General features: G+C 72.1%; 49 protein-coding genes and 1 riboswitch (1 of these 50 cut by a window edge). Of the genes, 39 read left to right on the forward strand and 10 right to left on the reverse strand.

Going from position 1 to position 56,794, the window contains the following annotated elements; genetic code table 11:
• Positions 1-173: 173 nt before the first annotated feature.
• Positions 174-1,970: an ABC transporter ATP-binding protein gene (locus AB0Q96_RS28815; protein WP_365330472.1), complete on the reverse strand. Its 1,797-nt coding sequence runs from the start codon at positions 1,968-1,970 to the stop codon at positions 174-176.
• Between the two features lie 170 nt (positions 1,971-2,140).
• Between AB0Q96_RS28815 and AB0Q96_RS28820 the strand changes: the two genes are divergently transcribed.
• The 5 genes from AB0Q96_RS28820 to AB0Q96_RS28840 all read left to right on the forward strand — a co-directional run bounded on the left by AB0Q96_RS28820 (position 2,141) and on the right by AB0Q96_RS28840 (position 7,307).
• Positions 2,141-3,043 carry an ABC transporter ATP-binding protein gene (locus tag AB0Q96_RS28820; protein WP_365330474.1) on the forward strand — a complete coding sequence of 301 codons (903 nt, stop codon included), beginning with the start codon at positions 2,141-2,143 and terminating at the stop codon, positions 3,041-3,043.
• Positions 3,040-3,783 (forward strand): ABC transporter permease, encoded by a 744-nt coding sequence (locus tag AB0Q96_RS28825; protein WP_365330476.1) that lies wholly within the window; start codon positions 3,040-3,042, stop codon positions 3,781-3,783. Before AB0Q96_RS28820 ends, AB0Q96_RS28825 begins: the two co-directional genes overlap by 4 nt.
• Positions 3,784-3,881: 98 nt before the next feature.
• Complete coding sequence (locus AB0Q96_RS28830) at positions 3,882-5,177, forward strand: sensor histidine kinase (RefSeq protein WP_365330478.1); 1,296 nt, start codon at positions 3,882-3,884, stop codon at positions 5,175-5,177.
• Positions 5,170-5,814: a response regulator transcription factor gene (locus tag AB0Q96_RS28835; protein ID WP_365330480.1), complete on the forward strand. Its 645-nt coding sequence runs from the start codon at positions 5,170-5,172 to the stop codon at positions 5,812-5,814. Before AB0Q96_RS28830 ends, AB0Q96_RS28835 begins: the two co-directional genes overlap by 8 nt.
• A 242-nt stretch (positions 5,815-6,056) precedes the next feature.
• On the forward strand, positions 6,057-7,307 hold the full coding sequence (locus AB0Q96_RS28840) for a hypothetical protein (RefSeq protein WP_365330482.1): 1,251 nt from the start codon (positions 6,057-6,059) through the stop codon (positions 7,305-7,307).
• Here AB0Q96_RS28840 and glgX read toward each other — a convergent pair.
• Positions 7,304-9,508, reverse strand: a complete 2,205-nt coding sequence (glgX, locus tag AB0Q96_RS28845) for a glycogen debranching protein GlgX (RefSeq protein WP_365330484.1) — start codon at positions 9,506-9,508, stop codon at positions 7,304-7,306. The genes AB0Q96_RS28840 and glgX overlap by 4 nt on opposite strands.
• Positions 9,509-9,679: 171 nt before the next feature.
• On the opposite strand from glgX, the gene AB0Q96_RS28850 reads away from it, so the two are divergent.
• From AB0Q96_RS28850 to AB0Q96_RS28875, 6 genes are all read left to right on the forward strand, one after another.
• On the forward strand, positions 9,680-10,897 hold the full coding sequence (locus AB0Q96_RS28850) for an Ig-like domain-containing protein (RefSeq protein ID WP_365330486.1): 1,218 nt from the start codon (positions 9,680-9,682) through the stop codon (positions 10,895-10,897).
• A gap of 173 nt (positions 10,898-11,070) precedes the next feature.
• Positions 11,071-12,315 carry an Ig-like domain-containing protein gene (locus AB0Q96_RS28855; protein WP_365330488.1) on the forward strand — a complete coding sequence of 415 codons (1,245 nt, stop codon included), beginning with the start codon at positions 11,071-11,073 and terminating at the stop codon, positions 12,313-12,315.
• A gap of 84 nt (positions 12,316-12,399) precedes the next feature.
• On the forward strand, positions 12,400-13,167 hold the full coding sequence (locus AB0Q96_RS28860; protein WP_365330490.1) for an enoyl-CoA hydratase-related protein: 768 nt from the start codon (positions 12,400-12,402) through the stop codon (positions 13,165-13,167).
• A gap of 146 nt (positions 13,168-13,313) precedes the next feature.
• Positions 13,314-13,817, forward strand: a complete 504-nt coding sequence (locus AB0Q96_RS28865) for an ATP-binding protein (protein ID WP_365330492.1) — start codon at positions 13,314-13,316, stop codon at positions 13,815-13,817.
• 394 nt (positions 13,818-14,211) lie between these two features.
• Entirely contained in the window at positions 14,212-14,967 is a 756-nt protein-coding gene (locus AB0Q96_RS28870) for a polysaccharide deacetylase family protein (RefSeq protein ID WP_365330494.1), read from the forward strand.
• Complete coding sequence (locus AB0Q96_RS28875) at positions 14,967-16,163, forward strand: YncE family protein (RefSeq protein ID WP_365330496.1); 1,197 nt, start codon at positions 14,967-14,969, stop codon at positions 16,161-16,163. Before AB0Q96_RS28870 ends, AB0Q96_RS28875 begins: the two co-directional genes overlap by 1 nt.
• Positions 16,164-16,222: 59 nt before the next feature.
• Here AB0Q96_RS28875 and AB0Q96_RS28880 read toward each other — a convergent pair whose 3' ends face one another.
• On the reverse strand, positions 16,223-16,861 hold the full coding sequence (locus tag AB0Q96_RS28880; protein WP_365330498.1) for a GNAT family N-acetyltransferase: 639 nt from the start codon (positions 16,859-16,861) through the stop codon (positions 16,223-16,225).
• 72 nt (positions 16,862-16,933) lie between these two features.
• On the opposite strand from AB0Q96_RS28880, the gene AB0Q96_RS28885 reads away from it, so the two are divergent.
• From AB0Q96_RS28885 to AB0Q96_RS28895, 3 genes are all read left to right on the forward strand, one after another.
• The gene (locus AB0Q96_RS28885; RefSeq protein WP_329424410.1) at positions 16,934-17,149 is read left to right on the forward strand and encodes an EF-hand domain-containing protein; all 216 of its coding nucleotides are present in this window, start codon (positions 16,934-16,936) and stop codon (positions 17,147-17,149) included.
• 219 nt (positions 17,150-17,368) lie between these two features.
• Entirely contained in the window at positions 17,369-18,523 is a 1,155-nt protein-coding gene (locus AB0Q96_RS28890; protein ID WP_365330500.1) for a hypothetical protein, read from the forward strand.
• The gene (locus tag AB0Q96_RS28895) at positions 18,520-19,158 is read left to right on the forward strand and encodes a hypothetical protein (protein WP_365330501.1); all 639 of its coding nucleotides are present in this window, start codon (positions 18,520-18,522) and stop codon (positions 19,156-19,158) included. The genes AB0Q96_RS28890 and AB0Q96_RS28895 overlap by 4 nt, the downstream gene beginning before the upstream one ends.
• Here AB0Q96_RS28895 and AB0Q96_RS28900 read toward each other — a convergent pair whose 3' ends face one another.
• The 4 genes from AB0Q96_RS28900 to gcvT form a co-directional block, all read right to left on the reverse strand.
• Entirely contained in the window at positions 19,159-20,544 is a 1,386-nt protein-coding gene (locus tag AB0Q96_RS28900; protein ID WP_365330503.1) for an L-serine ammonia-lyase, read from the reverse strand.
• Positions 20,545-20,712: 168 nt separating this feature from the next.
• On the reverse strand, positions 20,713-21,972 hold the full coding sequence (glyA, locus tag AB0Q96_RS28905; RefSeq protein ID WP_365330505.1) for a serine hydroxymethyltransferase: 1,260 nt from the start codon (positions 21,970-21,972) through the stop codon (positions 20,713-20,715).
• 24 nt (positions 21,973-21,996) lie between these two features.
• Complete coding sequence (gcvH, locus tag AB0Q96_RS28910) at positions 21,997-22,374, reverse strand: glycine cleavage system protein GcvH (RefSeq protein ID WP_365330507.1); 378 nt, start codon at positions 22,372-22,374, stop codon at positions 21,997-21,999.
• Between the two features lie 131 nt (positions 22,375-22,505).
• Entirely contained in the window at positions 22,506-23,639 is a 1,134-nt protein-coding gene (gene gcvT, locus AB0Q96_RS28915) for a glycine cleavage system aminomethyltransferase GcvT (protein WP_365330509.1), read from the reverse strand.
• A 159-nt stretch (positions 23,640-23,798) separates the two neighbouring features.
• A riboswitch (glycine riboswitch) is annotated at positions 23,799-23,910 on the reverse strand.
• A 172-nt stretch (positions 23,911-24,082) separates the two neighbouring features.
• Here gcvT and AB0Q96_RS28920 point away from each other — a divergent pair.
• From AB0Q96_RS28920 to AB0Q96_RS28970, 11 genes are all read left to right on the forward strand, one after another.
• Positions 24,083-24,763, forward strand: a complete 681-nt coding sequence (locus AB0Q96_RS28920) for an AAA family ATPase (RefSeq protein ID WP_365330690.1) — start codon at positions 24,083-24,085, stop codon at positions 24,761-24,763.
• A gap of 105 nt (positions 24,764-24,868) precedes the next feature.
• Positions 24,869-25,606 carry an enhanced serine sensitivity protein SseB gene (locus AB0Q96_RS28925; protein WP_365330511.1) on the forward strand — a complete coding sequence of 246 codons (738 nt, stop codon included), beginning with the start codon at positions 24,869-24,871 and terminating at the stop codon, positions 25,604-25,606.
• A gap of 76 nt (positions 25,607-25,682) precedes the next feature.
• On the forward strand, positions 25,683-26,477 hold the full coding sequence (locus AB0Q96_RS28930; RefSeq protein ID WP_365330513.1) for an enhanced serine sensitivity protein SseB C-terminal domain-containing protein: 795 nt from the start codon (positions 25,683-25,685) through the stop codon (positions 26,475-26,477).
• Between the two features lie 338 nt (positions 26,478-26,815).
• A complete protein-coding gene (locus AB0Q96_RS28935) occupies positions 26,816-27,817 on the forward strand; it encodes an ABC transporter permease (RefSeq protein WP_365330515.1) in 1,002 nt (333 codons plus the stop codon).
• A gap of 111 nt (positions 27,818-27,928) precedes the next feature.
• Complete coding sequence (locus tag AB0Q96_RS28940) at positions 27,929-29,704, forward strand: ABC transporter substrate-binding protein (protein ID WP_365330517.1); 1,776 nt, start codon at positions 27,929-27,931, stop codon at positions 29,702-29,704.
• Between the two features lie 133 nt (positions 29,705-29,837).
• A complete protein-coding gene (locus AB0Q96_RS28945; protein WP_365330519.1) occupies positions 29,838-30,836 on the forward strand; it encodes an ABC transporter permease in 999 nt (332 codons plus the stop codon).
• A complete protein-coding gene (locus AB0Q96_RS28950) occupies positions 30,833-31,936 on the forward strand; it encodes an ABC transporter ATP-binding protein (RefSeq protein ID WP_365330521.1) in 1,104 nt (367 codons plus the stop codon). Before AB0Q96_RS28945 ends, AB0Q96_RS28950 begins: the two co-directional genes overlap by 4 nt.
• Positions 31,933-33,066: a dipeptide ABC transporter ATP-binding protein gene (locus AB0Q96_RS28955; RefSeq protein ID WP_365330523.1), complete on the forward strand. Its 1,134-nt coding sequence runs from the start codon at positions 31,933-31,935 to the stop codon at positions 33,064-33,066. The genes AB0Q96_RS28950 and AB0Q96_RS28955 overlap by 4 nt, the downstream gene beginning before the upstream one ends.
• A 118-nt stretch (positions 33,067-33,184) precedes the next feature.
• Positions 33,185-33,862 carry a trimeric intracellular cation channel family protein gene (locus AB0Q96_RS28960; RefSeq protein ID WP_365330525.1) on the forward strand — a complete coding sequence of 226 codons (678 nt, stop codon included), beginning with the start codon at positions 33,185-33,187 and terminating at the stop codon, positions 33,860-33,862.
• A gap of 23 nt (positions 33,863-33,885) precedes the next feature.
• On the forward strand, positions 33,886-34,728 hold the full coding sequence (locus AB0Q96_RS28965; protein ID WP_365330527.1) for a thioesterase family protein: 843 nt from the start codon (positions 33,886-33,888) through the stop codon (positions 34,726-34,728).
• A 278-nt stretch (positions 34,729-35,006) separates the two neighbouring features.
• Positions 35,007-36,170, forward strand: coding sequence for a cysteine desulfurase family protein (locus AB0Q96_RS28970; protein WP_365330529.1), 1,164 nt, complete (start codon positions 35,007-35,009; stop codon positions 36,168-36,170).
• 48 nt (positions 36,171-36,218) lie between these two features.
• Here the strand turns inward: AB0Q96_RS28970 and AB0Q96_RS28975 are convergent, their stop codons facing one another.
• Complete coding sequence (locus AB0Q96_RS28975) at positions 36,219-36,965, reverse strand: N-acetylmuramoyl-L-alanine amidase (protein WP_365330531.1); 747 nt, start codon at positions 36,963-36,965, stop codon at positions 36,219-36,221.
• 60 nt (positions 36,966-37,025) lie between these two features.
• On the opposite strand from AB0Q96_RS28975, the gene mnmA reads away from it, so the two are divergent.
• Positions 37,026-38,153, forward strand: coding sequence for a tRNA 2-thiouridine(34) synthase MnmA (gene mnmA, locus AB0Q96_RS28980; protein WP_365330533.1), 1,128 nt, complete (start codon positions 37,026-37,028; stop codon positions 38,151-38,153).
• A gap of 12 nt (positions 38,154-38,165) precedes the next feature.
• Here the strand turns inward: mnmA and AB0Q96_RS28985 are convergent, their stop codons facing one another.
• Positions 38,166-38,765 (reverse strand): alpha/beta hydrolase, encoded by a 600-nt coding sequence (locus AB0Q96_RS28985; RefSeq protein WP_365330534.1) that lies wholly within the window; start codon positions 38,763-38,765, stop codon positions 38,166-38,168.
• A 96-nt stretch (positions 38,766-38,861) separates the two neighbouring features.
• Here AB0Q96_RS28985 and AB0Q96_RS28990 point away from each other — a divergent pair, with 96 nt between their 5' ends.
• From AB0Q96_RS28990 to gatB, 13 genes are all read left to right on the forward strand, one after another.
• On the forward strand, positions 38,862-39,395 hold the full coding sequence (locus AB0Q96_RS28990) for a TIGR00730 family Rossman fold protein (RefSeq protein ID WP_365330536.1): 534 nt from the start codon (positions 38,862-38,864) through the stop codon (positions 39,393-39,395).
• Positions 39,396-39,578: 183 nt separating this feature from the next.
• On the forward strand, positions 39,579-40,004 hold the full coding sequence (locus tag AB0Q96_RS28995; protein ID WP_365330538.1) for a hypothetical protein: 426 nt from the start codon (positions 39,579-39,581) through the stop codon (positions 40,002-40,004).
• Positions 40,001-41,809: an alpha/beta hydrolase gene (locus AB0Q96_RS29000; RefSeq protein WP_365330540.1), complete on the forward strand. Its 1,809-nt coding sequence runs from the start codon at positions 40,001-40,003 to the stop codon at positions 41,807-41,809. The genes AB0Q96_RS28995 and AB0Q96_RS29000 overlap by 4 nt, the downstream gene beginning before the upstream one ends.
• Positions 41,806-42,378 (forward strand): hypothetical protein, encoded by a 573-nt coding sequence (locus AB0Q96_RS29005; RefSeq protein WP_365330541.1) that lies wholly within the window; start codon positions 41,806-41,808, stop codon positions 42,376-42,378. Before AB0Q96_RS29000 ends, AB0Q96_RS29005 begins: the two co-directional genes overlap by 4 nt.
• Positions 42,379-42,396: 18 nt before the next feature.
• A complete protein-coding gene (locus AB0Q96_RS29010) occupies positions 42,397-43,095 on the forward strand; it encodes an SDR family oxidoreductase (RefSeq protein WP_365330543.1) in 699 nt (232 codons plus the stop codon).
• Between the two features lie 4 nt (positions 43,096-43,099).
• A complete protein-coding gene (locus AB0Q96_RS29015) occupies positions 43,100-45,217 on the forward strand; it encodes a tetratricopeptide repeat protein (protein WP_365330545.1) in 2,118 nt (705 codons plus the stop codon).
• Positions 45,214-46,236, forward strand: a complete 1,023-nt coding sequence (locus tag AB0Q96_RS29020) for a methionine synthase (RefSeq protein WP_365330547.1) — start codon at positions 45,214-45,216, stop codon at positions 46,234-46,236. The genes AB0Q96_RS29015 and AB0Q96_RS29020 overlap by 4 nt, the downstream gene beginning before the upstream one ends.
• Before the next feature lie 50 nt (positions 46,237-46,286).
• Entirely contained in the window at positions 46,287-48,464 is a 2,178-nt protein-coding gene (gene ligA, locus AB0Q96_RS29025; RefSeq protein ID WP_365330548.1) for an NAD-dependent DNA ligase LigA, read from the forward strand.
• A gap of 272 nt (positions 48,465-48,736) precedes the next feature.
• A complete protein-coding gene (locus tag AB0Q96_RS29030) occupies positions 48,737-50,872 on the forward strand; it encodes an EAL domain-containing protein (RefSeq protein WP_365330550.1) in 2,136 nt (711 codons plus the stop codon).
• 105 nt (positions 50,873-50,977) lie between these two features.
• A complete protein-coding gene (gatC, locus tag AB0Q96_RS29035) occupies positions 50,978-51,274 on the forward strand; it encodes an Asp-tRNA(Asn)/Glu-tRNA(Gln) amidotransferase subunit GatC (RefSeq protein WP_046905390.1) in 297 nt (98 codons plus the stop codon).
• Between the two features lie 6 nt (positions 51,275-51,280).
• A complete protein-coding gene (gene gatA / locus AB0Q96_RS29040; RefSeq protein WP_365330552.1) occupies positions 51,281-52,783 on the forward strand; it encodes an Asp-tRNA(Asn)/Glu-tRNA(Gln) amidotransferase subunit GatA in 1,503 nt (500 codons plus the stop codon).
• Entirely contained in the window at positions 52,780-53,025 is a 246-nt protein-coding gene (locus AB0Q96_RS29045) for a hypothetical protein (RefSeq protein ID WP_365330554.1), read from the forward strand. Before gatA ends, AB0Q96_RS29045 begins: the two co-directional genes overlap by 4 nt.
• 15 nt (positions 53,026-53,040) lie before the next feature.
• Positions 53,041-54,552, forward strand: a complete 1,512-nt coding sequence (gatB, locus tag AB0Q96_RS29050; protein WP_365330556.1) for an Asp-tRNA(Asn)/Glu-tRNA(Gln) amidotransferase subunit GatB — start codon at positions 53,041-53,043, stop codon at positions 54,550-54,552.
• Positions 54,553-54,625: 73 nt separating this feature from the next.
• On the opposite strand, the gene AB0Q96_RS29055 is transcribed toward gatB, so the two are convergent.
• Positions 54,626-56,794 carry the 3' portion of a DUF4157 domain-containing protein gene (locus tag AB0Q96_RS29055; RefSeq protein WP_365330558.1) on the reverse strand. 153 nt of this gene lie beyond the right edge of the window, so 2,169 of the gene's 2,322 nt are visible here — the last part of the coding sequence; its start codon lies off the right edge, out of view; it ends in the stop codon at positions 54,626-54,628.

Here is a 56,794-nt window from a genome sequence, read left to right on the forward strand (position 1 = left end):
CGGAACCTCCGCGGGGGTGGGGGTGTCCGGACTGCGACCTTCACTTCGCTTCGCTCGTTGCGGGCGCCGCCACGTCCGGACACCCCCACCCCCGCTCCGGTTCCGGCCCCCTCCCGCCGTCGGTCGGGTGCCGGTCGTGTCCGTGCCGGGGTCGGTGTTGGTTTCGGTGTCCGTCATCGAAGGTCCTCTTGGGTCTCGCCGGACATCAGCCATGCGTATTCGGGGTTCTCGCGGAGCAGTTCGTGGTGGGTGCCCACGGCCGCCACCCTTCCGCCGGACAGCAGTGCCACCCGGTCGGCCAGCAGCACCGTCGACGGGCGGTGCGCCACCACCAGCGCCGTCGTGTCGCGCAGCACCTCCCGCAGCGCCGCCTCGACCTTCGCCTCCGTGTGCACGTCCAAGGCGGACAGCGGGTCGTCCAGGACCAGGAAGCGGGGGCGGCCCACCACCGCCCTCGCCAGGGCCAGGCGCTGGCGCTGGCCGCCGGACAGGCTCAGGCCCTGCTCGCCGACCTGGGTGTCCGCGCCCTCGGGGAGCTTCTCCACGAACGCGCTCGCCTGCGCCACCGCCAGCGCCCGGGCCAGTTCGGGGGCCGCCGCGTCCTCGTCCGCGCCCATCAGGACGTTCTCGCCGATGCTCGCGGAGAACAGGGTCGGCTCCTCGAACGCCATCGACACCAGGGAACGCAGGCGCTCCCTGGGCATCAGGGTGATGTCCTCGCCGTCCAGGAGGATGCGGCCGGCGGTCGGCTCGTGCAGCCGGGGCACGAGGGCCGTCAGGGTCGTCTTGCCCGAGCCGGTCGTGCCCACCAGGGCCAGCGTCTCGCCCGGGCGCACGTGCAGGTCGACGTCGGTGAGGAGGGGCGGGCTGTCCGGCGGCGCGTCCGGGTAGCGGAAGGACACCTTCTCGAAGCGGAGGCCGTCGGACGGCTTCGGCGTCTGCCGCGCGGTCGTGTCCGTCTCCTGGGGTGCGTCCATCACCTCGAAGTAGCGTTCCGTCGCCGTCGCCGCCTCCTGGCTCATCGCCAGCAGGAAGCCGATCGACTCCACCGGCCAGCGCAGTGCCAGCGCCGTCGACAGGAAGGCCACCAGCGTGCCCGCCGACAGCTGCCCGTCCGCCACCTGCACCGTGCCCAGCACCAGCGCCGCCCCCACGGCCAGTTCGGGCAGCAGCGTCATCACCGCCCAGATCCAGGCCAGCAGCCGGGCCTTGGCCAGTTCGGTGCCGCGGAGCTGCTCCGCCAGGTTCCGGAACGCGTCCGTCTGGCTGCGGTGCCGGCCGAAGCCCTTCACGATGCGGATGCCGAGCACACTCTCCTCGACCACCGTCGTCAGATCGCCCACCTGGTCCTGCGCCCGCCGGGTCACCACCGAGTACCGCCGCTCGAAGAGCCAGCAGAGCAGCACCATCGGCCCGACCGGGGCCAGCAGCACCAGGCCCAGCGTCCACTCCTGGGCGAACAGCACCGCGTAACCGACCAGGATCGTCACCGCGTTGACCAGCAGGAAGGTCAACGGGAAGGCGAGGAACATGCGGACCATCATGAGGTCCGTCGTGCCCCGCGAGAGGAGCTGGCCCGAGGCCCAGCGGTCGTGGAAGGCGATCGGCAGCCGCTGCACGTGCCCGTACAGGGCGGCGCGCATCGACGCCTCCACCCCCGCGAGGGGGCGCGCCACCAGCCAGCGCCGGACGCCGAAGAGCACCGCCTCGGTGATCCCCAGCAACAGCAGGTACAGCGCGCCCAGCCACACCCCCGTCGTGTCGCCGTCCGTGACCGGGCCGTCGACCAGCCACTTCAGGACCAGCGGGATCACGAGGGACAGACAGGAGGCCACGATCGCGACGCACGCGGCCGTGAAGAGGCGGGCGCGCACCGGGCGTACGTACGGCCACAGGCGCAGCAGCGTGCGCACGGTCGAGCGTCCCTCGACGGCGGGCGATTCCTTGGTGGGTACATGTTCTGTGGGCATCAGGGCTGAGCCTACGGTTCACCCCTGACATCACTCCTGTGGTTTTCCGGCCACCGGCCAGTGCCGTGCAGGTCGGTGGCCGGTCGTAGGCGGTATCAACCGATCGGTTGACCGGGGGTCGAGCGGGATGGCCGATACCGGCGGGGCCCCGCTTTCACGAACCTTGGGGCATGCCCATGATCGAGGTTCAGGACCTGCACAAGGCCTACGGCGAGCGGAAGGCCGTCGACGGCGTCACCTTCGCGGTCGAGGAGGGGGAGATCTTCGGGATCCTCGGCCCCAACGGCGCCGGCAAGACCACCACCGTCGAGTGCGTCGCCGGACTGCGCGCCCCCGACCGCGGCACCGTGCGCGTCGCCGGGCTGGACCCCGCCGCCCAGCACACCGACGTGACCCGGCTGCTCGGCGTCCAGCTCCAGCAGAGCGAGCTCCAGGCCAAGCTCACCGTCCGCGAGGCGCTCGAACTGTACGCCTCCTTCCACGAGCGCCCCGCCGACTGGCGGGCCCTCGCCGAACGCCTCGGGCTCGAAGGGCAACTGGGGGTCCGCTACGCCAAGCTGTCCGGCGGGCAGCGGCAGCGGCTCTTCATCGCCCTCGCCCTGGTCGGCGACCCGCGGGCCGTCATCCTCGACGAGCTCACCACCGGACTCGACCCCCGCGGGCGCCGCGACACCTGGGCCCTCGTCGAGGACATCCGGCGCGGTGGCGTCACCGTCCTGCTCGTCACCCACTTCATGGAGGAGGCCCAGCGCCTCTGCGACCGGGTCGCCGTCATCGACCGGGGCCGGGTCACCGCCCTCGACACCCCCGGCGGGCTCATCCGGCGGGCCGGGACCGCCCGTACCGTCTCCTTCGCCGCCGACACCCCGCTGGACCGCGCCGACCTGCTCGCCCTGCCCGGCGCCGTCAGCGTCGAGACCGTTGACGGGCGGACCGTCCTCACCGGCGACGACGCCACCGTCGACGCCTTCGTCCCGCTGCTCGCCCGCCGCGGGGTCACCGCCCGCGGCCTGCGCGTCTCCGACGCCACCCTCGACGACGCCTACCTCGACCTGACCGGAGCCGACCAGTGACCACCGCCACCCGCACCCTCCTGCGCACCGAGGTCCGGCTCTTCGGCCGCGAACCGGCCGCCCTGTTCTGGGTGATGCTCTCGCCCACCGTGCTGCTCGTGATCCTCGGGTCGATCCCCTCCTTCAGAGAGGCGTCCGCCGACCTCGGCGGGCGACGCGTGATCGACGTCTACGTGCCCGTGTCCGTCCTCTTCGCGCTCATCATGGCCGGGCTCCAGGCCATGCCCCCGGTCCTCGCCGGCTACCGCGAACGCGGCATCCTGCGCCGGATGTCCACCACCCCGGTCCGGCCCGGCGCCCTCCTCACCGCCCAGCTCGTCCTGCACGGCGTGGCCGCCCTGGTCTCCGCGCTGCTCGCCATCACCGTCGGCCGGCTCGCCTTCGGCGTCGCCCTGCCCGGCAACCTCCCCGGCTACCTCCTCGCCCTGCTGCTCGCCACCGCCTGCTCCCTCGCCCTCGGCTCGGCCGTCTGCGCCGTCTCCCGCACCCAGAAGATCTCCACCGCCGTCGGCTCGGCCGTCTTCTTCCCCTCGATGTTCACCGCCGGCGTCTGGGTGCCGGTCCAGAGCATGCCGGATACGCTGCGGGAGATCGTCGGGTTCAGCCCCTTCGGCGCCGCCTCCGAGGCCCTCGACGCCGCCGCCGGCGGCGCCTGGCCCGGCTGGGTCCCGCTCGTGGTGACGATCCTGTGGGCGGTCCTCCTCACGGGTGCCGCGATCCGCTGGTTCCGCTGGGAGTAGCAGAAATAGCAGGAGTAGCAGGAGCGGCGTGAGTAGCGGGATTGGCGGGAGTAGTGGGCCGGGGAAGGTCGGGGGAGACCGGGGAGGTCGGGGGAGAGATGGCTACGCGTGTGACGACCGTCGAGGAGCGGTGGCAGCAGTTCTTCCGGTGGGGGCCCTACGTGCTGCTGGGCGTCGGCGGGGCGCTCGCCGCGGCCTCCGCCGACGAGATCATGGACCACACCAGGACCCTCGTCGCCGGCGCCCTGTTCGCCGCCGTCCTCGCCCTCCAGCTGTGGTGGACCGCCCATCAGCGGGCCGTGCTGGAGACGTCCTGCGAGACGGCCACGCTCTCCGTCCCCGGCGCCCCCGGGCCCGCCGCGCTCTGCTACTTCACGGCCCGCACCGCGCTCGCCTTCGGGCTCACCTGGACCAACCCCTTCTTCGCCGTCTTCGCCTGCATCGGCTACTTCGACGCCGTGCACCTCCTGCCGCCCCGGCCCGTCGCCGTCCGCGCCGGGCTGGTCGCCGTCGCGCTCACCCTCGCCGGCTCCCAGTCCGGCGGGCTGCCGCCCCGCGGCATCGTCCAATGGGTCGCCTTCGCCGGGCTGTTCGTCCTCAACGGCTGCCTCGCCGTCGGCCTCTCCCACCTCGGCGTCAAGGAGGCCGAGAAGGCCCGCGAACGCGCCGCCACCATCGAGGCGCTGGCCCGCGCCAACGCCCGCCTCGAAGAAGCCCTGGAGGAGAACGCCGCCCTCCAGGCCCAGCTCCTCGTCCAGGCCCGCGAGGCCGGCGTCGCCGACGAACGCCGCCGGCTCGCCGCCGAGATCCACGACACCATCGCCCAGGGCCTGGCCGGCGTCATCGCCCAGCTCCAGGCCGTCGGCGCCACCACCGATCCCGGACTCGCCCAGGTCCGGCTGCGCCGCGCCGCCGACCTCGCCCGGCACAGCCTCGGCGAGGCCCGCCGCTCCGTGCAGAACCTCAGCCCGGTCGCCCTGGAGCACGACGCGCTGCCCGACGCGCTGCGCAAGACCGTCGCCGACTGGTCCGAACGCACCGGCATCACCACCCGGTTCACCGTCACCGGCACCGAACACCCCGTCCACGACGAGATCGCCGCGACCCTGCTGCGGATCGCCCAGGAGGCCCTCGCCAACGCCGAGCGCCACTCCGGCGCCGCCCGCGCCGGCGTCACCCTCTCCTACATGGGCGACGAACTCACCCTCGACGTACGCGACGACGGCCACGGCTTCGACCCGGCCGCCGTCCCCGCCCGCCACCGCACCGGCGGTTTCGGCCTCCACGGCATGCGCGCCCGCGCCGAACGCCTCGCCGGCAGCCTCGCGTTGGAGACCGAGCCCGGACACGGCACGGCGATCAGCGCTCGCGTACCGTTGGCCCCCCATGACTGAGATCACCCTCCTCCTGGTCGACGACCATCCCGTGGTCCGCGACGGCCTGCGCGGCATGTTCGAGACCGACCCCGGATTCCGGGTCCTCGGCGAGGCCGCCGACGGCGTCGAGGGCGTCGCCCTCGCCCTGCGCCTCGACCCGGACGTCGTCCTCATGGACCTGCGGATGCCCGGCGGCGGCGGCGTCGACGCCATCGGCGAACTCACCCGGCGCGGCGCCCGCGCCCGGATCCTCGTCCTCACCACGTACGACACGGACACCGACACCCTCCCCGCCATCGAGGCGGGCGCCACCGGCTACCTCCTCAAGGACACGCCCCGCGAAGAGCTGTTCGCCGCCGTCCGCGCCGCCGCCGAGGGCCGCACCGTGCTCTCCCCGGCCGTCGCCGGCCGGCTCGTCGACCGCGTCCGCACCCCCGCCGCGCCCGCCGACGAGCGCCTCTCGGCCCGCGAGCGCGAGGTCCTCGAACTCGTCGCCAAGGGCACCTCCAACCGCGAGATCGCCGCCGAGCTCTTCATCAGCGAGGCCACCGTCAAGACCCACCTCACGCACATCTACGCCAAGCTCGGAGCCAAGGACCGCGCCGCGGCCGTCGCCGTCGCCTACCAGCGCGGCATCCTCGGCCGCACCGGCTGACCGCTGCACCCAGCGTCAACGATCCGTGCGTCCCAGGCACACGACACCCCCCGCCCCGGCCCGCACACTGGAACCGCACGGGGCGGTCCACGGGGGACACCGGACCGCCGCGTGCCCCTTCCCCCGCCGGCCACCGCCGTCGCGCCGTGGTGGCCGGTGCGGGGTCCATCGCCGGGTCGCCGCACCCGCCCCGTAGGATCCCGCCCGATCGCCCACCGGGCGGGAGAACGAGGGTGGGGACCATGTACGACTCCAGGACACGCCGCCGCGCCGCCGCGCTGGCACTGCCGCTGCTGCTGACCTCACTGGCGGCCTGCCGGTCCGGCGGCCAGGACGCGAAGCCGGCCGCCACCCCCTCGCCCACACCGACGCCCGTCTTCTCGGTACGGCTCGACGACCAGCTCTCCGCCGCGAGCCGGGCCACCACGGCCACCGGGTCCTCCGCCTTCACCTGGACGCTGCGCTACGGCTCCGCCAAGGGGACGGCCGTGGAACGCGTGACCGGCGTCCAGGACTACGCCGCGGACACCGCCCGCGCCGAGCGGGTGGTCGAGATCCCGCGCGGCTTCCCGGCGGACGCGGCCCGCGAACTCGGCGGTGAGCCCGTCGGCTCGCGGAAGCCGCAGACCTTCGCCGTCTCGGGCAACCAGGTCTCCTACCGCACCGCGGACGGCGGCTGGCTGCGCTACTCCTCCGCCGCCTCCGGCGAGATCGTCGACCTGATGGACGGCGCCCTCCAGCGGGCCGGCGACGACGCGCCGTACGGCCGGACGCTCGCCGAGGTGGTGAGCGTCGCCGACGCGACCAGGGCGCCGGTGAAGGGGGCCGACGGCAGCCGCACGTACCAGGTGGACGTCCCGCTGACCTACGCCTCCGCCGCGCTCCCGCAGGAGCTCGACCTCACCCAGGACAGCGCGCGGCAGGCCCCCGGACCGATCCGGACGACCGTCGTCCTCGACAAGGACGGGCGGCTCCTCCGGGCCGGCGCCGACTACGCCCCCGCCCTCAAACTGCTGCACGACGAGCACCTCCTGAAGGGGGTGACCTCGCTGCGCGCCGAGTACGCGCTCTCCGGCCACGGGAGGACGTCCGTGCCGCCGCCGCCCGCCGGCCCGAAGGTCCAGGACGCCGAGAAGGCGCTGACCGACCTGCACCGGGTGAAGCCGGGCCGCTGCGCCTCCCTGGACACCGGACTCGGCACCCTGGCGCTCGTCCGGGTCGTGCCCTGCGGCGCCCGGGCCGACCTCCGGGTCTTCGGACAGGTCAGGTTCAAGGAGTCCCTGCGGGGCGACCCGGACGGCGTCGCCGTGCGCGAGGGCCAGGACCGGTGCGAGGCGGCCTACGGCTCGGCGCCGCACGCCTGGACCGCCGACGGACGGCCCGCCGGCCGCTTCACGACGTACGGACAGGGCACCACCTCCTCCGCGTACACCGGCCCCGACGTCGAGGTCGCGGGCGACTACACCTGCCTCGTCGAGATCCCCCGGTCCTAGCCGCCCACCCGCAGCAGCACCACCGACCGCCCCGCCACACTGATCGTCCCCCCGCCCCGGTGCACCGTCCCCGGGGCGCGGGACTGGTCCTCCGGGGCGGTGTCCACGATCCGCTCGTACGTGTCGGCCCACGGCGGGCCCGGCAGCCGGAAGTCCACCGGGCGTTGGCCCGCGTGCAGGACCGCGAGGAAGCTGTCGTCGGTGACCTGCTCGCCGCGCGCGTCACGGCCCGGTATGTCGCGGCCCGACAGGTAGAGGGCGAGCGTGGCCGAGGGCGCGTACCAGTCGGCCTCCGTCATCTCCGTGCCGTCGGCGGTGAACCAGGCCAGGTCCCGCAGCCCGTCGGCGGCCCGCCGGCCCGAGAAGAAGGCGCGCCGCCGCAGCACCGGGTGGCGGTGGCGCAGGTCGAGCAGCCGCCGGGTCAGCGTGAGGAGCTGGGCGCGGCCCGGGTCGTCCGGGAGGCTCCAGTCGAGCCAGCCGATCTCGTTGTCCTGGCAGTAGGCGTTGTTGTTGCCGCCCTGGGTGCGGCCCATCTCGTCGCCCGCGACGAGCATCGGCACCCCGGTCGACAGCAGCAGCGTGGTCATCAGGTTGCGCAGCTGGCGCCGGCGCAGGGCGGTGACCTCGGGGTCGTCGGTCTCGCCCTCGGCGCCGCAGTTCCAGGAGCGGTTGTCGTGGGTGCCGTCCCGGTTGCCCTCGCCGTTGGCCTCGTTGTGCTTGCGTTCGTAGCTGACGAGGTCGCGCAGGGTGAAGCCGTCGTGGGCGGTGACGAAGTTGACGGAGGCGTACGGGCGGCGCCCGCCCCAGGCGTACAGGTCGCTGGAGCCGGAGAGCCGGTAGCCGAGGTCCCGGACGTCGGGCAGGGCGCCGCGCCAGAAGTCCCGTACGGCGTCCCGGTAGCGGTCGTTCCACTCCGTCCACAGCGGCGGGAAGGAGCCCACCTGGTAGCCGCCGTTGCCCACGTCCCAGGGCTCCGCGATCAGCTTGACCCGGCGCAGCACCGGGTCCTGGGCGATGACGGCGAGGAAGGGCGAGAGCATGTCGACGTCGTGCATCGAGCGGGCCAGCGCCGCCGCCAGGTCGAAGCGGAAGCCGTCCACGCCCATCTCGGTCACCCAGTAGCGCAGGCTGTCCGTGATGAGCCGCAGCACCTGCGGCTGCACCACGTGCAGGGTGTTGCCGCAGCCGGTGTAGTCCGTGTAGCGCCGGGCGTCGGACGGGAGGCGGTAGTAGCCGCGGTTGTCGATGCCCTTCAGGGACAGGGTGGGGCCGAGCTCGCCGGCCTCGGCGGTGTGGTTGTAGACGACGTCGAGGATGACCTCGATCCCGGCGTCGTGCAGCGCCCGCACCATCCGCTTGAACTCGCCGACCTGCTGCCCCGCCGTCCCGCTCGCCGAGTAGCCGGCGTGCGGGGCGAAGTAGCCGATCGAGTTGTAGCCCCAGTAGTTGGTGAGGCCGCGGCGGAGCAGATGGTCCTCGTGCGCGAACTGGTGCACCGGCAGCAGCTCGACCGCGGTCACCCCGAGGCGTACGAGGTGCTCGATCGCGGCCGGGTGCGCGAGCCCCGCGTAGGTGCCGCGCAGGTGCTCCGGGATGTCCGGGTGGCGGGCGGTGAAGCCCTTCACGTGCAGTTCGTAGATGACCGAGTCCGGCCAGGGCGTCTTGGGCCTGCGGTCGTCGGACCAGTCGTCGTCGTCCTGGACGACGACCCCCTTGGGGACGTGCGGGGCCGAGTCCCGCTCGTCGCGGACGGTGTCGGCGACGTGCTGCTGCGGCCAGTCCCGCACGTGCCCGTACGCCTCGGGCGGCAGCGCGAAGGAGCCGTCGACGGCCCGCGCGTACGGGTCGAGGAGGAGCTTCGCCGGGTTCCAGCGGGCTCCCGTCCAGGGGTCCCAGCGGCCGTGCACCCGGTAGCCGTACCGCTGTCCGGGGCCGACGCCGGGCACGAAGCCGTGCCAGATCTCGTGGGTGAGCTCGGTCAGTTCGAGGCGCGTCTCGGTGCCGTCGGCGTCGAACAGGCACAGCTCGACGGCCTCCGCCCCGCCCGACCACAGCGCGAAGTTGGTGCCCGCCACCCCGTCGGGGCCGGTCCGGCAGCGGGCGCCCAGCGGAGTCGGCGCCCCCGGCCACACCACCCGCTCCGCCCCCTTCGGGGCGCGGGCACGCTCGTGTACCGCCTCCTGCTCGGCTGCGCTCGACACCGTCCCCGCCTCCCGCGGCTCTCCCCGTACGGGCGGGCGGCGGCGTCCCGGCCGCCGCCCTCGCACGTGGTCCTCCCACCTGTTCTGCCCGCACCGCCGTGCTCCCAACATGACCCGCACGCACGTTTCCCCTGGAGGGTGGCCGTCGTTGGGCCGGTCGTGAGACATGTGATGAAGCGGGCGGGGTTCGCGCTCGCCGTGGCGGGACTGTTGGCGGGCCTCGCGGGCTGCACCGGAGCCGGTGGCGGCGGCGGTGGCGGTGGTGGCGTGGACCTGGTCCTGCCGGGCAAGGCGCGGGCGCCGGGCGACGTGATCCGGGTCAGCCCCGAGGACGGCAGCCGGGGGGTGCCCGCCGACGGGCCCCTGGAGGTGAAGGTGGACAGCGGGCGCCTGGAGCGGGTGTCGGTGGTCCAGGTGGAGGACGCGCAGCGCACCCGGGTGGCGGGGGAGATCTCCACGGACGGGCTGCGCTGGCGGCCGGGCCCGGACACCCGGCTCGCGCTCGCCGCGAAGTACAGCGTGGACGCGGTCGCGCTCGACGCCCACGGGCGCCGCTCGGCCCGGCACACCACCTTCACCACCGTGGTGCCCGAGCACCGTTTCATCGGCTACTTCAAGCCGGAGAACCGGTCCACCGTCGGCACCGGCATGATCGTCTCCTTCTCCTTCAACCGGGAGATCGAGAACCGGGCGGAGGTCGAGCGGGCCATCAAGATCACCTCGGACCCGGCGGTCGAGGTCGTCGGCCACTGGTTCGGCAAGGACCGGCTCGACTTCCGCCCCGCCGCGTACTGGCAGCCCGGCACCGAGGTCACCGTCGACCTCGACCTGCGGGACGTGGAGGGCGCGCCCGGGGTGTACGGCATCCAGCGCAAGAAGGTCGGCTTCACGGTGGGCCGCTCGCAGGTGTCCCTGGTCGACGCCGAGCGGCACACGATGGAGATCCGCCGGGACGGCGAGCCGCTCACCACCCTGCCGATCACGGCCGGGGCGCCGAAGACCACCACGTACAACGGGAAGATGGTGGTCACGGAGTTGTACGAGGTGACGCGGATGGACGGGCGGACGGTCGGCTTCGGCGGCGAGTACGACATCAAGGACGTGCCGCACGCGATCCGGCTCACCGACTCGGGGACCTTCCTGCACGGCAACTACTGGGCCTCGGCGTCGACCTTCGGCTCGGCGAACGTCAGCCACGGCTGTGTCGGGCTGCGGGACGTGAAGGGCGGCGGCGCGGACACCCCGGCCGGCTGGTTCTTCGACCGGACCCTCATCGGCGACGTGGTCGAGGTGGTCAACTCGCGCGACAAGGAGGTCGCCGCGGACAACGGTCTGGGCGGCTGGAACATGGAGTGGAGCCGCTGGCGGACGGGCTCCGCGCTGCGCTGACCCCGAGCGGCCCGCGGCGCCCCGCACACCCCGCGTGAACTGGGACTGAACGGTGACATTCGCGTGGAAGTTTCGTGTCCGACGGTGTGATTGTCTAACGCCGTGTGCGCGGGAGGATGCGCACGGGGGTGGGGCCCGAGCTATGCCGGGTCGTGCGAGGGGAGAAGAACATAGTGAACGGGCAGCCGATATCCGGAGGGACCGCCGGACGACGGCGCGGAGGCGCCCGCCTGGGGGCACTGGCGACGGGGACGCTGCTCCTCGTGCTGACCGCGTGCGGGGGCGGCGGCGCCACCGGTGGCGGCAAGGGGAGCCAGGACCCGGCCGGGACCGGCGACAAGCAGGAGATCGCGGCCTCCGCCGCGGTCGTGACGATCGCTCCGAAGGACGGCGCCGACTCGGTCGCCACCAGCGGGGCGCTGAAGGTGACGGCCGATCAGGGCAAGCTGTCCACGGTCACGGTCGCCGACACCAAGGGCACCGCGGTCGAGGGCAGGATCTCCGCGGACGGCGGGAGCTGGGAGCCGCTCGGCCACCTGTCCGCCGGCACCCAGTACAAGGTGCACGCGGTCGCCAAGGACACCGAGGGCCGTGAGTCGGCGAAGGACACCACCTTCAGCACCCTCGTACCGAAGAACACCTTCCTCGGCCACTACACGCCGGAGGACGGTGCGACCGTCGGCGTCGGCATGCCGGTCTCGATCAACTTCACCCGGGGCATCACCGACCCGGAGGCCGTCGAGCGCGCCATCAAGGTGACGGCGGAGCCGGCCGTGGAGATCGAGGGGCACTGGTTCGGCAACGACCGCCTCGACTTCCGTCCCGAGGACTACTGGGCCGCGGGCACCAAGGTGACCGTCAAGCTGAATCTGGACGGCGTCGAGGGCCGCCCGGGCGTGTACGGCAAGCAGAAGAAGACCGTCACCTTCACCATCGGCCGCCGCCAGGTCTCCACGGTGGACGCGAGCGCCAAGACGATGAAGATCGAGCGCGACGGCAAGATCATCAAGACCCTGCCGATCACCGCCGGCGCGCCGTCCACGACCACGTACAACGGTCAGATGGTCATCAGCGAGAAGTACAAGGTGACGCGCATGAACGGCGCCACCGTGGGCTTCGGCGGCGAGTACGACATCAAGGACGTGCCGCACGCGATGCGGCTGTCCACCTCGGGCACCTTCGTGCACGGCAACTACTGGGCCTCGGCCTCGACCTTCGGCTCGGCCAACGTCAGCCACGGCTGCGTCGGTCTGCGGGACTCCCGCGGCGCCGGGGACAGCTCGACGCCCGCCGCCTGGTTCTTCGACCGCTCGATCATCGGTGACGTCGTCATCGTGAAGAACTCGCGCGACAAGCAGATCAAGCCGGACAACGGCCTCAACGGCTGGAACATGTCCTGGTCGGAGTGGAAGGCCTGACCTTCCCGCCCGACGACGCGGGCCCCGGTGCTGTGACCAACGGCACCGGGGCCCGTCGCGTTAACGGCGGCTAACCTTCGGACCATGACTGTGAACCTCGAAGTCGCCGAAGGCGTCGGCACGATCCGTCTCGACCGCCCCCCGATGAACGCCCTCGACATCGCCACCCAGGACCGGCTGCGCGAGCTGGCCGTGGAGGCGACCGAGCGCGACGACGTGCGGGCCGTGATCCTCTACGGCGGCGAGAAGGTGTTCGCGGCCGGCGCGGACATCAAGGAGATGCAGGTCATGGACCACGCGGCCATGGTCAAGCGGTCGCGCGCGCTGCAGGACTCCTTCACCGCGATCGCCCGCATCCCCAAGCCGGTCGTCGCGGCCGTCACGGGGTACGCGCTGGGCGGCGGCTGCGAGCTGGCGCTCTGCGCCGACTACCGGATCGCCGCGGACAACGCCAAGCTGGGCCAGCCCGAGATCCTGCTCGGCCTCATCCCCGGCGCCGGCGGCACCCAGCGGCTCTCCCGCCTGATCGGCCCGTCCCGGGCCAAGGACCTCATCTTCACCGGCCGCATGGTGAAGGCGGACGAGGCGCTGAGCCTCGGCCTGGTCGACCGGGTCGTGCCGGCCGCCGAGGTGTACGAGCAGGCGCACGCCTGGGCCGCCAAGCTGGCGCAGGGACCGGCGCTGGCGCTGCGGGCGGCGAAGGAGTCGGTCGACCAGGGGCTGGAGGCGGACATCGACACGGGTCTCGCCATCGAACGCACCTGGTTCGCGGGCCTGTTCGCGACGGAGGACCGGGAGCGGGGCATGCGCAGCTTCGTCGAGGAGGGTCCGGGCAAGGCCAAGTTCGTCTGAGGCGCGGCGTCGGGGCGGCCGTGACCGGCCGCCCTTTCGGCTGCCTTGGGCATATGCCGAACGAATCCCCCGGAATTGTCGATTCCGGGGGGTCGATTCCGGTGGAACGGCCCCCGCGCCCCGCTCCGTGCGGCCATGATGGGGGCATGGCGGGCCTGGATGGTATGGATCAACCGCGGCAGCACGGCGGTGCGACCGCCGCACGGTGGGTACCGGCCGCAGAGGACGAACAGGCCGCGGAAGCACTGCAGTTGTACGGGAACCCGGCCGAGGGGGATGTCCGGCTGCCGTCCCGTCCCGAGTCCGCCGCGGTCGCCCGCCGGCTCACCCAGTGGGTCGTGCTGCGCCAGTGGGCGCTCGGCCCGCAGATCTCCGAGCACGCGGTGCTGCTCGTCTCCGAGCTGGTCGGCAACGCCGTGCGGCACACCGGGGCCCGGGTGTTCGCCCTGCGCATGCTGCGCCGCCGCGGCTGGATCCGGATCGAGGTGCGCGACCCCTCGCGCGGGCTGCCCTGCCTGATGCCGGTGCACGAGCTCGACACGAGCGGCCGGGGCCTCTTCCTCGTCGACAAGCTGTCCGACCGCTGGGGCGTCGACCTCGCCCCGCGCGGCAAGACCACCTGGTTCGAGATGCGGGTCTCCGACCGCTAGCCGCCCGGGCCCGTCCCCGTGATGCACGAAAGCCCCCGTCCGCCGTGGTGGGGCGCGTGGGGGCTTCCGTGTGATGCGCCGTGGATCGGGGGGGGTGTATCCACGGCCGCCATGTCGACCTGGCCCGGGTCAATGGGGGTCGTGTCTCCGACTATGGCAGACAGGTGGCGTCTTCGCCAAAAGTCCCTACCGTGACAGATATGGACAAATGCGGACAGTTTACCAATGAATCGTTGGTGACATGGAGCACCGTCCTTATAAACGATGAATAAATATGGTGTTCATTGGGTGTTTCCTCGCCCTGTCCGCATGGTGGACGCCAGATCTCGGGCGTCAAACGTCCTGAATTGGCCCAATCGCCGTGATTCCGGCATACCCGCCCTTAAATGGTGCCGTGACACCCACCGACCGCCGCGGTGCCCTCCGGGCCGGCGCTGCCACCGCCCTCGCGGGAGCCCTCGCCACCGCCTGCGGAACGGAGCCACGCCCCGCACCGCCCCAGGGCCCCGCCCCCGCGCCCGCCGCCCCCTCCCCCCGGCGCTACCCCGGCCGCCCCGACGAGATCGCCAACGGCCCCCGGGACCGGCCCCGGGTCGCCCTCACCTTCCACGGACAGGGCGACCCCGCCCTCGCCCGCGCCGTCCTCGGCCACGCCGAACGGGCCGGCGCCCACGTCACCGTCCTCGCCGTCGGCGACTGGCTCGACCGGCACCCCGAGATGGCCCGCCGCGTCCTCGACGGCGGCCACGACCTCGGCAACCACACCCAGCACCACCTCGACGTCAACACCATGACCGAGGCACGTGCCTTCGACGAGATCCAGGCCTGCGCCACCCGGCTGCGCCGCCTCACCGGCTCCATCGGCACCTGGTTCCGCCCCTCCCGCACCCAGCACGCCGACCCGACCGTCCGCCGCGCCGCCCTGCGCGCCGGATACCCGCACGTCCTCTCGTACGACGTCGACTCCCTCGACTTCACCTCGCCGGGACCCGCCGCCGTCGTCGCCAACGTCACCGGCGGGATCCGCAACGGATCGGTGGTCAGCCTCCACTTCGGCTACGCCGACACGGTCGCCGCGCTGCCCCTCCTCCTCGCCGACCTCGACCGCCGCGGCCTGCGCGCGGTGACGACCACGGAGCTGCTGACCTGATGCCGATCCACGCCCCCCGCCCGACCCCGCGCACCAAGGGCCTCCTCGCCGCCGCCCTGCTCCTCGCCCTGGCCGGCTGCGGCAGCCCCCACCCCGCCGAACAAGGCGGCGGCACCAAGAAGGCCGCCGTGCTCCCCGCCGTACCGAAACCGGCCGCCGCCCCCGCCGGGCTGCCCGGCATGCCACCGCTGCTCAAGCCCGACGACGTCTACGCCGCCGACCGGCCCAACCGGCTCTCCCCGGTCGTCAAGGACTTCCCCTCCCGGGTGTACGTCCCCAACACCAGCTCCAACACGGTCTCGGTCATCGACCCCGCCACGTACAAGGTCATCGAGACCATCCCGGTCGGCAACCAGCCGCAGCACGTCGTCCCCTCCTGGGACATGAAGACCCTCTGGGTCAACAACAACCGCGGCCACACGCTCACCCCCATCGACCCGGCGACCGGCGTGGCCGGCAAGCCCGTCGAGGTGCACGACCCGTACAACCTCTACTTCACGCCGAACGGCAAGTACGCCGTCGTCATGGCCTCGCTCGACCGCGAACTCGTCTTCCGCGACCCGCACACCATGGAACGCCGCAAGACCGTCCCCGTCTCCTGCTACGGCGTCAACCACGCCGACTTCTCCGCCGACGGACGCTACTTCGTCGTCTCCTGCGAGTTCTCCGGCGAACTCCTCAAGGTCGACACCGAGAAGATGCAGGTCGTCGGTCAGCAGAAGCTGCCCTTCCAGGGCGCCATGCCCCAGGACGTGAAGATCTCCCCGGACGGCAAGACCTTCTACATCGCCGACATGATGGCCCACGGCATGTGGGTCCTCGACGGCGAGAAGTTCACCACCCCGACGCTGCTCCCCACCGGCAAGGGCTGCCACGGGCTCTACGTCTCCCGCGACTCCAAGGAGATGTACGTCTCCAACCGCGGCGAAGGCACCGTCTCCGTCTTCGACTTCACCCAGAACCGCCTCACCAAGAAGTGGCGGCTCCCGCACGGCGGATCGCCCGACATGGGCGGCGTCTCCGCCGACGGCAAGGTGCTCTGGCTCTCCGGACGGTACGACTCCGAGGTGTACGCCATCGACACCGCCACCGGGAAGCAGCTCGCCCGCATCCCCGTCGGCAGCGGCCCGCACGGCCTGGCCGTCTACCCGCAGCCCGGCCGCTACTCCCTCGGCCACACCGGCATCTTCCGCTGACCCACCCCACCCGGCGGGGGCGGGCCCGGCCCCGCCGGGCCCCCCGCCGTCCGCCGGCCCTAGCCCGCGACCAGCAACGCCTCGGCGCCCACCGGACGGTAGCCCGCCGCCTGGAAGGTGCGGACGCTGCGCGCGTTGCCCGGGGTGTTCTGCGCCCACACCACCGTGTCCGGGGTCAGCTGCCGGGCCGCCCTCGCCAGCGCCCGGCCCAGACCCCGGTGCCGCGCCTCCTCGTCGACCTCGACCGCGACCTCCATCCGGCCCGCCACGCCCCGGCCCAGGATCAGCAGGCCGCCGTCCGCCGCCCACACCCGGACCTCGTCGCGGTACTTCAGCGCCCGCGCCACCCGGGGATGGTCCTGGTCCTCGATCTCCCGCAGCTCGATCTCCGGCTCACCCGGCAGCGCGTCGGCGACCGTCATCAGGTCGACCGCGTTCACGTACCGGCCCGTGCGCGCCATCAGCGTCGCGTGGAACCGCGGCGTCATGCTCGCCACCAGCGGATCCGTCGAGGCGGACGCCAGCTCCGCGCGGATCCACTCCGGGTCCTCGTCCAGGAACACCACCGAGTGCGCGGTGAACGACAGCACGCCCGCGTCCCGCGGGTTCGGCTGTGGAACGATCGTCGTCGACCCGTCCGCGGGCGGGAACTCCCCGCGCGCCGCGGCTGCCAGTATCCGTGCCACTTCGCTGTTCATACCCCCATCATCGGGCACCGAGGGGCCCGATAATCTGACCCCCTACATCAGGCACCTCGAAGGGGCGGAAGCATGGCGGACATCGATTCGGCGCGCACGGCATTCAACAAGTTCGACGTGGACGGTGACGGCTTCATCACCGCCGCCGAGTACAAGAGCGTCATGGCGCAGCTGGGTGACTTCAACGTCACCGAGTCCGTCGCCGAGGCGCTGATCAACCGCCAGGACACCAACGGCGACCACAAGCTGTCCTGGGACGAGTTCTGGAACAACCTCAACAAGGCCTGAGCCTCGCGGGGCGAGGACGGGCGGCGCCGTACGCCCACGCGCGTACGTCGAGTCGCCGCCCGTCCGACCCTCCTCCGTCCCGTCCGTCCCGCCGGTTTCGTGACGCTCCGTACACGACGAGCGGATATCCGTGGCGGGGAGGAAGATGGGGAGTGATCCTCCCACCCCCTCATCCTCATGTTCACTGCCGTGCGACTGGCGCGTCGATCTCTGATGGCCGTGCTTCTGAGCGCAGCGATCAGCGTGGGCCCCTTCGCCCTCACCCCCCTCGCCTCGGCCGCCCCCGAGCGGCTGCTGAAGGTCGAGGCGCTCTCCCTGAGCCCCGGGTCGGGCCCCGCCGGCACCAGCGTCTCCGTGACCGGTACCGGCTTCGAGGACTGCGACGTGGCCCAGCTCGGCCTGGAGGGCGGACCCACCACCTCGGCGTACGTGAAGCAGGCCACCCACACGCTCTCCGGCGTCGTCCGGATCCCCCAGGGCACCTCGCCCGGCGCGCACCGGATCGTGGCCGACTGTTCCCCGGACGCCGACCACGCCACCGGCACCTTCACGGTCACCGACCCCGGCGGCGCCCCCCAGCCCCCGCCTCAGCCCCCGGACCAGACTCCGTCCGTCACCCTCGACCGCTCGAAGGGCGCGCCCGGGACCTCGTTCACCGTCCAGGGCTCGGGCTTCGGGAAGTGCTCCGCGGAGGACGTCGAGCTGTACGTGGACCAGACGAAGGCGCTGGACTACCGCATCGACGTCGGAGCGGAGACGGGCACCTTCTCCCAGTCGCTCGACGTCCCGAAGGACGCCAAGCCGGGCACGTACTCCATCCGGGCCGTGTGCGTCGGCTACCCGGACGTGTCGGCGAGCGCGCCGTTCACGGTGACGGGCGAGGAGAAGCAGAACGGTGGGGTCACGGAGACCGGCGGGACGACTCAGGATGGTGGGACGACGCAAGACGGAGGGACCACTCAGGACGGCGGGACGACCCAGGATGGTGGGACCACGCAGGACGGCGGGACCACCGACGGCGGCGGCACGACCGACGGCGGTGGCACGACCGACGGCGGCGGTACGACGGACGGTGGCGGTTCCGCCTCCGGTGGTGGCACCGGTGGTTCCACCACCCCGGTCGGCTGGATCGTCGGGCCCGCCTCCCTCGGCGGGGCGCTCGCGCTCGCCGTGGCCGCCGGGGCGTACTTCGGGCGGCTGCATCGCGGTCCCCGCTGGGTCCGCGGGCATGTGAAGGCCACGCTCCGTCCGGTCGCCGGCAGTGCCGAGCTGACCGAGACGCGGGCGCCCGGCGAGCCGCCCACCCACGCGACGCGGCTGGACCCGCACCCGGACCCCGGCCGGCAGAGCCTCGACGAGGAGGAGGACCGATGAGCACCACCGCGGCCCGCGCGGCCCCCGCGACCGTCCGCTCGTTCCTGCTCGGGCCGGGGGAGGACCTCGACGGCCCGCTGCGCGCCCACGGCACGGCGGGCCCGCTGCTCGCGCCGGTGCGGGGGAGGACGCCCGCCGCCGACCGGGCCGTCGAGCACGAGCTGGCCGGTGTCGTGGACGAGTTCCTCGGCCTCGACGTGCTGGACCTCGCGGCCGGCGGCTGGCGCGGCCACTCGGCGCTGCGGGCCGCCGCCCGGCGCACCCGGGAGCTGCCGGGCAGCGAGGAGGTCGTGGCGCTGGCGACCCACCGGATCACCTCGACGCACCGGCCGTACGTCGACGTCTACGTGGACGGCGCGAAGCTGGGCACCCTCCAGTTGGAGCTCACCCTGGTCTTCTGGGTGTCCGGGTTCGTCTGCGTGGTCCGGGACGCGTGTCTGACCGGGGTGACCTCGGGGACCTGCTCGGTGGACGCGAGCCTCGCCGTGCAGGGCGCGGTCATGGTCGAGCGCAAGGGCGGCCCGCTGGACCTGCCGGGTACCTTCGCGCTGCGCGGCCCGGTGCCGCTGCTCGCGCAGGAGCCGGCGCCGGACCCGTACCGGGCCCGGACCGTCCCGGGGGTCAGCGGCGGCTGATCAGCACTCGATGATGTTCACGGCGAGGCCGCCGCGCGCGGTCTCCTTGTACTTCACGCTCATGTCGGCGCCGGTCTCCTTCATGGTCTTGATGACCTTGTCGAGGGAGACCATGTGGCTGCCGTCGCCGCGCATCGACATCTTCGCCGCCGTGACGGCCTTGACCGCCGCCATGCCGTTGCGCTCGATGCACGGGATCTGGACCAGGCCGCCGACCGGGTCGCAGGTGAGACCGAGGTTGTGCTCCATGCCGATCTCGGCCGCGTTCTCGACCTGCTCGGGGGAGCCGCCGAGCACCTCGGCGAGGGCGCCGGCCGCCATCGAGCAGGCCGAGCCGACCTCGCCCTGGCAGCCGACCTCGGCGCCGGAGATGGAGGCGTTCTCCTTGAAGAGCATGCCGATCGCGCCGGCGGCGAGGAGGAAGCGGACCACACCGTCCTCCTTCTCCTCCGGGGTGCAGGAGCCGGTGCCGAAGTTCATGTAGTAGTGCAGGACGGCGGGGATGATGCCGGCCGCGCCGTTGGTCGGGGCGGTGACCACCCGGCCGCCCGCGGCGTTCTCCTCGTTCACGGCCATCGCGTAGAGGGTGATCCACTCCATCGCGTGCGCGGCCGGGTCGCCCTCGGAGCGCAGCTTGCGGGCGGAGGTGGCGGCGCGGCGGCGGACCTTGAGGCCGCCGGGCAGGATGCCCTCGCGGGACATGCCGCGCGAGACGCAGGCCTGCATGACGCGCCAGATCTCCAGGAGGCCGGCGCGGATCTCGTCCTCGGTGCGCCAGGCCTTCTCGTTCTCCAGCATCAGCGAGGAGATCGACAGGCCGGTCTCCTTGGCGAGGCGGAGCAGCTCGTCGCCGGTGCGGAAGGGGTACTTCAGGACGGTGTCCTCGGGGACGATCGGGTTCTCGCCGGCGACCGCGTCCTCGTCGACGACGAAGCCGCCGCCGACCGAGTAGTACGTCTTCTCCAGGACGAGGGCGCCCTCGGCGTCGTACGCGAAGACCGTCATGCCGTTGGCGTGGTACGGCAGCGCCTTGCGGCGGTGCAGGATCAGGTCGTCGTCGAAGGAGAACGGGATCTCGTGCATGCCGAGCAGGTTGATCCGGCCGCTCGACTTGATCCGCTCGAACTCCTCGTCGGCGTGCTCGACGTCGACGGTCCGCGGGGAGTTGCCCTCCAGGCCGAGGAGGACGGCCTTCGGGGTGCCGTGGCCGTGGCCGGTGGCGCCCAGCGAGCCGTACAGCTCCGCTCGTATCGCCGCCGTGTGGGCGAGCAGCCCCTCGTTCTTCAGCCGGCGGGCGAACATCCGGGCCGCGCGCATGGGGCCCACCGTGTGGGAGCTCGACGGGCCGATGCCGATCGAGAACAGGTCGAAGACCGAGATGGCCACGGGGGACTCCTTGTGGGGGCTAGACGCCGTTGTCTGCCGGGGTGGCGCAGAAACGAAGAGCGGTGGAGCAAGGGGCCGGGGCACCGCGCTCACTGTCCAGTGTGCGCGGTGCCCCGGAGGTTTCGTACGAACGGGCGCAAAAGAACCCGGTAACAAAAGGGTACGAAACTACTTCAGGCCGGGGTACAGCGGGTGCTTGTCGGCGAGCGCCGTCACCCGGGCCTTCAGCGCCTCGGCGTCGAAGCCGGGCTTCAGCGTCTCGGCGATGACGTCGGCGACCTCGGCGAAGTCCTCGGCCTGGAAGCCGCGGGTCGCGAGGGCCGGCGTGCCGATGCGCAGGCCGGAGGTGACCATCGGCGGGCGCGGGTCGTTCGGAACGGCGTTCCGGTTGACCGTGATGCCGACCTCGTGGAGACGGTCCTCGGCCTGCTGGCCGTCGAGCTCCGAGTTGCGCAGGTCGACGAGGAGCAGGTGCACGTCGGTGCCGCCGGACAGGACGGAGACACCGTGCGCGGTGACGTCGTCCTGGACCAGGCGCTCGGCGATGATGCGGGCGCCGTCCAGGGTGCGCTGCTGGCGCTCCTTGAACTCCTCCGAGGCCGCGACCTTGAAGGAGACGGCCTTGGCCGCGATCACGTGCTCCAGCGGGCCGCCCTGGAAGCCGGGGAAGACCGAGGAGTTCAGCTTCTTGGCGAACTCCTTCTTCGCCAGGATGATGCCGCCGCGCGGGCCGCCGAGCGTCTTGTGCGTGGTCGAGGTGACCACGTCCGCGTACTCGACCGGGTTCGGGTGCAGACCCGCGGCGACGAGACCCGCGAAGTGGGCCATGTCGACCCACAGGTAGGCCTCGACCTCGTCGGCGATCCGGCGGAACTCGGCGAAGTCCAGCTGACGCGGGTAGGCGGACCAGCCCGCGATGATCACCTTGGGGCGGTGCTCCTTGGCGAGGCGCTCGACCTCGGCCATGTCGACCAGACCGGCCTCGTCGACGTGGTACGCGACCACGTTGAACTGCTTGCCGGAGAAGTTCAGGCGCATGCCGTGGGTCAGGTGACCGCCGTGCGCCAGGTCCAGGCCGAGGATCGTGTCGCCCGGCTGGGCGATCGCGAAGAGGGCGGCCTGGTTGGCGGAGGCACCGGAGTGGGGCTGCACGTTGGCGTACTCGGCGCCGAACAGGTCCTTGATCCGGTCGATGGCGATCTGCTCGGCCACGTCGACGTGCTCGCAGCCGCCGTAGTACCGGCGACCGGGGTAGCCCTCGGCGTACTTGTTGGTGAGGACCGAGCCCTGGGCCTCCATGACCGCGACCGGAGCGAAGTTCTCCGAGGCGATCATCTCGAGGGTGGACTGCTGGCGGCGGAGCTCGGCGGCGACGGCGGCGGCGACGTCCGGGTCCAGCTCGTGGAGAGGGGTGTTCAGAAGCGACATGAATCGATCCCTGGGGGTCTCGGTTTAGCCGGCGGTGAAGGCGGTGTACTCGTCGGCGGTGAGCAGGTCGTCCGGCTCGCCCGCGAGGCGCACCTTGAACAGCCAGCCGCCCTCGAACGGAGCGGAGTTCACGAGCGCCGGGTCGTCGACGACGTCCTGGTTGGCCTCGACGACCTCGCCGGTCACCGGGGCGTACAGGTCGCTGACGGACTTCGTGGACTCCAGCTCGCCGCAGGTCTCGCCCGCGGTCACGGTGTCGCCGACCTCGGGGAGCTGCACGTAGACGATGTCACCGAGCGCGTTGGCCGCGTGCTCCGTGATGCCGATCGTGGCGACGCCGTCCTCGACGGCCGACAGCCACTCGTGCTCCTTGCTGTAGCGCAGCTGCTGGGGGTTGCTCATGACCTGATTCTCCTGGATCGAGGGAGTACTGATGAACGTGGGTCTTGCGTGCTGAGACACGAAGTGAGACATCCGGGTGAGGGAAACGTCACTCCTCGGGGACCCGGGTGCGTCACCCGGGTCCCGTCATGTCACTTCTGGCGCTTGTAGAACGGCAGCGCCACGACCTCGTACGGCTCGTGCGCACCACGGATGTCGACGCCGACGCCCTCGGTGCCGGGCGCGGCGAACTCCGCGTCCACGTACGCCATGGCGATCGGCTTGCCCAGCGTCGGCGACGGGGCGCCGGAGGTGACCTCGCCGACGACCTGCCCGTTCGCGACGACGGCGAAGCCGGCGCGCGGGACCCGGCGGCCCTCGGCGATCAGGCCGACCAGCTTGCGCGGCGGGGCGGACTCGGCGCGCTCGGCGGCCTTCTCCAGCGCCTCGCGGCCGACGAAACGGCCCTCGTTGGTGGTCTTCTCGAACTTGACGACCCGGCCGAGGCCCGCGTCGAAGGGGGTCAGCGCGGTGGTCAGCTCGTGGCCGTACAGCGGCATGCCCGCCTCCAGGCGGAGCGTGTCGCGGCAGGACAGGCCGCAGGGGATCAGGCCGACGCCCGCGCCCGCCTCGGTCAGCGCCCGCCACACGCCCTCGGCGTGCTCGGGCTTCAGGAACAGCTCGAAGCCGTCCTCGCCCGTGTAGCCGGTGCGGGCGATCAGCGCGGGCACGCCGGCGACGGTGCCGGGCAGACCGGCGTAGTACTTCAGACCGTCCAGGTCGGCGTCGGTGAGGGACTTCAGGATGCCGGGGGACTCCGGGCCCTGGACGGCGAGCAGCGCGTAGGCCTCGCGGTCGTCGCGGACCTCGGCGTCGAAGCCCTCGGAGCGGGCCACCAGCGCGTCCAGGACGATCTGGGCGTTGGAGGCGTTGGCGACGACCATGTACTCGGGGGCCTCCGTCTCGCCGAGGCGGTAGACGATCAGGTCGTCGAGGATGCCGCCGTCCTCCTGGCAGATCATCGTGTAACGGGCGCGGCCGTTGCCCACCGTGGAGATGTTGCCGACGAGGGCGTGGTCCAGGAGCTCCACGGCCTGCGGGCCCGTGACGGTGATCTCGCCCATGTGGGAGAGGTCGAAGAGGCCCGCCTGGTTGCGGACGGCGTTGTGCTCGTCGCGCTCGCTGCCGTAACGCAGCGGCATGTCCCAGCCGGCGAAGTCGGTCATGGTCGCGCCGAGCGAACGATGCAGCGCATCGAGGGCGGTCAGGCGGGGGGCAGTGCTCATCGGGTGGCTCCCGGGTCCCAGGGCGTGCGGGGCACGACATGCATGACGGAGGACGGTGTCCTCCCCATCTGTCATGGAACCTGAGAGGTTCACCGAGGGCATCCTCGGCTTGCACCTTGGGTGGGACCGCGACAGGCGCGGCCCGCTTTTCAGATCTGCCTCATCCACGCGGTACGGGGCCTGAGAGATTCAAGGGAGGAACTTGCTCCTTCGGCGCCCGGGCGCACCCAGTGACTGCGGTGCGTGACCGGAACTCTCCCGCGCGGATTCGAGCGGCCGGTATGTGGTTGTGGACGCTCGTGCGAGCGTCTGCGCGCACATCATTGCACGGCGGTTCGGCCCGGCAAATCGCTTGCGTCTCATTACCCTTTCTTTACACTTCGTGGGCAAGGGTCTCCGCAGGGCCTACCAGGGGGAGCGACGCGATGCAGATGCCGCCGAGGATGCCGATGCGTCCAGGCCCGCGCGCCGGAGCGTACGCGGCGGGCGCGGGCATACCCGTACAGCGCGCCGGAGCCCGGGCCCGCGCCCGGACCCGCCGCGGCCGGCTGCTGCGCGACCTGCGCGACCGGGGCGGCCGGAGCCCCCGCGCCCTGGCCTTCGCCCCGGGCGACGTCGTGGTCGTCTCCGGACTCCCCGGCAGCGGCAAGTCGACCCTCATGGGCCGTACGGCCGAGGGCCGCGCCATCGACTCCCAGCACACCCGCGAGCGCTGGGAGGCCCGGCTGCCCCGCTTCCTGCCCTACGCCGTCTACCGCCCGCTCGCCCGCCTCGCGCACTACGCGGGGCTCCGCCGCGTCCTGCGCTCCGGCGCGAGCGTCGTCGTCCACGACTGCGGCACCCAGTCCTGGGTGCGCGGCTGGCTCGCCCGCGAGGCCCGGCGCCGCGGCACCGCCCTGCACCTGATCCTGCTCGACGTCGAGCCCTCCACCGCCCGTGAAGGACAGCTGGCCCGCGGCCGCGGCGTCTCGGGCTACGCCTTCGCCCGCCACCGCCGCGCCGTCGGCCGGCTGGTGGGCACCGCCGAGGCCGGCCGGCTGCCGCCCGGCTGCGCCTCGGTCACCCTGCTCGACCGGGACGCGGCCGACAGTCTGCGGAAGATCGAGTTCCGCGACGTGTCGTGAGGCACTCCACGGCCTTTCCGCACCTTTTTCGGTCACGGCGGCGCCGACGCGCCGTTAAGGTGCTGAACCGCACCATGTGCCGAGAGGGTGGGAGAAGACGAGACCGTGGACGTGACGTGGCCGGGCAATGAGCTCGAAGAAGTACTGGCCGCCTCGCTCGGCAACCCCTCGGCCGGCGGCCGACTGGTCGAGGTGCTCGGGCGCAGCCCCGTATGGGTCCCGCTGCCCAACGGCGGAAGCCCCGACAGCAGCGACCTCGACCTGCCCACCCTGGAGATAGACGGCTACGCCTACGTGCCCGTCTTCAGCTCCGAGCAGCAGTTCCTCGCCTGCGTCGGCGCCCACATGTCCTTCACCGTCGCCCCCGCCCGCGACTTCGCCCGCGGCCTGCCCCCGCAGCTCGGCATCGCCGTGAACCCCGGCGGCACCGTCGGCGTCCCGCTGCCGCCGCCCGCCGTCGCCGAACTCTGCCGGACCGGCCGCACCCCCCTCGACGGCCCCGCCAGCGGCGGACGCGTCCGCCTCTTCGAGCCCGACTGGCAGGACGACCCCGTCGACTTCCTCGCCGCCGCCTCCGCCGAGTTCGAGGCCACCGGCACCGTCGCCACCGCCCGCCGCGTCCTCGCCAGCGTCGAGGGCACCGAACCCGCCCTCTTCATCGGCGTCCAGCTGCTCAGCCCCGAAGCCGACCGCAACGGGCCGCTCGACGCCCTCGGCCGCGCCCTCGGCCGGGTCGAGGCCGCCTGGCCGGTCAACCTCATCCTGCTCGACGTGGCACAGGACCCGGTCGGCGACTGGATGCTGGCGAAGGTGCGCCCCTTCTACCAGCGCGCCGCCGTGTGAGCGCCCCCCTGTTTAAGCTGAACTGATTCAAGCCGATCCACACCGCGATACGGACGACGAGGGGCGGGACCCAAAGGTGAGCGCGTCAGGCACCGCTGCGACCGGAATGGTCGAGCACACGCTGCGCCAGGTGACACCCGGGCGCCCCGACGCCTACGAGCAGCTGCTGCACGCCCTCGCCACCGCCGACGTCTGGATGCTGCTCTGGCAGGGCTCGCCCGGCTCGCCCGACGCCCAGTACGGGAACATGGAGGTCGACGGCTTCGGCTACGCGCCGTGCGTCACCTCCGCCCAGGAGCTCGCCGCCTCCGGCTGGAACCGCGCCCACGAGCTCGCCTCCGGCCTGGAGATCGCCCGCGCCCTCTACCCCGACCGCTGGGGGATCTGGCTGAATCCGCACGCCCCCGGCGGCGGCGTCGGCATCCCCTGGGCCGATCTGCGCCGCATCGCCACCGGTCTGGACCGGATGCCCGCCGGACCCCTGCGCCTGAGCGAACCGGCCGTGGAGATCCCGCAGTTCTACGCCCTGCTCACGCAGAACGCCCACCGCACCCCCGCCGTGCGCTCGCTGCGCCGCGCCTGGGTGCAGCCCGCGCTGGGCTCCCCGTACCTCGCCATCGGTCTGGACCTCTACGACTCCTCGCCGGCCTCCGTCGAGGCGGTGCGCACGATGATGCGCCAGACCGTGACGGCCGTCCCCGAGGGGCTGCCCGTCTCCACGGTCGCGATGTCCGACGCGTACGACCCGGTCGCGATGTGGCTGCACGCCCACGCCCGGCCCTTCTACGACCGCGACGCGCACGCCGCCCCCGCGCCGGCCCCGCAGACCCCCGGCTACGGCTACCCGCCGGCCGCGCCCCGCCCGTACTGACCCGACCCGGACGGGTACGTCCGTTCCGTCACTTCCGTCACCCCAATTCACTCCTGCACGGCAGGAGTTGAGCGGGATGTCCGGTCTGGTCGAATAGCGGCCGAGTTGGTCCGCTCACACGATCACGACGTCCGGATAACGGAAGACACCGCACCGCATCACGTTTACGCAAACATTCCTCTTGGGGTCTGGCGGGTGATCGCGGACACATTGAAGACTCCCCGGAACACCAGGCGTTCGGCTCCCCCCGAGCCGGTGCCCAGCAGTTGTTCCACCGAGCCGCTACCCGCGGCGGGCAAGGGCCGGCGACCCGGCGGCCGAGAGGGGTCCTCACCACGATGACGGCACCACTGCACGAGACGAATGCGGCCGAGCAGGCCGCGGCCGTCGACGCCGTGCCCGACGCGCCGGCCCAGGCGATCGAGGGACGTTCCCCCTGGAAGATCGCCTGGACCCGGCTGAAGCGCGACAAACTCGCCCTCGCGGGCGCCTTCGTGGTCGTCTTCCTGATCCTGGTCGCTCTCTTCGCCCCGGTCATCGTCGGCCTCCTCGGTCACCCTCCGGACGAGTTCCACGAGGACCAGATCGACCCGCTCTTCGGCACGCCGATCGGCTCCTGGGGCGGTGTGAGCTCCGACTTCCTCTTCGGCGTCGAGCCGGTCAACGGCCGCGACGTCTTCAGCCGCATCGTCTACGGCGCCCGGATCTCGCTGCTCGTGGCCTTCGCCGCGGCGCTCTTCGCGGTCCTGCTCGGCACCGTCCTCGGCGTCGTCGCCGGCTACTTCGGCGGCTGGATCGACGCGGCCCTCAGCCGGGTCATGGACGTCATGCTCGCCTTCCCGCAGCTGCTGTTCACCATCGCCCTGGTCTCGGTGCTGCCGAACCAGCTCCTCGGCCTCGACGGTTCGGGCGTCCGCATCGTCGCCCTGGTCGTCGTGATCGGCTTCTTCGGCTGGCCCTACGTGGGCCGCATCGTCCGAGGCCAGACGCTCAGTCTGCGCAACCGGGAGTACGTCGAGGCCGCCCAGAGCCTGGGCGCCGGCCGGCTGTACATCCTGCGCCGGGAGCTGCTGCCCAACCTGATCGCCCCGATCATGGTCTATACCACCCTGATGATCCCCACCAACATCCTCACCGAAGCGGCGCTCAGCTTCCTCGGTGCGGGTGTGAAGCCTCCCACCGCTTCCTGGGGGCAGATGCTGTCGACGGCCATCACCACCTACGAGGCCGACCCGCTCTTCATGGTGATCCCCGGCCTCGCGATCTTCATCACCGTGCTGGCGTTCAACCTCTTCGGCGACGGCGTGCGCGACGCGCTCGACCCGAAGAGCTCCCGCTGACCGTACGCCGTTCACCGCAAGACCAGCCCCTGCCGCTGTCGACAGGAGGCACATCCCCCAACGGCGGACCACCGTGACAACGGCCGCCATTACTTCGGAGGTTGCTCGACCATGACTCTGAACAGCTCCCAGAGGCGCAGAATCGCCGCAGGCGCGCTGCTCGCCGCGGCCACGATGGTCGCGACCACCGCGTGCGGCGGCGGCAAGGGCGGCGACAGCGGCGCCAAGGGCGGCAAGGCGGGTGCGCCCGGCTTCAACGCCGCGGTGAACCAGGTCGCCAGCCCCTCCGACAAGAAGGGCGGCGAGCTGAAGTTCATCGGCTCGCAGGAGGCCGACTCGTGGGACCCGCAGCGCGGTTACTACGGCTTCGTGTGGGACTTCCAGCGCTACTACACGCGCCAGCTGGTCTCGTTCAAGTCGGAGCCGGGCGCCGCCTCCACGGAGCTGGTCCCGGACCTCGCCACCGACGCGGGCAAGGTCTCGGAGGACGGCCTCACCTACACGTTCACGCTGAAGGACGGCGTGAAGTGGGAGGACGGCAAGCCGATCACCTCCAAGGACGTCAAGTACGGCATCGAGCGCATCTGGGCCCAGGACGTCATCTCCGGCGGCCCGATCTACCTCCAGCAGGTCCTCGACCCCAAGAAGACCTACGCGGGCCCGTACAAGGACACCGCCGCGGACAAGCTGGGCCTCAAGGCGATCGAGACCCCGGACGACAAGACCATCGTCTTCAAGCTGCCGGTCGCCAACGGCGACTTCCTGCAGATGCTGGCGATGCCCGCCGCCTCCCCGGTCCGCCAGGACAAGGACACCAAGGCCAAGTACGGCCTGAACGTCTTCTCCTCCGGCCCCTACAAGTGGCAGTCGTACTCCCCGAACAAGTCCATGAAGCTCGTGCGCAACGAGAACTGGGACGCCAAGTCGGACAACATCCGCAAGGCCCTGCCGGACACCATCAGCGTCACGTTCACCACGAACGCCGACGACATGGACAACCGCCTGATCGAGGGCGAGTACGACCTCGACATCAACGCGACCGGTGTCGGCGCCGCCGCCCGCCAGAAGGTCCTCCAGCAGAACAAGGCGAACGCGGACAACCCGCAGACCGGCTTCATCCGCTACGCGGTCTTCCCGCAGACGGTCATCAACAACGTCGAGTGCCGCAAGGCCATCATCTACGCGGCCGACTCGAAGTCCCTCCAGACCGCCCGTGGCGGCCCGCAGGCCGGTGGCGACATCGCCTCCAACATGCTGCCGCCGGCGATCAAGGGTGCCGACCCGAAGTACGACCCGTACGGCAAGCTGGGCGGTGCCCCGGACCTCGCCAAGGCGAAGGACGCGCTGAAGAAGTGCGGTAAGCCGAACGGCTTCAAGACCACGATCGCGGTCCGCAACAACAAGAAGATCGAGATCGCGACCGCCGAGTCCCTCCAGCAGTCGCTGAAGGCCGTCGGCATCGACGCCCAGATCGACCAGTTCGACGGCGCCCAGACCTCCGGCATCATCGGTTCGCCGAAGGTGGTCAAGGAGAAGGGCTACGGCATCATCATCATGGGCTGGGGCGCCGACTTCCCGACCGGCCAGGGCTTCCTGCAGCCGCTCGTCGACGGCCGCTTCATCCTGCAGTCCGGCAACAACAACTTCTCCGAGCTGAACGACCCGGCCGTCAACGGCCTGTTCGACCAGGCGCTGAAGGAGACCGACCCGACCAAGGCCGGCGAGCTCTACAAGCAGATCAACACCAAGGTCTCCGAGGCCGCGGTCTACCTGCCCTTCACCCACGAGAAGAACATCATCTGGCGCGGTTCGCGCCTGACCAACGTCTACACGGCCGACGCCTACAACGGCCGCTACGACTACGCGTCGCTCGGCGTCGTCAAGTAAGTCGCCTCCAGCCGAGTCTGAAACCAACTCGCTCCAACGGCGCACCCGCCGCTAGGTCCGAAGGGCAGGTGAGGGCCGTGCGCGGCGGCCGGGGAACCCGATCGGGTTCCCCGGCCGCCGACCGGCCGACCGCATGCTTGCATACATAATCCGACGACTCTTCGCGGTCGTCATGATGCTGCTCGTCGTCACCCTGGTGACGCTCAGCATCTTCTTCCTCATCCCCAAGCTGACCGGCAGTGACCCTGCCGCGATGTTCGTCGGCAAGCAGGCGGATCCGGCTGCCATCGAGGGCGTCCGTCAGAAGCTGGGCCTCGGCGATCCGATCCTGGTGCAGTTCTGGCACTTCGTCTCCGGAATCTTCGTCGGCCGCGACTACGTGGGCGGCGGCGACTCGATCCACTGCGCGGCGCCCTGCTTCGGCTACTCGTTCAAGACCGAGCAGGACGTCTGGTCCATGCTGGTCGACGCCTTCCCGATCACCCTGTCCATGGTCATCGGCGCGGCCGTGCTGTGGCTGGTCCTCGGCGTCTCCACCGGTGTCCTCTCCGCGCTCAAGCGGGGCACGATCGTCGACCGCGCGGCGATGATCACCGCGCTCGCCGGCGTCTCGCTCCCCATCTTCTTCACGGCCATGCTGGCGATGCTCGTCTTCCGCACCCAGCTGGGCTGGCTCGACGCCACGTACGTGCCGTTCGGCGAATCGATCGGCGGCTGGTTCGGCGGTCTGATCCTCCCGTGGGTCACCCTCGCCTTCCTGTACGCGGCGATGTACGCGCGCCTCACCCGCGCCACCATGCTGGAGGTCCTCGGCGAGGACTACATCCGCACCGCGCGGGCCAAGGGCCTGCCGGAGCCGGTCGTGCTCGGCAAGCACGCCATGCGCTCCACCATGACGCCCATCCTGACCATCTTCGGCATGGACCTCGGCGCCCTCGTCGGCGGCGCGATCCTCACCGAGACCGCGTTCAACCTCCAGGGCCTCGGCTGGATGGCCATCAAGGGCGTGAGCGACCGCGACCTGCCGCTGATCATGGCCGTCACGCTCATCACCGCCGCCTGTGTCGTCCTCGCGAACCTCGTGGTGGACCTTCTGTACGCAGTGATCGACCCCCGAGTGAGGCTGGCATGACCGACAAGCTGGCACGGACCGGCGCCGCCGTCGGCGAGCCGGTCGCCACCGGGAACGCGCCCTCCGACGCGTTCCTCGACGTCCGCGACCTGAAGATCCACTTCCCGACCGACGACGGCCTGGTCAAGTCGGTCGACGGCCTCTCCTTCCAGCTGGAGAAGGGCAAGACCCTCGGCATCGTGGGCGAGTCCGGCTCCGGCAAGTCGGTCACCTCGCTCGGCATCATGGGCCTGCACACCGTCGGCCAGTACGGCCGGCAGAAGGCCCGCATCTCCGGCGAGATCTGGCTCAACGGCCGGGAGCTGCTCACCGCCGACGCGGACACCGTGCGCAAGATGCGCGGCCGCGAGATGGCGATGATCTTCCAGGACCCGCTGTCCGCGATGCACCCGTACTACACGGTCGGCGCCCAGATCGTGGAGGCCTACCGGGTCCACCACCCCGTCGACAAGAAGACCGCCCGCAAGCGGGCCGTCGAACTCCTCGACCGGGTGGGCATCCCCGAGCCGGCCAAGCGCTTCGAGAACTACCCGCACGAGTTCTCCGGCGGCATGCGCCAGCGCGCGATGATCGCGATGGCGCTGGTCAACAACCCCGAGCTGCTCATCGCGGACGAGCCGACCACCGCGCTCGACGTGACCGTCCAGGCGCAGATCCTCGACCTGATGCGGGACCTGCAGAAGGAGTTCGGCTCCGCGGTCGTCATCATCACCCACGATCTCGGCGTGGTCGCCGAGATCGCCGACGACATCCTCGTGATGTACGGCGGACGGTGCGTGGAGCGCGGCTCGGCCGAGGACGTCTTCTACGAGCCGAAGCACCCCTACACCTGGGGTCTGCTGGGCTCCATGCCGCGCATCGACCGGGACCAGACCGAGCGGCTCATCCCGGTCAAGGGCAACCCGCCGAGCCTCATCAACGTCCCCAGCGGCTGCGCCTTCAACCCGCGCTGCCCGTACGCGGACCTGCCCAAGGGCGGCATCACCCGGACCGTACGCCCCGAGCTGACGGAGACCGGTTCCCGACACTTCTCGGCCTGCCACATGTCGCAGGAGGAGCGGAACCGGATCTGGACCGAAGAGATTGCGCCGAAGCTGTGAGCGAGACGACGGAACCCCTGCTGAAGGTCACCGGCCTGCAGAAGCACTTCCCCATCAAGAAGGGGCTGCTGCAGCGGCAGACCGGCGCCGTGAAGGCGGTCGACGGCATCGACTTCGAGGTCTACCCCGGGGAGACCCTCGGCGTGGTCGGCGAGTCGGGCTGCGGCAAGTCGACGATGGGCCGCCTGATCACCCGCCTCCTGGAACCGACCGGCGGGAAGATCGAGTTCGAGGGCACGGACATCTCGCACCTCGGGGTCGCGAAGATGCGTCCGCTGCGCCGCGACGTCCAGATGATCTTCCAGGACCCGTACGGTTCCCTGAACCCGCGCCACACGGTCGGCGCGATCGTCTCGGCCCCCTTCAAGCTCCAGGGCGTCGAGCCCGAGGGCGGTGTGAAGAAGGAGGTCCAGCGCCTCCTCGGCCTGGTCGGTCTCAACCCCGAGCACTACAACCGCTACCCGCACGAGTTCTCGGGCGGCCAGCGCCAGCGCATCGGCATCGCCCGCGCGCTCGCGCTCAAGCCCAAGCTGGTGGTCGCGGACGAGCCCGTCTCCGCCCTGGACGTCTCCATCCAGGCGCAGGTGGTCAACCTCCTGGACGACCTCCAGCAGGAGCTCGGCCTCACCTACGTGATCATCGCGCACGACCTGTCGGTCATCCGGCACGTGTCGGACCGCATCGCGGTCATGTACCTGGGCAAGGTCGTCGAACTCGCCGACCGCAAGTCCCTGTACGAGTCCCCGATGCACCCGTACACCCGCGCGCTGATGTCCGCGGTCCCGATCCCGGACCCGCGCCGCCGGGGCCAGAAGACCGACCGCATCCTGCTGACCGGTGACGTCCCGTCGCCGATCGCCCCGCCGCCGGGCTGCCGTTTCCACACCCGCTGCTGGAAGGCGACAGAGGTGTGCAAGATCCAGGAGCCCCCGCTCCTGGAACTGCGCCCGGGCCAGCGGGTGGCCTGCCACCACCCGGAGAACGCCGAGGGAGTGACGGTCCCCGCAGCCCGCGAGTCGGTCGAGGTGACAATCACGAAGAAGCCGGAGCCGGCCGAACCGAAGCCGTCCGAGCCGGAGCCGTCGACCGAGGAACCGGACACGACGGACCGTCCGACCCCGGAGTCCTGAGCACGCCGCGAGGCCCCCACCGCCCCCCGGGCGGCGGGGGCCTCGCTCGCGTCCGGGCGGCGGGGGCCTCACTCGCGTCCGTGTGTGCGCCCCCGGGAAGAACCGGCACAATTGGGCGGTGCTCCACGATCTGTTCAATCCCTCCGTCCAGCACGCCCTGGACCTCATCGGCATTTTCGTCTTCGCGATCTCCGGCGCCCTCCTGGCCGTACGCAAGAACTTCGACGTCTTCGGCATCGCGGTCCTCGCGGAGGCGACGGCGCTGGGCGGCGGCATCGTCCGCGACCTGATCATCGGCGCGGTGCCCCCGGCGGCCTTCACGGACCTCGGCTACTTCCTGATGCCGCTGGTCGCGGCCGTCCTGGTCTTCTTCCTCCACCCCGAGGTGGAGCGCACCCAGACCGCGGTCAACGTCTTCGACGCGGCGGGCCTCGGACTCTTCTGCGTGACGGGCACCACCAAGGCGTACGACTACGGCCTCGGCCTGACCTCCTCCGCGGCGCTCGGCCTGGCGACGGCCGTCGGCGGCGGTGTGCTGCGCGACGTGCTGGCCAACGAGGTGCCGTCGCTGCTGCGCTGGGACCGCGACCTGTACGCGGTGCCGGCGATCGTGGGCGCCACGATGGTGGTGCTGTGCATCCGTTTCGACGTGCTGAACGTGTACACGAGCAGCGCGGCGGTGCTCGTGGCCTTCCTGCTCCGCCTGCTGGCGATGCACTACCACTGGCGGGCGCCGCGCGCCTGGAACCGCCGCTCCTCCGCCCGCGAGGACGCCGAAAAAGCTACCGCTCAGTAGCTAAATACTGTACGGTCGCCGCCATGAGCACGAGCAGCATCGAGGCGACGAGCGAGTTCGACCGCGACACCGCCGTCACCCTCCGCGCCCCGGGCGTCTACGACGCCGACCTCTCCGCGGGCTGGACGATCATCCAGGCGGTCAACGGCGGCTACCTCCTCGCCCTCCTCGGCCGCGCCCTCGGCGACCACCTGCCGCACCCGGACCCGTTCACGATCTCGGCGCACTACCTGACGCCGTCCGTGCCGGGCCCGGCGGTCATCCGCACGGAGACGGTCCGCACCGGCCGCACCCTCTCCACCGGCCAGGCCTCCCTCTTCCAGTACGCGGAGGACGGCACCGAGGTCGAGCGCATCCGCGTCCTCGCTTCGTACGGCGACCTCGACGCGCTCCCGGACGAGGTCCGCACCACGGCGACCGCACCCACCATGGCACCCATCGACCAGTGCTTCGGCGCCTCCGACGGCCCGACCCCCCAGATCCCCGGCTCGTCGGCGATCACGGAACGCCTGGACATCCGCCTGGACCCGGCGTGCGTGGGCTGGGCGATCGGCGCCCCGTCCGGCAAGGGCGAGATGCGCGCCTGGTTCGGCCTGGCCGACGCCCGCGACCCCGACCCGCTCTCCCTCCTCCTCACGGTCGACGCACTGCCCCCGACCTCGTTCGAGCTGGGCCTGAAGGGCTGGACCCCCACGGTGGAGCTCACCACCCACGTCCGCTGCCGCCCGGCCCCCGGCCCGCTGCGCGTCTCCATCACCACCCGCAACCTGGCGGGCGGCTTCCTGGAGGAGGACGCGGAGGTCTGGGACTCGGCCGACCGCCTGGTGGCCCAGTCCCGCCAGCTGGCGAGGGCGCCGCGAGCCTGAGCCCGCGAGGGCCCGACGACGACGGCGGGAGCCTGAGACCGCGAGGGTCCGACGACGACGGCGGGAGGGGGCCGGGGCCGGAGCGGGGGTGGTGGTGTCCGGACGTGGCGGCGCCCGTAACGAGCGCAGCGAAGTGAAGGTCGCAGTCCGGACACCACCACCCCCGCGGAGGTCCCGGCCCCCGTGAACCCACGGGGTGAAGGCCGTGACGCGATCCGCACGCCACAAACAGGCCACACGACGACCCCCCACACCCGGCCTCGTAGAATCAACCCACCATGGCTTACCTCGACCACGCGGCGACCACGCCCATGCTCCCCGAGGCGATCGAGGCGATGACCGCCCAGCTCGCCGTCACGGGCAACGCCTCCTCGCTGCACGCCGCGGGCCGGCGCGCCCGGCGGACCGTCGAGGAGGCCCGCGAGACGCTCGCGAGCGCGCTCGGCGCCCGCCCCAGCGAGGTCGTCCTCACCTCCGGCGGCACGGAGGCCGACAACCTCGCCGTCAAGGGCCTCTACTGGGCCCGCCGCGCCGCCGACCCGCGCCGCACCCGCGTCCTGTCGAGCCCGGTCGAGCACCACGCCGTGCTGGACGCGGTCGACTGGCTGGCCACCCACGAGGGCGCCACGGTCGAGTACCTCCCGGTGGACTCGTACGGCCGCGTCCACCCCGAGGCCCTGCGCGAGGCCATCGCCCGCGACCCGGGCTCGGTGGCGCTGGCCACCGTGATGTGGGCGAACAACGAGATCGGCACGATCATGCCGGTCCGAGAACTGTCGGACGTGGCAGCCGAGTTCGACGTACCCCTGCACGCCGACGCGGTCCAGGCCTTCGGTCAGGTCCCGGTCGACTTCGCCGCGTCCGGCCTCGCCGCGATGACGGTCTCGGGCCACAAGATCGGCGGCCCGTACGGCATCGGCGCCCTGCTCCTGGGCCGCGAGTACACCCCGGTCCCGGTCCTGCACGGCGGCGGCCAGGAACGCCACGTCCGCTCGGGCACCCTGGACGTACCGGCCGTCGCGGCCTTCGCCGTGGCGGGCCGCCTCGCGGCGGAGGGCCGTGAGGAGTTCGCCCGCACGGTGGGCGCCCTGCGCGACGAGCTGGTCACGGCCGTCCGTACGGCGGTCCCGGACGCGCTGCTGGGCGGCGACCCGGACGACCGCCTCCCGGCCAACGCGCACTTCACGTTCCCGGGCTGCGAGGGCGACTCCCTCCTCCTCCTCCTGGACGCGGCCGGCATCGAGTGCTCGACGGGCTCGGCCTGCACCGCGGGCATCGCGCAGCCGAGCCATGTGCTGCTGGCGACGGGCACGGACCCGGACCTGGCCCGCGGCACCCTGCGCTTCACGCTGGGCCACACGTCCACGAAGGAGGACGTGGCGGCGGTGGCGGAGGCGATCGGCCCGGCGGTGGACCGCGCCCGCACGGCGGGCCTCAGCTGACCGGCGGGCTTCAGCCGCCCATCGGGCTGCGACCGACCGACGGGGCCTTCAGCCGCCCGGCGAGGGCGTAGCCCGGTCCAGCCGCGCCCGCTCCTTCCGCACGAGCCCCATGTACCGCTCCCAGTCCCAGTGCGGCCCGGGGTCGGTGTGGTCGGTCCCGGGCACTTCCACGTGCCCGATGACGTGCTTCCGGTCGACGGGTATCCCGTACCGCCTGCATATGTCGGCGGTCAGCCGCGCCGACGCCGCGTACATGGCCGGCGTGAAGTCCTCGGGCCGGTCCACGAAGCCCTCGTGCTCGATGCCGACGCTGCGCTCGTTCATGTCCCGGTTGCCCGCGTGGTAGGCGACGTCGAGCTCGCGGACCATCTGCGCGATGTGCCCGTCCTTGCGCACCACGTAGTGCGCGGCGGCGGCGTGCGCGGGGTCCTTGAAGACCCTCACCGCCGAGGCGTAGCTGCCCTGGACGACGTGGATCACGACCCGGTCGACGGTGTAGTCGTCCGGCCGGTCGGCCCGCCGCCAGTTGTAGTCGGAGGCCGCGGTCCACTCGGCGCCCTTGTGGTCGAGCTCGCCCTCGGTCCGCCGCCGCTCGGTCCCCGGCAGCCGCCACCACAGCCGGGCCAGCTCGTCCCGGGCGAGCACGGCGCTGCCGGCGAGGGCGACCCCGCCTCCGATCAGGAACCCCCGCCGAGAAACCCCGCCCTTGGAGCCCTTCACACCTTTCCCGCTCTTCCCGCTCTTGCCGCTCTTGCCGTTCTTCGTGCCACTGTTCCGATTCCCCTGCTTCCCCATATGACCGAGAACGCTTACTCCGGCGACCACGGTTCCCCGGCCCCGTACCCTGGTAGGGCTATGACTCAGACCCCGCAGCAGCGCCCCCTCCGTGTCCTCGCCGCCATGTCCGGCGGTGTCGACTCCGCCGTCGCCGCGGCCCGCGCCGTAGAGGCGGGCCACGACGTCACCGGCGTGCACCTCGCCCTCTCCGCGAACCCGCAGTCCTTCCGCACCGGAGCGCGGGGCTGTTGCACCATCGAGGACTCGCGCGACGCCCGCCGGGCGGCGGACGTCATCGGCATCCCGTTCTACGTGTGGGACCTGGCCGAGCGCTTCCGCGAGGACGTCGTGGACGACTTCGTTGCGGAGTACGAGGCGGGCCGCACGCCCAACCCGTGCCTGCGCTGCAACGAGAAGATCAAGTTCGCGGCGCTCCTCGACAAGGCCCTCGCGCTCGGCTTCGACGCCGTGTGCACCGGCCACTACGCCACGGTGCTGGTGCGCGAGGACGGCACGCGCGAGCTGCACCGGGCCTCGGACATGGCCAAGGACCAGTCGTACGTGCTGGGCGTCCTCGACGAGAAGCAGCTGGCGCACGCCATGTTCCCGCTCGGCGACACGCTGACCACGAAGGACGAGATCCGGGCGGAGGCGGAGCGGCGCGGCCTCGCGGTCGCGAAGAAGCCCGACAGCCACGACATCTGCTTCATCGCGGACGGCGACACCCAGGGCTTCCTCGCGGCCCGCCTGGGCAAGGCGGAGGGCGACATCGTCGACGAGTCGGGCGCCACGATCGGCACCCACGAGGGCGCGTACGGCTTCACCATCGGCCAGCGCAAGGGCCTGCGCATCGGGCACCCCGCGGCGGACGGCAAGCCCCGCTACGTCCTCGACATCTCGCCGGTGAACAACACGGTCACCGTCGGCCCCGCCGAGTCCCTGAACGTCACGGGCCTCACCGCGATCAAGCCCCGCTGGTGCGGCACGCCCCCCGAGGGCCCCGGCCGCTACACGGCCCAGCTCCGGGCGCACGGCGGCGAGACGCCGGTCGACGCGGCGATGCGGGACGGCGAGCTGGTCGTCACCTTCGACGAGCCGGTCAAGGGCGTGGCGCCGGGCCAGGCGATCGTCCTGTACGACGACACCCGCGTGGTGGGCTCGGCGACGATCGCGACGACGGTACGGGCGACCCGCCAGCCGGCCTGACGGCCCGCCCTCTCACCCGGCGAAGCCGGTGAACCCGGCGGTCTCGTCCAGGAACTCCCCGAGGAACTCCTCCAGCACCGGCGCGAGCACGTGCGGCGCCACCTCGTGCGTCTGCCCCGTGAGCGTGCGGTGCCGTCCGCGGGGCACGGCCGCGGCGACCGTGCGGGCCGCCCGTCGCGTCCCGGCGGGGCTGGAGCCGCCGTCGAGCACGAGGACGCGGGCCAGGACCCGGCCGAGCCCGTCGGCGGCCTCCGCGGCGTACGGCGGCTCGTACACCGACACCGCCCCGACCGGCACCCCGGCCGCGGCGGCGGCGAGCGCCAGCCCCCCGCCGGAGGCCGTGCCGTGCACGGCCGCGGCCCCGCCGACGGCGTCCACGAGCAGCGCGAGGTCGCCGATCTCGCGCTCGACCGGCCCCGCGCCGTCCCGCCGCTCGTAGACGACGACCGGGAAACGCCGGGCGAGCAGCCCGGCCAGCACCCGCTCGCCGCCGCCCACCAGGATCACCGGGGGCCCGCCGCCGTCCCCGTACCGCTCGTAGGGGATCCGCGTCCCGTCCTGCGCCGTGACCAGGCCCGGAGTCCGGCCCGCCGTGAAGTACACCTCGTCCATGGAAGCTCAGACCGGGGCGGCGCCCGGAACTCATCGCTCGGCGGCGGAACTTCCCGAAAAAACCTCGGCACCGGCGCGAACGCCTACCGTGGAGCCATGAACATCTGCGTCTTCCTCTCCGCCGCCGACCTCGACGAGCGCTACACGACCCCCGCCCGCGAATTCGCCACCCGCCTCGGAAAGGCCGGTCACACCCTGGTCTGGGGCGGCTCGGACACGGGCCTGATGAAGGTCGTCGCGGACGGTGTCGAGGAGGCGGGCGGGCGGCTGGTCGGCGTCTCGGTCGACTTCCTCGCCGCGAAGGCCCGCCCGCGCGCGGACGAGATGGTCGTCACGAAGGACCTCGCCGAGCGCAAGGCGCTGCTGCTCGCCAAGTCGGACGCGATCGTCGTCATGGTCGGCGGCACCGGCACCCTCGACGAGGCCACCGAGATCCTGGAGCTGAAGAAGCACGGCAAGCACGCCAAGCCGGTCGTCCTGCTCAACACGGCGGGCTTCTACGACGGCCTCAAGGCCCAGTTCCGCCGCATGGACGAGGAGGGCTTCCTTCCGCTCCCGCTCGCCGACCTCGTCTTCTTCGCGGAGGACGGGGCGGCCGCGCTGGCCTATCTGGAGGAGGCCATCGGCTGAGCGGCCGGACTCACCGTCTGCTCCCGCAATCCCCGCACGGACACTCTTGTGCGGGGCCGAGGGGTCCTGGTAAGGCGCGGAGCACCCGGTCTCCCTGTCTCGCTTCACGATCGCATACGGCCGCGCGAACTGCGTTAGCCTCTCGGGGGCGTGGGGCGGAACACAGAGAAACTCGGGGGAGCCGTGTCCTATTCGGAGCGTTGGCAGGAACTGTTCGGGGAGACCGGCGAAGGCCCGGCGATGCGCCTCGCCTCCACCGCTCCGGAACCCGGCACCGGCGGCGCCGCCGACCTCAAGCACAGCGGCGGCCCCTGGACCAGCGCCTCCGGCACCGCCGCCGAACTGCGAACCAGCACGGAGACCAGCCGCTCGGCGCTCGGCCCCGGCCACGAAGGCGTCGACACCGGGGTCGCCGGCCTCGCTTCCGTCGCGGCGCTCAAGAGCGTCCTGACGTCCTGGGAGGAGCGCCTCCAGGCGGTACGGGACGAATGCGAGCAGCTCAAGGGGCCGCTGCTGACGGTCGCCAAGGAGATGGGCGAGACCGAGACCGCGATCGAGAAGTCCTTCAAGGGCGTCGACGGCGGGCCCGAGGCGGGTGAGCGGCGATGACCGGCACCCTCACCTGGCGGCAGCTGCGCGACCTCAGGACCACCGAGCTCACGGAGGCCGGCGACACCTGGCACGCCGTCTCGAACCGCTCGGACTCCGACCGCGTCCGGGTCGACCGCGCGATGTCCGCGAAGCTCCGCGAGACGCAGAAGAGCGAGTCGGCGGACGCCGCCCTCGGCCGCCTCCAGCGCCTCAGCCGCAACTTCCAGTACCTGCACACCGAGTGCGGGCTCGTCCGCACGGCGCTCAACGGACTCGCGAGCGACCTCGCCGAGCCGCAGAACCGTCTGAAGCAGGCCCTCGCGGACGCCGCCGCCCTGAACTTCACCGTCCACGAGGACGGGTCCGTGAGCTACCCGGCCACCGAGGTGCAGGACCTGACCGGGGCGAAGAAGCAGGCCCCGGGCAGCAGCGTCCAGGGCAGCTCCCGCCTGCCCCTGGAACCGCCCGGCCTCGGCACCGGCGGGAAGTCGCCGCTGTACCCCGGCTACCAGGGCTTCCAGCCGCTCAACCCGAACGCGGCCAAGGCGCAGGACGTGGCCGACCGCATCGCCCGGGCCGTGCGGTCCGCGCAGGAGATCGACGCCCGCTACGCCAAGACGCTGGGCGCCCTCAAGGCGGAGAAGGGCCTCGACGTCACCGAGGCCACCCTGAAGGACGTCGCCCGCGACACCGCCGACGTACGCTCCACCGCCGGCATGCACCTCGGTACGGCCGTCCCCCAGGACAAGAGCCCCGCCGAACGCAAGCAGTGGTGGGACGGCCTCACCGACGAACAGCGCCAGGAGTACCTGGAGGTCGCGCCGGACCTGATCGGCGACCTGGACGGCATCCCGGCCACCGCCCGCGACGAGGCCAACCGCACGTACCTGCCGGTCCTCATGGACGAGCTGGCCCGGCGGGGCGGGGACGACGCGGGGACGAAGCTGGACGCGCTGCGGGTGCTCCAGGACAAGCTGAAGGAGCCGACGCGTCCGCCGCTCTTCCTCCTGGGCATCGGTGACGAGGGCAACGGGCGCGCGATCGTCTCGTACGGCAACCCGGACACCGCGCGGAACGTCTCGGCGTACGTACCGGGCCTCGGGACCAAGCTCGACGACGACTTCGTCAAGGACACGATGAAGCGGGCCCAGGACACGGCGATCGGCGCGCGGCGCATCGACCCGTCCAGCGCCTCGATCGTCTGGCTCGGCTACGACGCCCCGCAGGGCGTGGACGTCATGTCCAAGGGCGACGCCCAACGGGGAGCCCCCGCGTACAACCAGTTCATGGCGGGGCTCTCGGCGACGAACGAGAACGCGGACCCGCACGTGACGGCGATCGGGCACTCCTACGGCTCGCTCACCGTCGGCACCGCCGCCAAGCAGTCCGGCGGGATCCCGGGCGTGGACGACGTCATCCTGCTCGGCAGCCCCGGCGTGGACGCGCAGAAGGCGACGGAGCTGGGCGTGGGCAAGGGCCATGTCTTCGTCGGCGCGGCGGACAACGACCCGGTCACCCATCTGCCGTCGAAGGACGAGGCGGTGGTCGGCCTGCTGACGGGAGGCCCGACAGGCGTCCTGGTCGCCCGCGACCTCCTCGACTGGGGCAACGACGACGTGTACTTCGGCAAGGACCCGGCGAGCGAGGCTTTCGGGGCGCAGCGGTTCAAGGTCGACGACGGTCCGAGAATGGTCCTGGAACTGGGTGGTTTCGACGCCCACTCCCAGTACTTCACTCCCGAGAAGGACCAGGTGTCGGCAGACAACATCGCCACGATCGTGGCGGGACACCCCGAGGACATCGTGAAGGAGCAGCCCCGATGAAGCGAATGACGCGGACCGGCCGCATGGCTTGTGCCCTCGTCGCGGCAAGCGCGCTGCTCGCGGGATGCGGGCTCGCGGACGACAAGAAAGACGGAGGAGCCGTGGTGGCGGGCATGAACATGCAGGGGGCGGCGGAGCGTGCCGACGCGATGTTCTACGCGACGGTCGGGGCGATCAAGCCCGAGATCGAATGGGTCCATGACACGACGACGACCGGCAGCTGCGACCTCACGCGCTACTGGACCGTGATGACCGTCATCTCCGAGCAGCGGCGGGGCGGTTTCCTGGGTGTGGTCGAGCGGACCTGGAAGGCGAGCGACTACCGGATCAAGACGGTCAAGCCGAGCAAGGACCGACCGGCGATCTACGCCACCTCCCCGGACGGCTTCGGGATCAGCGTGCTCTTCGGGCACGACGGGCAGGCGTTCTTCGAGGTGACCACCCCCTGCGTCGGCGAGTCGAAGGTGGCCGCTCCCACCAAGGTGGCGCACGGCCGCACGTACGAAGGTGACATCCCCACCCCCAACGTCCGCTCCGACTTCTGGTCCGCCCCCACACCCCTGCCCTGACCCCCGGGAGCTGAGACCATGGGCCCCATGGCAACTCATGTGATTACCGGAGCGGGTTCCGGCATCGGTGCCGCCGTCGCGCGGCGGCTGCACGCGCGCGGGGACGAGCTCGTGCTGCACGCGCGGGACGCGGGGCGGGCGAAGGAGCTGGCGGCCGAGTTCCCCGGGGCGCGGACGCTCGTCGGGGACCTGGCGGACCCGGACCGGCTGTCCTGGGCGTTCTCGCACCAGAGCATGCCCGAGCGCGTCGACACCCTCCTGCACATCGCGGGCGTCGTCGACCTCGGGCCGGTCGGCGAGCTCACCCCCAAGGCCTGGCACCACCAGCTGAACGTCAACCTGGTCGCCCCCGCCGAGCTGACCCGCCACCTCCTGCCCCAGCTGCGGGTCACCAAGGGCCATGTCGTGTTCGTGAACTCGGGCGCCGGCCTCAACGCGCACGCGGGCTGGAGCGCGTACGCCGCCTCCAAGCACGGCCTCAAGGCGCTCGCCGACTCCCTGCGCCACGAGGAGCACGGCAACGGCGTCCGGGTCACCTCCGTGTACCCGGGCCGCACGGCCAGCCCCATGCAGGCGAAGGTGCACCAGCAGGAGGGCAAGGAGTACGACGCGGAGAAGTGGATCGACCCCGAGTCGGTGGCGACGACCATCGTGATGGCGATGGACCTGCCGCGCGACGCCGAGGTCAACGACCTGTCGGTCCGCCCGGGTCGCTGAGCCGATGACGGGGGGCGGGACGACGGGCGGCGACCCGGCCACCGGGGATGGGACGGCGACGCACAACGCAGCCGCCGGCCCCGAAGCGGCGACGCGCAACGCCGTCACCGGCGGGGCGCACGGCACCGTCGTGCAGGCCGGGCACATCGAGCAGCTGGTCGTGCGGCAGGGGCCGCCGCCGGCCGACGAGGTCACCGTCGCCCCGCCGTGGGGACGCCGGGGCACTCCGCTCCGGGGCCGGGACGACCTGCTCGCCCGGCTTCGGACGGCCGACGGCACGCACGTGCTGTACGGGCTCGGGGGCGTCGGCAAGACCAGTCTCGCCCTGGAGGTCGCGAACGCCTTCGCGGCCGGGGGCGCGCCGGTGTGGTGGGTCGCCGCCCAGGACTCGGGCCGGCTCGCGGGCGGTCTGCGCGCGGTCGCCCGCCGGGTGGGCCTGACCGAGGCCGAACTGGCGGCCGGTCAGACCGCCGACCTGCTGTGGGAGCGTTTCGCGGGGCTCTCCGGGCCCTGGCTGCTCGTCGTCGACAACGCGGACGAGCTCGCCCTGCTCGACGGGCCCGGGGCCCTCGCCGCCGGTACGGGATGGGTGCGCACCCCGGCGGGCGCGGGCGGGCTGGTGCTCGTCACCACCCGGGACGGCGACCCGGCGGCCTGGGGCGCCGGGCCCGTCCTGCACCCGCTGGGCGCCCTGTCGGGGGCGGAGGGCGCCCGGGTCCTCGCCGACCGGGCGCCCGCCGAGGCCGGGCCCGCGACGGACGCCGCACTGCTCTCCGTACGGCTCGGGGGGCTCCCGCTCGCCCTGGACAGCGCCGGGCGCTACCTCACCTCCGTCGGCGAGCGGCCCGCGTTCCTCCGTACCCCCGGCGAACCCGCCACGTACGGGGCCTATCTCGCTGCCCTGGGAGCCGGGGACGTCCCCCTGGACGCCGACGGCACCCTCGCCCGCATCTGGGCCATGTCCCTGCGGCTGCTCCGGGACCGGGGCCACCATCATGCCGAGGACCTGCTCCGCCTCCTCGCCGGTTTCGCCGACGCGCCCGTACCGCTGCGAGTGTTCGACCCGGAGCGGATCACCGTCCCGCCGGGCGAGCTGTGGACCTGTCTGCGGGCCCTGGACCGGCTGGGGCTCGCGTCCCTGCGGACGGACGGGGAGCCGGTGGTGACGCTCCACCCGCTGGTGAGGGACGCGCACCGGGGCGAGCGGGAGCGGCTGTCGCAGGAGCTGGCGGTGCGGATCGAGGACCCGAAGGCGCTGGGCCCGCTGTGGCCCCTGCTCGTTCCGCACCTGCTCCACGACCTGGGGCCGGGCGTGGGCGGGACCGGCTGGACGGGCGCCGTCCTCGCGGTGCGGTCGCTGAGCGTGCGGGGCCTGGTCCTGGCCGCCGCCGAGCGGGGGGCGGCCGTGCACGAGGGCGCGGGGCGCCACCTTCCGGCGGGCCACCGCACCGTTCTGGCGGCCGGCTGCGAGTACGGCGACGCCCTGCTGGCCTGCGGGCGGGAGCACGAGGCCCTGGACATGCTGGACAGGCTCATCGAGGAGGCGGCCTCGGCGCCCCGGTCCGATCCGCTGCTCGTGCTGCGGGCCCGTAACCAGAGGGGCGTGGCCCTTCAGCAGTGCGGCGATCTCGAAGGCGCCCGGGTCGAGTTCGCCGCCGTGATCGACGGCGAGTCCCACCTCCTGGGGGAGGACGACCAGCAGACCCTGGCGGCCCGCGCCAACCTGGCCATGATCCTCGCGCAGCTGCACCGGACCGAGGAGGCCCTGGCGGAGATGGACATCGTGCTGGCCGCGGAGACCCGCCTGCTCGGGCCCGAGGACCGGGACACCCTCACGACACGGATGAACCGGGCGTGGGTGCTGCGGGAGCTCGGTGACGCGGAGACGGCCCGCGGGGAGGCGGAGGCCGTCGTCGAGGCCCGGTGCCGGCGCTTCGGCTCCGACCATCCGGACACCCTCGCCGCCCGCTTCAACCGCGCCACCATGCTCGAACCCGCCGCCGCCCACGCCGAGCTCACCGCCGTCCTCGAAGCCCGCGTCCGCGTCCTGGGCGCCGACCACCCGGTCACGGCCGCCACCCGCGCGGTCCTGGCCCGCCTGCCACGTACGCTTCCCGGGTGAGCGAGAAGAGCGACAAGAGCGCATTCCCCTGGGCCGCCGCCACCGGTGTCGGATCCATGCCCGGCGGTGACGCCCGTGAGGCCGCCAAGACCGTCACCGGGTCCTTCGAGGACTTCCCGTTCCTGGCGGAGCTGCCCGCCCGGGGGCCCGGCGCGGACATGATCGGGCGGACGGCGGGGATGCTCGTCGAGCTGTACGCGCACGTGGAGCCGAGCGGCTGGCGGATCAGCGACCGGCCGGGGCGCGACACCCGGCGGGCCAGGTCCTGGCTGGGGGAGGACCTCGACGCCCTGGAGGAGTTCACCCAGGGGTACGAGGGGCCGCTCAAGGTGCAGGCGGTGGGGCCGTGGACGCTCGCGGCGGCGCTGGAACTGCGGGGCGGCGAGGCGATGCTCGGGGACCCGGGGGCCGTCCGGGACCTGGCGGGCTCGCTCGCCGAGGGGCTGCGCGGGCACCTGGCCGAGGTGCGCAGGCGGATCCCGGGCGCGCGGCCGGTGCTCCAGTTCGACGAGCCGTCGCTGACGTCGGTGCTGCTGGGCCAGGTCCGTACCGCCAGCGGCTACCGCACCTACCGGGCCGTCGACCGGCAGGTCGTGGAGGGCACGCTGCGCGAGGTGATGGCGGTGCACGACGGTCCGGTGGTCGTGCACTCCTGTGCTCCGGGCGTGCCGTTCGGGCTGCTGCGGCGGGCCGGGGCGGCCGGTGTCTCGTTCGATTTCGGGCTGCTCACCGAGCGTGACGAGGAGCCGATCGGTGAGGCGGTGGAGGACGGGACCGTGCTCTTCGCCGGTGTGGTGCCGTCGACGGACCCGGCCTCGGGGGCATTGTCGGACCCGGGCGGTAGCGTCATGGGTGTCAGGACGTTGTGGCGCAGGCTGGGGCTGAATCCGGGGACTCTCGCGGAGTCCGTGGTGGTCACCCCGACCTGCGGTCTCGCGGGCGCCTCGCCGGAGTACGCGCGCAAGGCGCTCGCCCACTGCGCCCGGGCGGCGAGATCGCTCGCGGACAACCCTGAGTGACCGGGGTGGCCGGGGCGACCGGGTTTCAGGCAACGGGAGGACGAGGAACGGTGGCAGTCGAACAGGGGGCCCCCGCCGAGGTGCGGGAGCAGCACGCCGAGCTGGCGGAGCAGATCGAGGGGCACCGCTTCCGGTATTACGGGATGGATCAGCCGGTCGTCAGCGACGCGGAGTTCGACCGGCTGATGCGGGCCCTGGAGGCCCTGGAGGAGGAGTATCCGGAGCTGCGGACGCCGGACTCGCCGACCCAGAAGGTCGCCGGGTCGTACGAGACGGAGTTCACCTCCGTGGAGCACCGCGAGCGGATGCTCTCGCTGGACAACGCGTTCGACGACGAGGAGCTGGCCGCCTGGGCGGAGCGGGTCGGCCGGGACGTCGGCACCTCCGACTTCTCCTACCTGTGCGAGCTGAAGGTCGACGGCCTGGCCGTGAACCTGACGTACGAGCACGGCCGGCTGACCCGCGCGGCGACCCGCGGCGACGGCCGCACCGGCGAGGACATCACGCCGAACGTGCGGACCATCGAGGACGTCCCGGACCGGCTGCGCGGCGACCGCGTCCCGGCGCTGGTGGAGATCCGCGGCGAGGTCTACTTCCCGATGGACGCCTTCGAGGGGCTGAACGCGCGGCTGGTCGAGGCGGGCGACAAGCCCTTCGCCAATCCGCGCAACGCGGCGGCGGGTTCGCTGCGCCAGAAGGACCCGAAGGTGACGGCGACCCGCCCGCTGCACATGGTGGTGCACGGCATCGGCGCCCGCGAGGGCTTCGACATCGACAAGCTGTCGCACGCCTACGAGCTGCTGCGCGAGTGGGGCCTGCCCACCGCCCGGCACAACCGGGTGGTCGACTCGCTGGACGGCGTACGGGAGTTCATCGCGTACTTCGGTGAGAACCGGCACTCGGTGGAGCACGAGATCGACGGGGTCGTCGTCAAGCTGGACGAGATCCCGCTCCAGGGCCGGCTCGGCTCCACGGCCCGCGCCCCGCGCTGGGCGATCGCGTGGAAGTACGCGCCGGAGGAGGTCAACACCAAGCTGCTCGACATCAAGGTCGGTGTCGGCCGCACCGGGCGCGTCACGCCGTACGCGCAGGTGGAGCCGGTGACGGTGGCCGGTTCCGAGGTCGAGTTCGCCACCCTGCACAACCAGGAGGTGGTGAAGGCCAAGGGCGTGCTCATCGGGGACACGGTCGTGCTGCGCAAGGCCGGTGACGTCATCCCGGAGATCCTGGGCCCGGTGGCCGACCTGCGGGACGGCAGCGAGCGGGAGTTCGTGATGCCGGCGGAGTGCCCGGAGTGCGGCACGCCGCTGAAGCCGATGAAGGAGGGGGACATCGATCTGCGCTGCCCCAACGCGCGGACGTGCCCCGCCCAGCTGCGGGAGCGGCTGTTCTTCCTGGCCGGCCGCCAGTGCCTGGACATCGAGAACTTCGGCGCGGTCGCGGCGGCGGCGCTCACCCGTCCGCTGGAGCCGGCCGAGCCGCCGCTGCTCGACGAGGGCGATCTGTTCGACCTGACGATCGAGCGGCTGCTGCCGATCCGGGCGTACGTCCGCGACCCGGACAGCGGGCTGCCCAAGCGGGACCCGAAGACGGGCGAGGAGAAGATCGTCACGGTCTTCGCCAACCAGAAGGGCGAGCCGAAGAAGAACGCGCTGGCGATGCTGGAGAACATCGCGGCGGCGAAGACGCGCCCGCTGGCCCGCTTCATCAACGGCCTGTCGATCCGGCACGTCGGCCCGGTGGCGGCCGAGGCGCTGGCCCGCGAGTTCCGTTCGCTGGAGCGGATCGAGCAGGCGACCGAGGAGGAGCTGGCCGCGGTCGACGGGGTCGGCGGGATCATCGCGACGGCGGTGAAGCAGTGGTTCGCCGAGGAGTGGCACCAGGAGATCGTGCGCAAGTGGCGTGCGGCCGGGGTGAGTCTGGAGGACGAGGGCGCCGGCGAGGAGATCGGGCCGCGTCCGCTCGACGGTCTCACGGTGGTCGTGACGGGCACCCTGGAGAAGTTCACCAGGGATGGCGCAAAAGAGTCGCTCCAAGCCGGTGGAGCGAAGGTGACAGGTTCCGTTTCGAAGAAGACCTCCTTTGTCGTCGTAGGTGACAACCCGGGCTCGAAGTACGACAAGGCGATGCAGCTGAAGGTTCCGGTTCTGAACGAGGAGGGCTTCGCGGTCCTGCTCGAACAGGGTCCCGAGGCCGCTCGGGAGGTGGCCCTCCCGGTAGCCGAGTAGTCCCTCGACGGGCCGCGGAGGCTCACCCGTTCGGCGCATACCAGATCGTTACGGGTGGCCGGGTCGCATTCGGGCAAGACATGGAGAGCGCTGCCCGTCGGAGCCCTCCGCGGCCTAGTGTGGTGACCGTGCGTCCGTCGCGCACGGCTGTGTGAGGGCCCTGCCGGACGCAGGAGCAGGACACGCGGTGCGACGAGCGACGGCACGACGGCCCAGTGGCATGACGACGGCCCCGCGTTGCGACGGCACCGCCGGCTGTGAGAGGGACGGGAATGAAACCGACCGAGAGTGCCGCCCCGGTCGCACGACCCCAGGGCCGTGCGGCGTTCGTGGGCATCACCTCCGGGCTGCCCGGAGCGCTGGTGGGCATCGCCGCCGTCGTGCTCGCCGCCGGGCTGTACCGGACCCTCAGCACCGGCCAGGGGCTCTTCCCCGGCGGCGGCACCGGCTGGTCCCTCGCCGTCCTCACCGGGCTCATCGTCGGCCACCTGGTCGCGCTCGGCCGCGACCGCTGGTGGGGCGGCACCGGCTCCGGCGCCGCCCTCACCCTGGCCGTCCTGCTGCTCTACGGCTGGGTGCCGGCCTGCCTCGTCTCCCTCTCCGTCGTCGTGCTCGTGGCCGCCGCCCGCCGGCACCGCTGGCGGCACGGCCTGCTGCACGGCGCCGTGGACGTGATCGGCGCCTGCGCCGCCGCCCTCGTCCTCGCCACCTTCGGCGACGTCCCGACCGTCGCCGCCCCCTGGCAGCCCCTCGACTGGGGGATCGCCGACGTACCGGAAGTGGTGCTCGCCGCCGTCGCCTACCTCGTGGTGACCCGCCTGCTCCTGTGGTACGCGCTCGCACCCCAGGGCGGCACCCTGCCCACCGCCGCCCGCACCGCCCTGCTCCGCCAGGGCCTGGTCGCCGTCGCCCTGCTCGGCATCGCGCCCCTCATCTGCGTCGTCGCCGTCGCCCACCCCGCGCTGCTGCCGCTCTTCGTCGTCCCGCTGATCGCCCTCGACTCCACCCTGTGGATCGCCCGCGCCCGCGCCGAGGAACAGCTCCGCGACCCGCTCACCGGACTGCCCAACCGCCAGTGGCTCCTGGAACGCACCTGGACCGCCCTGGAGGAGGCCGAGGGCGAGGGCGTCCGCTCCGCGCTCGTCCTCATCGACCTCGACCGCTTCCGCTCGGTCAACGACACCCTCGGGCACCTCGCCGGCGACCGGCTGCTCCTCCAGATCGCCGAACGGCTCCGCCTCGCCCTGCCCCGCGGCGCCGAGGCCGCCCGGCTCGGCGGCGACGAGTTCGCCGTCCTGCTGCCCACCGCCGACTCCACCACCAGCGCCCAGCGCGTCGCCCGCCACCTCGTCGCCGAACTCTCCTCGCCGCTCGACCTCGACGGGCTCACCCTCGTCCTGGAGGCCAGCGCCGGCGTCGCCGTCTTCCCCGAGCACGCCCTCGACGCCGAGGGCCTGCTGCGCCGCGCCGACGTGGCCATGTACCAGGCCAAGCGGGACCGCACCGGCGTCGAGGTGTACGAGTCGAAGCGCGACTCCAACACCCCCGACCGCCTCGGCCTCCTCGGCGACCTGCGCCGCGCCCTCGACGCCGGCGACGTCGAACTGCACTACCAGCCCAAGGTCCGCTTCGACGGCCAGGTCGCCGGCCTGGAGGCGCTGGTCCGCTGGGTGCACCCCGAGCGCGGCAAGGTCCCGCCGGACGAGTTCATCGCCATCGCCGAGTCCTCCGGCCTGATGCCCCACCTCACCGAGTACGTCCTGGAGACCGCCCTCGCCCAGGTGGCCCGCTGGCGCGCCCAGGGCCTCAACGTGCCGGTCGCGGTCAACGTCTCCCCGCGCGACGTCCACACCCCCGGCTTCGCGGGCGCCGTCGCCGCCCGGCTCGCCCGGCACGGCGTACCGGCCGGCGCGCTCCAGCTGGAGATAACGGAACACGTCCTCCTGGAGGACCCGCAGCGGGCCGCCGACACCATGGCCGGACTCACCGGTCACGGCGTCAAGATGTCGCTCGACGACTTCGGCACCGGCTACTCCTCCCTCGTACACCTGCGCCGCCTCCCGGTCAGCGAGCTGAAGATCGACCGCTCCTTCGTCGCCCGGCTCGCCGTCGACAACGAGGACGCCGAGATCGTCCGCTGCACCGTGGACCTCGCCCACTCCCTGGGCCTGCTCGTCGTCGCCGAGGGCGTCGAGGACGACGAGACCTGGGAGCGGCTGCGCGACCTGGGCTGCGACGCCGTCCAGGGCTGGCTGGTCGCCGCCGCCATGCCGCCCGGAGAGACCACCGCCTGGCTCCGCGCCCGCGGCGAGCACGGCTGGCGCCGCCCCTCGGAGATCGCCGCGGCGGCGGCGGCGGCGGCCGCGGCGGCGGCCGTCGAGCAGTCCTCGGGGCACGTGGTCCAGTGACGCGCGGCCCGCGCCGGGGGAGCGGCGTGGGCAAACCGTTTCACGGGCAGCGGTGCGGGCCCCCTAGGATTGGGCCAACACCATCAAGCACCCCTGAGGATCCGCATGCCTGGCATTACGCGCGAGGAGGTCGCCCACCTCGCCCGGCTGGCGCGTCTGGAACTCGCCGACGAAGAGCTCGATCACTTCGCCGGCCAGCTCGACGACATCATCGGCGCGGTCGCCCGCGTCTCCGAGGTCGCCGACCAAGACGTACCGCCGACCTCCCACCCGCTGCCGCTGACCAACGTCATGCGCGCGGACGAGGTCCGTCCGTCGCTCACCCCCGAGCAGGCGCTCTCCGGCGCCCCGGCCCAGGAGCAGCAGCGTTTCAAGGTGCCGCAGATCCTGGGGGAGGACTAAGAAGTCATGACGGACAACAGCATCATCATCAAGCTCACCGCCGCGGAGATCGCGGCGAAGATCGCCTCCGGCGAGCTCACCGCCGTCCAGGTCACCGAGGCCCACCTGGCCCGGATCGAGGCCGTCGACGAGAAGGTGCACGCCTTCCTGCACGTCGACCGCGAGGGCGCGCTGGCGCAGGCCCGCGCCGTCGACGAGAAGCGTGCCCGCGGCGAGAAGCTGGGCCCGCTCGCCGGTGTCCCGCTCGCGCTGAAGGACATCTTCACCACCCAGGGCATCCCGACCACGGTCGGTTCCAAGATGCTCGAAGGGTGGATCCCGCCCTACGACGCGACCCTCGTCAAGCGGCTGAAGGCCGCCGACGTGGTCATCCTGGGCAAGACCAACATGGACGAGTTCGCGATGGGCTCCTCGACGGAGAACAGCGCGTACGGCCCGACCGGCAACCCGTGGGACCTCACCCGGATCCCCGGCGGCTCCGGCGGTGGCTCCTCGGCCGCGCTCGCCGCGTACGAGGCCCCGCTCGCCATCGGCACGGACACCGGCGGTTCCATCCGCCAGCCCGCCGCCGTCACCGGCACGGTCGGCGTCAAGCCGACCTACGGCGCGGTGTCCCGCTACGGCATGGTGGCCTTCTCGTCCTCGCTCGACCAGGGCGGCCCCTGTGCCCGTACGGTCCTCGACGCGGCGCTGCTGCACGAGGCCATCGCCGGGCACGACCCGCTCGACTCGACCTCCATCGACGCCCCGGTCCCGCCGGTCGTCGAGGCGGCCCGCAACGGCTCGGTCGCCGGCATGCGCGTCGGCGTCGTCAAGCAGTTCCGCGGCGAGGGCTACCAGGCCGGCGTCGTGCAGCGCTTCGACGAGTCCGTCGAGCTGCTGAAGTCGCTGGGTGCCGAGATCGTGGAGCTGGACTGCCCCACGTTCGACCTCGCGCTCTCCGCGTACTACCTGATCGCCCCGTCGGAGTGCTCCTCCAACCTGGCCCGCTTCGACGGTCTGCGCTACGGCCTGCGCACCGGCGACGACGGCACCCGGTCCGCCGAGGACGTCACCGCGCTGACCCGCGAGGCCGGCTTCGGCCCCGAGGTGAAGCGCCGCATCATCCTCGGTACGTACGCGCTGAGCTCGGGCTACTACGACGCCTGGTTCGGCTCGGCCCAGAAGGTCCGTACGCTCATCACCCGCGAGTTCGAGGCGGCGTTCGAGCAGGTCGACGTGATCGTCTCCCCGACGACCCCGACCACCGCCTTCGCGATCGGCGAGCGCGCCGACGACCCGATGGCGATGTACCTCGCGGACCTGTGCACCATCCCGACCAACCTGGCGGGCAACTCCGCCATGTCGCTGCCCTGCGGCCTCGCGCCGGAGGACGGCCTGCCGGTCGGTCTGCAGATCATCGCCCCCGCCCTGAAGGACGACCGGCTCTACAAGGTCGGTGCCGCCGTCGAGGCCGCCTTCGTGGAAAAGTGGGGCCACCCGCTGCTCGAGGAGGCTCCGTCGCTGTGAGTACCAGTGCACTGCAGAAGGCCAAGGGCTTCAAGAAGTCCAGGACCGGCACGTACGTGTCGATGGGCACCACCGCTTTCGGCGCCCTGAGCGTGGCGAAGCAGGTCAAGAAGGCGCGCGCCGAGCACGACACGCTGAAGCTGGTCGATGCCGTCGTGTCCGCCGCCGCCATCGTCACCGGCCTCGCGATCCTGTACCGCGAGCTGAAGCGTCTCGGCGACGACGACGTCCTGCTGGGCTGAGAGGGAAGTTCCACCGTGACTGTCACTGAACTGCTGTCGTACGAAGCGGCGCTCGCCACGTACGACCCCGTCATGGGCCTTGAGGTCCATGTCGAGCTGGGCACCAAGACCAAGATGTTCTGCGGCTGCTCGACCGAGCTCGGCCAGGACGCGAACACGCAGACCTGCCCGACCTGCCTCGGTCTGCCGGGCGCGCTGCCGGTCGTCAACGCGATCGGCGTCGAGTCCGCCATCAAGATCGGTCTCGCGCTGAACTGCGAGATCGCCGAGTGGTGCCGCTTCGCCCGGAAGAACTACTTCTATCCGGACATGCCGAAGAACTTCCAGACCTCCCAGTACGACGAGCCCATCGCCTTCGACGGCTACCTCGACGTCCAGCTGGAGGACGGCGAGATCTTCCGCGTGGAGATCGAGCGCGCCCACATGGAGGAGGACACCGGCAAGTCCACCCACATCGGTGGCGCGACCGGCCGCATCCACGGCGCCTCGCACTCGCTGCTCGACTACAACCGGGCCGGCATCCCGCTCATCGAGATCGTCACCAAGCCGATCGTCGGCGCCGGGGAGCGTGCTCCCGAGGTCGCCAAGGCGTACGTGGCGGAGCTGCGCGAGCTGATCCGCGCCCTGGGCGTCTCGGACGCGCGGATGGACAAGGGCCAGATGCGCTGCGACGTCAACCTGTCGCTGATGCCGAAGGGTTCGAGCACCTTCGGTACGCGTTCGGAGACGAAGAACGTCAACTCGCTGCGCTCCGTGGAGCGGGCGGCGCGCTTCGAGGTCCAGCGCCACGCGGCCGTCCTGCAGTCCGGCGGCTCGATCCTGCAGGAGACCCGTCACTTCCACGAGGACGACGGCTCCACCACCTCCGGCCGGATCAAGGACAACGCCGAGGACTACCGCTACTTCCCGGAGCCGGACCTGGTCCCGGTCGCCCCGGCCCGCGCCTGGGTCGAGGAGCTGCGGGCGGCCCTGCCCGAGCTGCCGCGGGTGCGCCGCAACCGGCTGCGCGAGGAGTGGGGCGTGTCCGAGCTGGACATGCAGGCCATCCTCAACGCGGGCGCGGTCGACCCGATCGTCGCCACGACCGAGGCGGGCGCCGACGCGGCGTCGGCGCGGAAGTGGTGGATGGGCGAGCTGGCCCGCAACGCCAACGAGCAGGGCGTCGCGCTCGACGAGCTCCCGATCACCCCGGCGGACGTCGCCCGCGTGTCGGCCCTGGTCGCCTCCGGTGACCTGAACGACAAGCTGGCCCGCCAGGTCATCGAGGGCGTCCTCGCCGGCGAGGGCACCCCGGACGAGGTCGTCGACAAGCGCGGCCTGAAGGTCGTCTCGGACGACGGCGCGCTCGGCACGGCCGTCGACGAGGCCATCGCGGGCAACGCGGCGATCGCCGACAAGATCCGCGGCGGCAAGGTCGCGGCGGTCGGCGCCCTGGTCGGCGCGGTCATGAAGGCCACCCGTGGCCAGGCCGACGCGGCGAAGGTCAAGGACCTGATCCTGGAGAAGCTGGGCGTCAGCGAGGGCTGATCCCCTCGCGTCCGTACCAAGGCGGCCCCGCACCGGAGTTCCGGTGCGGGGCCGCCGTTCGTCGTCCGGCGTCCTACACCAGCCGTGCCGCCGCGACCCTCGCGCGGATCACCGCCTTCTTCGCCTCGCCCAGTGTGGTGCTCTGGTCGAGCTCGTCCACGCTGGCCTGGTGCAGCGGATGCGAGGAGTGCCGGAAGTTTCCGGCCGTCGCGAGGTCGCCGCCGTCGCCGCGTGCCTCGGCGAAGAAGAACGCGATCGCGTCGCGGAGCATCGCCTTGTCCCCCTCTCCGAAGGGGCCCTGCCACGTGCCGTCGGTGACCGTCTGGTCGCCCTCCCTGACCTCACTGAGGAAAGCCCGCCCGTACTGCGGACCGAGGATCGCTTCCAGCTTCCCGCCGCGCTCCCAGCCCTTGGACGGGAACTTCTCCGGGTCCGTCTCGTCGTCCACCGTCTCGCCGGGCCGGGGCCTGGCCTGGTTCGGGGAGATGTCGATCGACAGGGTCTTGATCCCGGCGAACGCGAACTGGTCGGTGACGCCGCTGCGCATGCCGACCGCGCCGATGATGTTGAAGTTCTCCTTGAGGTAGTGCAGCAGCGCGAGCTCGGAGCGGCGGCCCGTCATCCCGTCCCACTCCCAGTACTTGAGCAGGTGCGGCCCCTCGACGGTGGCCGGCTCCGGATACCCGCCGATGAGCACGGGCACCGCGCCCCCGAGATCGGGGTGGGTGCTGACCATCTCCTGGAGCTCGGCCAGACCGCCCCGCCCGGTGTCGAGCGCGGGGGCGTTCCCCTCCCCGGTGTGGCCGCTGTCCCGGTAGTTCACGATGACGTACGGGACGCCTGTCCGGAACCTGGCCAGCGGGTGACCGGTCGTCTCGCGAGCCTTGTCGAACGCCTGCTTGGTGTCCTGATCGGGAGCCGCGTAGTCGCGGTAGAAGTTCTCCGTCCGCCGCTCGTGGTCCGCGGCGCCCAGCCTCGGCATGCCGTCCTTGAACTTGTTGGTGGCGAGGTTCTCCCCGCCGCCGTGCTCAAGCTCGAGCTTGTCCCCGGACTTCTTGGTGAAGAAGACCCGGTTGGGCCCCAGGTCTGCATGGAGCTGGTACATGTGGAGGGCTTTGCGGTTGACGGCGCGGATGTCGCGGGGGCGGGCCTCCCGCTCCCTGGCGATCTCGCCGGCGGTCATGCTGGTGATCTCCTGGGCGAGGGCGGCTTTGTACGGCCCCTCCTCCGCCTCCTTCGCCTCTGTGGTGAGCCTCTTGAGCTCTGCCTTGCGCCATTTCTTCGCTTCGGTGGGGTTCAGCTCCGGCGGGGGCACCAGAGCATCGCCTCCCCCCTGGATGGCTATCGCCCTGTTCCTGATTCTTTCGGCCCTCGCGTCGTTCGCGGCGACCTTGTCCGGGTCGGTCCTCTCCAGTGCCATCCTTTCGGTGCGCACGGTAGAGGTGATCCTCCTGGAGTCGGCCACCTCGTCGAAGTCGTCCAGCAGGCCGTACATGAGGAGCTTGAGGCCCGAATCGAGGAGCATGGCGGCCCGCACGTGGTACATGTCGCCGGAGTGCCCCGCGTTCACGACGAGAGTGTTCTGCTTGGTCAGTCCGTTCTCGGTGGCTTCCCTCGGGGTCCTGATCTCGGTGCCGTACGCCGGTGCGGCCGGGACCACCGGCTCCTGCGCGGCCGGTTCCTGATCCGTCACCACCCGCTGAACGGAGGGCCGTGCGCTCCCGGTCGCGCGCTGGACGGGCGGCGCGGCGGCCTGCGCCGCCGGAGCCGCCGCCGGAGCCGGGCCCGACAGCGCGCGCCGGGCGTTCGCCTCGGCCTCCCGCTCGAAGCGGTCCGCGGGGTCGGAGACCCGCAGACCGGAGCCGTTGTCCGTGCCGGAGACCGGGCCCTGACGCTGCTGGATGACGTGCGTCAGCTCATGCGCGAGGGTGTGGCGGTCGCCGCCCCCGTCGCCGATGACGATGTGGTTGCCGGAGGTGTACGCGCGGGCGCCGACCTCGGCCGCGGACGCGCGGGCGGCACTGTCGTCGTGCACGCGCACGTCGGAGAAGTCGGCGCCGAGCCGGGACTCCATGTCGGCGCGGGTGCCGTCGTCGAGGGGGCTCCCGGAGCTGCGCAGGACGTCGTGCACGGCGGAACGCTGTACGGGCGCGGGCGCGGCCTCGGGGCTCTGCGCGTGGCCGCAGCCGGCGCCGTGCTGGTGCCGGGACTCCTCGACCAGCCGGGACACGGCGGCGTTGCC

The organism is Streptomyces sp. NPDC093111 (assembly GCF_040683955.1).
In the GTDB taxonomy this organism is placed as follows: domain Bacteria; phylum Actinomycetota; class Actinomycetes; order Streptomycetales; family Streptomycetaceae; genus Streptomyces.

What these genes read in the sequence shown, in the direction of transcription:
- AB0Q96_RS28815 (WP_365330472.1), bottom strand. Translation starts at nt 1,970, where the DNA reads ATGCCCACAGAACATGTACCCACCAAGGAATCGCCCGCCGTCGAGGGA.
- AB0Q96_RS28820 (WP_365330474.1), top strand. Translation starts at nt 2,141, where the DNA reads ATGCCCATGATCGAGGTTCAGGACCTGCACAAGGCCTACGGCGAGCGG.
- AB0Q96_RS28830 (WP_365330478.1), top strand. Translation starts at nt 3,882, where the DNA reads ATGGCTACGCGTGTGACGACCGTCGAGGAGCGGTGGCAGCAGTTCTTC.
- AB0Q96_RS28835 (WP_365330480.1), top strand. Translation starts at nt 5,170, where the DNA reads ATGACTGAGATCACCCTCCTCCTGGTCGACGACCATCCCGTGGTCCGC.
- AB0Q96_RS28840 (WP_365330482.1), top strand. Translation starts at nt 6,057, where the DNA reads ATGTACGACTCCAGGACACGCCGCCGCGCCGCCGCGCTGGCACTGCCG.
- AB0Q96_RS28850 (WP_365330486.1), top strand. Translation starts at nt 9,680, where the DNA reads ATGAAGCGGGCGGGGTTCGCGCTCGCCGTGGCGGGACTGTTGGCGGGC.
- AB0Q96_RS28860 (WP_365330490.1), top strand. Translation starts at nt 12,400, where the DNA reads ATGACTGTGAACCTCGAAGTCGCCGAAGGCGTCGGCACGATCCGTCTC.
- AB0Q96_RS28865 (WP_365330492.1), top strand. Translation starts at nt 13,314, where the DNA reads ATGGCGGGCCTGGATGGTATGGATCAACCGCGGCAGCACGGCGGTGCG.
- AB0Q96_RS28875 (WP_365330496.1), top strand. Translation starts at nt 14,967, where the DNA reads ATGCCGATCCACGCCCCCCGCCCGACCCCGCGCACCAAGGGCCTCCTC.
- AB0Q96_RS28880 (WP_365330498.1), bottom strand. Translation starts at nt 16,861, where the DNA reads ATGAACAGCGAAGTGGCACGGATACTGGCAGCCGCGGCGCGCGGGGAG.
- AB0Q96_RS28885 (WP_329424410.1), top strand. Translation starts at nt 16,934, where the DNA reads ATGGCGGACATCGATTCGGCGCGCACGGCATTCAACAAGTTCGACGTG.
- AB0Q96_RS28895 (WP_365330501.1), top strand. Translation starts at nt 18,520, where the DNA reads ATGAGCACCACCGCGGCCCGCGCGGCCCCCGCGACCGTCCGCTCGTTC.
- glyA (WP_365330505.1), bottom strand. Translation starts at nt 21,972, where the DNA reads ATGTCGCTTCTGAACACCCCTCTCCACGAGCTGGACCCGGACGTCGCC.
- gcvH (WP_365330507.1), bottom strand. Translation starts at nt 22,374, where the DNA reads ATGAGCAACCCCCAGCAGCTGCGCTACAGCAAGGAGCACGAGTGGCTG.
- gcvT (WP_365330509.1), bottom strand. Translation starts at nt 23,639, where the DNA reads ATGAGCACTGCCCCCCGCCTGACCGCCCTCGATGCGCTGCATCGTTCG.
- AB0Q96_RS28920 (WP_365330690.1), top strand. Translation starts at nt 24,083, where the DNA reads ATGCCGATGCGTCCAGGCCCGCGCGCCGGAGCGTACGCGGCGGGCGCG.
- AB0Q96_RS28935 (WP_365330515.1), top strand. Translation starts at nt 26,816, where the DNA reads ATGACGGCACCACTGCACGAGACGAATGCGGCCGAGCAGGCCGCGGCC.
- AB0Q96_RS28940 (WP_365330517.1), top strand. Translation starts at nt 27,929, where the DNA reads ATGACTCTGAACAGCTCCCAGAGGCGCAGAATCGCCGCAGGCGCGCTG.
- AB0Q96_RS28945 (WP_365330519.1), top strand. Translation starts at nt 29,838, where the DNA reads ATGCTTGCATACATAATCCGACGACTCTTCGCGGTCGTCATGATGCTG.
- AB0Q96_RS28950 (WP_365330521.1), top strand. Translation starts at nt 30,833, where the DNA reads ATGACCGACAAGCTGGCACGGACCGGCGCCGCCGTCGGCGAGCCGGTC.
- AB0Q96_RS28965 (WP_365330527.1), top strand. Translation starts at nt 33,886, where the DNA reads ATGAGCACGAGCAGCATCGAGGCGACGAGCGAGTTCGACCGCGACACC.
- AB0Q96_RS28970 (WP_365330529.1), top strand. Translation starts at nt 35,007, where the DNA reads ATGGCTTACCTCGACCACGCGGCGACCACGCCCATGCTCCCCGAGGCG.
- AB0Q96_RS28975 (WP_365330531.1), bottom strand. Translation starts at nt 36,965, where the DNA reads ATGGGGAAGCAGGGGAATCGGAACAGTGGCACGAAGAACGGCAAGAGC.
- mnmA (WP_365330533.1), top strand. Translation starts at nt 37,026, where the DNA reads ATGACTCAGACCCCGCAGCAGCGCCCCCTCCGTGTCCTCGCCGCCATG.
- AB0Q96_RS28985 (WP_365330534.1), bottom strand. Translation starts at nt 38,765, where the DNA reads ATGGACGAGGTGTACTTCACGGCGGGCCGGACTCCGGGCCTGGTCACG.
- AB0Q96_RS28990 (WP_365330536.1), top strand. Translation starts at nt 38,862, where the DNA reads ATGAACATCTGCGTCTTCCTCTCCGCCGCCGACCTCGACGAGCGCTAC.
- AB0Q96_RS29000 (WP_365330540.1), top strand. Translation starts at nt 40,001, where the DNA reads ATGACCGGCACCCTCACCTGGCGGCAGCTGCGCGACCTCAGGACCACC.
- AB0Q96_RS29005 (WP_365330541.1), top strand. Translation starts at nt 41,806, where the DNA reads ATGAAGCGAATGACGCGGACCGGCCGCATGGCTTGTGCCCTCGTCGCG.
- AB0Q96_RS29010 (WP_365330543.1), top strand. Translation starts at nt 42,397, where the DNA reads ATGGGCCCCATGGCAACTCATGTGATTACCGGAGCGGGTTCCGGCATC.
- AB0Q96_RS29015 (WP_365330545.1), top strand. Translation starts at nt 43,100, where the DNA reads ATGACGGGGGGCGGGACGACGGGCGGCGACCCGGCCACCGGGGATGGG.
- AB0Q96_RS29030 (WP_365330550.1), top strand. Translation starts at nt 48,737, where the DNA reads ATGAAACCGACCGAGAGTGCCGCCCCGGTCGCACGACCCCAGGGCCGT.
- gatC (WP_046905390.1), top strand. Translation starts at nt 50,978, where the DNA reads ATGCCTGGCATTACGCGCGAGGAGGTCGCCCACCTCGCCCGGCTGGCG.
- gatA (WP_365330552.1), top strand. Translation starts at nt 51,281, where the DNA reads ATGACGGACAACAGCATCATCATCAAGCTCACCGCCGCGGAGATCGCG.